The organism is Aeromonas sp. R4-2 (assembly GCF_040908295.1).
In the GTDB taxonomy this organism is placed as follows: Bacteria; Pseudomonadota; Gammaproteobacteria; order Enterobacterales; family Aeromonadaceae; genus Aeromonas; species Aeromonas veronii.
In genome coordinates, this window is sequence record NZ_JBFODL010000010.1 from 1 (window position 1) to 57,671 (window position 57,671).

Here is a 57,671-nt window from a genome sequence, read left to right on the forward strand (position 1 = left end):
ACTCGGGCCATCGTCTTTGAAGCTGATGGCACTGCCCAGGTCCACGCTCGCGCTCTGGCTGTCGCCATCCTTGTCGGTGATGGTGCCCACCAGTTGCACCAGGTTGGCTGACAGCAGGCTGCTCTCCTGATCCGGGCCGCTGTTCGGGGTGTGTGCGATGGCACGCTCTTGATCCAGTGTCACCTCCCCGCTGCTGTTGACCGACAGGGTAAAGGCCACACTGCCGCTGCTGCCACCCACCCGGCCGACCACGCTGCCACTCTCCAGATAGAGCAGGATGTCCTGACCGGTCGCGGTGTCGTTGAGCCCGCTATCTGCCCCGGCAGCACTGACATTCAGGCTGTAAACCAGGGTGCCGGCCCCATCGGCGCCAAAGCTGCTGGTGAACAGGCTGGCAAAGCTGGTGCTGGCATTGAGTGACAGGTTGCTTTCGTCCACCTGCAGACTATCGTTGGCCGCACTGCCGGCACTGATACTCGGACCATCGTCCTCAACGCGGAACACGTCGTTGGCGCCTAGGTCCACAGACGCGCTGGCCCGATCGCCATCGGCGTCGGTCACAGTCTGCACCAGCGTCAGCACGCCCTCGTCCACGCTCAGCACCACGCTGTCATCCGCACTGGCAGTGTCGCCATGCCAGACGTTGTCCAGCAGGGCCAGCGTCACTTCCCCGGTGGTCGGGTCGATGGTCAGGGTAAAGTAGTTCACTGCACCGACACTGCCGGTGATAACGTTACCCGCCTGATTTAGCACGATGGCCGCTCCCTGGCCGTTGGCTGCCTGCGAGTCGACCGCATACAGGCCGCTCGCCACGTTGCTGCCGGTCAGCGCCAAGCTGTAACCGATACTGCCTTTCCCATCCGCCCCGAAGGCTGCTGCAAACTGAGCTTGCACGTCAGCCGCACTCAGCGTGGCACTGGCCACCCCGTCGCTGCCAACACCATCCAAGCTGGCCAGGCTTTCATCTACCATCGCACCAATACGCGGCGCATCGTCTGCGAGCACGACACGCGGCACATCATCTTCCACCTTGATGGCAAAGCTCCCCGCCGGGAAGCCACCTGTCAGCGGGTCGCCATCACCGTCGGTGGCGCTCAGCACGCCAGAGAAGTCGATGCCCACGCCAGCCAGCTGTTCGCTGTCATCACCATCTGCAACCGGATGGTCCAGCGGGCCACTCAGGGTAAAGCTGTAGCTGCCGTCTACCCCTACGGTCAGGGTAAAGACCGGCACACTACCTGCACTGGCAGTCAACACATTACCCGCCACGCTGTAGCTCAGCGCCACACCGCCGCTGGTCAGTCCCTGCGCGGTCAGACTGCTGACATCACTGCCAAGACCAAAGCTGCCTGCCCCATCAGCACCGAAGTTAACCAGGCTATTGAGGGTCCCAGCTGCGCCGCTGACGCTCGCACTCTGACCAGTCCCTTCGCTGTTGCCGCTGGTCAGCGCATCTTCCTGCACTTGACCACCAACCTGGGGCCGCTCATCCTCTCCCCCCGCCAGCACCGGAACATCATCTTCAACCTTGATGGCAAAGCTCCCCGCCGGGAAGCCACCTGTCAGCGGGTCACCGTCACCGTCGGTGGCGCTCAGCACGCCAGAGAAGTCGATGCCCACACCAGCCAGCTGTTCGCTGTCATCACCATCTGCAACCGGATGGTCCAGCGGGCCACTCAGGGTAAAGCTGTAGCTGCCGTCTGCCCCTACGGTCAGGGTAAAGACCGGCACACTACCTGCACTGGCAGTCAACACATTACCCGCCACGCTGTAGCTCAGCGCTACACCGCCGCTGGTCAGTCCCTGTCCCACCAGACTGCTGACATCAATGTCCAGACCAAAGCTGCCTACCCCATCGGCACCAAAGTTGACCAAGCTATTGAGGGTACCGGCCGCACCGCTGGCGCTCACACTCTGACCCGTCCCTTCGCTGTTACCGCTAGCCAACGCATCTTCTTGCACCTGACCAACCAGAGTTGATCCGATATCATCAGCCAGAGTGGGTATGTCATCCAAAATAGTGATATCAAGGGTATCGCTAGCCGTGTCGCCATCGCTATCCGTCAAAACGATACTAAAGCTCTCGCTCAAGGAGGTGTCATTGGCAGGTCTTGTGTGGTTTTCATTGTCGCCAAGGGCATAGCTGTAGCTGACTTGTCCTGCACCAGTCACAGGGTTGTAGGTCACCGCGGTAATTGTCAGGACATTTCCTAACGGGCTAATAATTGACAGGGGAAAAGAGGTAGCAGATTGACCATTGGTGATGAGCGTAACGTTACCCAAAGCAAGACTTTGGACTCCATCCGGGGCATTGAAGGTAAACACCCCACTTTGAGTTAACGCGGCAGCGTTAGGTGCCGAACCGTCGGCCAGGTTGGCATCACTGACCAACACCTCTCCCCCTTCCAGAGTCAACCCATCAAGGCCTACCGCCTCATCTACCGGAGTAATGGAGATAACGAGTGTTGAAGTCACTGTATCCTGGCCATCAGTTACCTGATAGTTCACAGGGGGAACTGCACCATCATAGTTAGGAGCCGGAGTAAAGGTATAGCTCCCATCCGGATTGATGATCAGCGTGCCCACTCCGGTAATGGTGGCAGCAACACCGGCAGGGACTCCGATATTGATACCCCAGTCATATGAAACGATAGAGGCATCAGCAGGCCCATCTGGATTGGTACTATTGTCGAGCAAATTCCCACTGACCTGAGTGTCTTCCAGGGTCACGGCGGTTTCGCCCAAATCATCAAGCTGATTTTCAAGAATCAAATCTTCGGCCTGATTTTCATTGATGACAGCGGCCGTATCGTAGGTGGTATCAAACCCTGCAGCCGCTATCGTGGCATCACCAGTTCGATCAATTGTGACGAAACCACCATTACCACTGGCCCCCGCAACCCCACCAATACCGCCACCACCACCGGCCGCTGGTGCCCCACCAGCAGCAGAAGCCTCAAAGTTTTGAGTCGGGTCAACACCCTGCAGAATCGATTCTTGCAATGCGGCAATATCTGAAGGTGCGCCTTCCTGGCTGGCCGCCACTTGCGGTTGAGCAGGTTCAGCGGACTCGGAACCTGCCGGTACATCCGATGCAGGAGTATCGTCATAAGGGGAAAGAGCCAGCTTGGCGTCATCAGCTATGGTCAATTTGGCTCCGGGTTGGAGAATTTCCCCTTTTTGCAGAGGGCGGCTGCTTCCATCAGCCAGCACAATCTCCACATTGCCTTCTATAGCTGAGACAACCACGGACTTGTCGATGATTTGGGTACGCATATCCATTGCTCCAAGGTGACAGATCTTGATGTCTACACCGTAGAAGGAGATAGCGCGCTGTTCCGTTGCAAAAAAGCGTACGTTCGAGAGGAATTCAACAAATGGACGGAAAAAAATCGAAGAGTTGGTATTTCTTAATACAAATCAAAACCCTAGATACAGCCCCATTCAAGGCTGACCTTGAGTTGGTTATAGAAAAATGGCGAAAAGAGAAGTTACTGGTATAAAAAAGGCCCCTATCGGGGCCATTTAATTCAAGGCAATGGGAAGGCAGGATGAACAAATCCCTGGTAACCATCGATATGCAACTTGGAAAGCAGTTCCACTTGATGTTGATCCTCGACTCGGGTCGCAATGGTGGTCACACCGGCATTGTGTGCGGCGCGACACACTGCAGCCAGGAATGAGGTGTCAGCCCCCGGCTCCATGACCTGACTGGTATAACCGTGATCGACCTTGACATAAGCCGGCGACAACTCCTCCAGATAGCCCAGAGACTGGAAGTGACGACCATAGTGGTCAACCCCCCACTGGAAGCCATGAGCTTGCAAGGTGCCAACCAACGCAGCCACGTTGTCTTTATGTTTCATGATGGCAGCTTCAGGTATTTCAAATAACAACCGCTCTTTGAGCTCTGCATGCTCGGTCAGATAGCGCGTCAGCCAGGTTAAAAATTCATCCGAGCAGAGCGAGCCAGCAGTGATGTTGATCGCCAGTACCAGATCAGACTGTCTTTGCAGTAATGGAACGCAAGCATCAAGCACCGCCTGGTCAAACTCGCCACCCAATTTGAACTGTTCAATCGCGGGCAAGAACTGACCGGCAAAATAATCAGTGCCATCCCGAGAGATAGAAGCAAACAGCTCGGCATGCAACCTTTCTCCATTATCAAACCGGCAAGCTGGTTGGGCTTTGAAGCGCCAAAGTTGTCGTGAAATTGCATCTTGTACCAGATCTCGCCAGGCCAAACGCCCCATCAAACCTTGCTCGGTACCCCCTTCCATCACCACAGCACCACGGCGTTCATTGCGCGCCTTGCCAAGCGCATTATCGGCTTTGGTCAACAAGGCAGAGAGATCATCATTGCCATCACGACCGGCAATACCAATGACGGAGAGCGCATCCCCTTCGCCCATTGGATTCACCACCAGATCGGCAATGCGGCTATTAATCACTTCAGCCAGCTCTTTTAGCTGAGTCAGATCGTCAGTTGGACAGAGCAGCGCATATTCCGTCGCGGAGATCCGTGCCAAGGCTGCGCCATCCCACCCTTTTAATTGCTCTTTCAAAGCCTGAGCTATCGATTTGACCATGTTGTCACGGGCAGCAAAGCCTTCATCGCGATAGATATCATCCAGCATGTCGACCGCAACCAGCATGACGCCACCTTGGCCAGCTTCCGCTATCCATGCGTTTACCTGACCCACAAAATAGGCTCGGTTGCCAAGCCCCGACACGGCATCGACATAAACCCGCTCACGCAATTTCTCGGCCTCATCGGCTTGCTCTTTGAACTGCAACGCCAACTTGCTTGAGAGGGTGTTGATCGCCTGAACGACCTGCTTCAATTCATGGGTTTTAGGCTCCGGGATCGTATGACCGAAATGGTGCAGCTCGATCTCGACGGCTTGATCACAGATCTGTTTGAGTGGCTTGAGCAAGTAGTTGAGTGCTCTCATCAACAAAATTGTGGTGATCAAAAAGCCGACCAGAAACCAGCTCGCCAGCTCGCTCATCCCCCGCCACAACTCGTAATAAGCCTGGCCAGGGTGACCCACTACTTTTAATTTTCCAAGCTGCAACCAGCCAGACGTCAGAATTGACTCGTTGGATACCTCAGGAAACAGACCCAAATTCACAAACCACTGCGGCACCCCCTGAATATTGTTGGTATTTTCCTGCTCGATGACATCCTTTGATGCAAGCAGGTCAAGGCGAACCAGTCGATAATAGCCGCCATCAAAAATAGCCTGGATCACCGACTCGGCACCGACCTTGTCACCGTTTTCCAGATAGGGGGTGAGCGCAAGCCCCAGTGAGGTTGCCGTATTGATGACCGTTGTTTCCTGTTGCTGCGCCAGATAAGTGCGGGTTGAATTGAATTGCACCCAGTATGTGGCCGCAAATAACAATCCAAACAGCAGCAGCATGGTGGCTAATAACTGTCGATAGAGCGTCATAGGTTAATCATCCAAATTCACCACTGGCCGAGCCAATCGCCCCGAGGTCATGCGATTGCGTAAATCATTCCATAATCCCAAGCGGGATGATTGACCAGCCAGTTCCCCTTGGCCTCGTGCCTTCATCAACCACAAGTGACTACCGTTAAAACTGTAAATAGGCACCAGATCTCGCCGCTGTGTGGCAGGGCGAATCGAGCCTATCAAATTATCCAAAATAACCGGAACGGAAGAGGGTGTCTCATAATATGCCACCACCATGTGAAACTGGTTGTAATCAAGTGCCTTGACGTACACCATCCGCATTTTATCATCAGGGATCCCAAGCTCGAGCAGCGTAGAGTATTTGGCGATACTGAAATCTTCACAGTCTCCCCCGGCGGCTCCCAAAAATTCCAGCGGGGTTGCCCAATAATCTTTTTTGCGCCACAACTTGATATCGTCAATAAAACGCATCCGATTGAAAAAATTATTAACCCGCTCAAGCTTTTTTTCTTCGCTCAGGGCCCTGCCCTTCGTCTCCATGACCAACATACGCCAACTGGTTACACGCTTGCCGGCTCTGGCGCCATAGGTCTGCTCCGCCCGCTTGATCAAGTTGAGATCTTCCTGTGGCAGAGGCTGGCTGGCACAGAGCAGAAGTGAGAAGGGTAACAGCAGGATCCATAAGGAGTGGCGCAGAGCGCGTAGCGATCGGTATCTCCATTCATTGAGAAGATAACACCATCTGCTACCGGTACCACGCTGGAGTGTCACGTCATATTCCTGCTGCATTATTACTGCTGCACTCCTCAAAGCCCGTACAACAACCTGCGTTAGCCAAACATGGTGACTGCCAGCAGCAGTCACCATGTTGGCGTTCATGATCCCTACGGGATCATGAACAAACGGTTATTGCCTGGCCTGCCATTCAGCGGGTTGTTTGACGCTAAATGCATTGAGCAGGCTGCCTGTCGCGTTGAGAATGCGATAGTCCGCCAGCAGTGCATCATACTCGGCAGTGATATAGCTGCGACGCGCCTCAAACAGTTCGTTCTCGGTGTTCAATACGTCCAGCAATGTCCGTTGACCCAACCCAAACTGCTTCTTGTACGCCTGTACGGTGTCATAGCTGGCGTCAACATGCTCTTTCAGGAAGGTCTTTTGCTTGGCCAACGACTCTTTCGCGTTCCAGGCCAGACGAGTGCCTTCCTCCACTTGGCGGAACGCATTCAAATGAATGTCTTTCGCCTGAGAGTAGAGCGCCGATGTTGCATTGCTCTCTGCCACATCAGAACCGCCACGGAACAGGTTGTAACGCATCCGCACCATTGCGGTCAGATCATCGTTGCGCCCTTTTACCGCATCGATATCCTCATTCCAGTTCTGATCGACCTCGAATGTTACATTCGGGTAGAAACCGGATTTGGCGCCTTCATGTTGATACTTGGCCGCTTCGATATCCTGCAGGGAAGAGAGCAGGGTCGGGTGGACTTCGGTCGCCGTTTTCAGCGCACTATCGAGGCTGGTCGGGATAAGCTCGGTATTGGGAACCGGCTGTACCAGATCTTTGGGAACCTCGTTCACGACACGAATAAATTCACTCTCTGCGTCGCGATAGTTGTTTTCAGCAGCAGCCTGATTTGAATAGGCTCGGGCAACACGCCCCTCAATCTGGGTCTGATCCGCAGTAGAGCCAAGCCCTGAATCAGTCCGCTTGCTGATGTCGCTACGGATCTGTTCGTGGGTTTCCAGGTTCTGTTTGGAGAGTTCCAGGATCTCCTGCTGACGCAGCATATTGAGGTAGACCTCAGCCACCCGCAGCGCGGTATTTTCAGCTTCGGAGATCATCGCCAGACGCTGGGCATTGGCTTCAGCTTCAGTTCGGGAGACGTTGTTGCTGACATCAAAGCCATCAAACAACATTTGCCGCAGGCTGAGTCCAGCCTCTTTGCGAGTCATGGAATCATCAATATTGCTGTTGGCGCTGGCAGCGCGGGTAGAAGGGCTGTCAGTTTTTTCATAACCTACGCCGCCACGCAGATCGATCGTAGGATAATAGCCACCCTTGGCTCCATCATGCTGATAGAGTCGTGCCTGATACAGATCAAACGCTTCCTTTATCTTGGGATGCGTAGCAAGTGTCTGTGCCACCGACTCTTCCAGAGTCTGGGCCTGACCCAAACTCGGGATCAGGATGCAGCCACTGACCAGCATGGCAACAATCGTTTTTTTCATGTTATCTCCAGTCATGTTTTGTTTTTAGATTGTTGGCTTATCGTTCTCTCAGTGCCGACTGCTTTGCCCGTAAAATCGGCTTAAGCAAATAGTCTAGGACACTTTTTTTACCAGTAATGATATCAGCACTGGCTAACATACCGGGGATGATGGGAAGTGCGTTAAGCTCATCGCCCAAGTAACTCTTCTCTGTTCTAACCCGAACCAGATAAAAGGAGTTCCCCTCCTCATCCTGGATCGAATCCGCACTTATCTGTTCAACCTTGCCATGCAATCCTCCATAGATTGTAAAATCGTAGGCAGTAATTTTGACGATGGCATCCAGCCCCGGTCGCAGGAAGGCGATATCTTTCGGCGACACCTTGGCTTCTACCAGCAAGGTATCCTCCAACGGCACAATCTCCATCAAATCCATGCCGGGCTGAACCACGCCGCCAAGGGTGTTGATCTTGAGTTTCTTGATGGTGCCCTTGAGCGGAGCAATCACGCTGGTCCGGTCGACCCTGTCTCGCAAGCCAACCTGCCCTTCTGACAACTGGCCAAGCCGCCCCTGTTTCTCATTCAGTTCAGTCTGGGAGTCTGCTCTGAACTTCAGCGCAATATCATTACGCTTGGAGATGGTCTCACGCAGTACCGAATTGAGTTTTGGGATCAGCAGACGGTTGCTCTCCAACTCCCCCTGCATCTCGTTGACCTGCCGCTCCAGCTTGATTAGCTCCACTTGAGGCACTATACCCTCTTTCGCCAACGGACGGCTAATATTCAGTTCCTGTCTGGCCAAATCCACACTGCGATTCACGGTGCGAATTTTGGCATTAAGTTCAATCAGCTCCTGCTCTTTCTGTTCGATTTGCTGACCAAGAATATAGAGCTGGTTCTTCAGGTTATTGAGGCGATCCCGCTGTACAGACCGCTCACGGTGTGCGTATTCGGCAAAAACGGTTTCATAACCATCGGGAAACTGGATTGGCGCTTCACCTACCACGACCTGTTCACGCCACCCCAGTGCCGGGTCGTTTTTCACCTCGACGCTGGCCATCTCGGCGCGCAGACGAGCCACATCCCCCTTTAGAGTGACTACCTCTTGCTCCCGTTCTCTAAAGTCGGAGCGGAAACGGGTGTCATCAATGCGCAGCAGAGGCTGTCCCTTTTCGACGATATCCCCCTCTTTAACGAAGATCTCTTTGACGATCCCCCCTTCCAGGTTCTGGATCACCTGCAGCTGACGGGACGGAATAACCTTGCCCTGACCCACGGTGACTTCATCCAGTTCGGCCCAGGCCGCCCAGACGATGGCACTCATGAAAAAGAGGAAACAGCACCATAGCAGGATACGAGCTCCGGTCGGCGTGGTCAGCAGTACAGCTGCCGCGCCGTCATCGACAAACTCCAGATGCTCGGGTGCTGGCAATACCTCGCCGGAAGGCGTCTTTTTGCTGCGCTTGAACCAGTCCATGAGCCCCTTAACCATGGGACACCTCCTGCACGCGCACCTTGCCTTCCTTCAACTGCTGTAACACCACCTCTTTGGGACCATCAGCAACGATCTGCCCCTGCTCGATGACGATCACTCGCGATGCCACATCCAGCATCGAGGTTTTGTGAGTGATGAGGATCAATGTGGTTTCCGGGCCCAGTCTGGCGAGCTCCTGTTTGACCTGCATCTCGGACTGATTGTCCATGTTGGAGGTCGGCTCATCCATCACCAGAATGGGGGGATCATTGAGCAGGGCGCGTGCCAGCAGGATCGACTGACGCTGGCCACCGGATAGCTGACGGCCCCCCTCGCCTATCTGCCGATCCAGCCCGTTAGGATCCCGGTTGGTAAAGTTGGTGACACCCGCCCGCTTGGCTGCGCGCAAGACTCTCACATCATCCACCAGCGGATTACCCAGCATGATGTTGTCCCGCACCGAGCCAAAGAAAAGAATGACATCTTGCGGAACACAGCCGATATTGCGACGGATCACCGCAGGTGGCAGTTGATCAAGTTCAAAACCGTCGATACGTACCGAGCCATCGGTCGGTCGATACAGCCCCATCAACAACTTCTCGAGGGTCGTTTTACCCGCCCCAATCCGGCCGATAATCGCCACCTTTTCGCCCGGCTGAATGCGCAAATTGATATTGTGCAGGGTGCTGGTTTCCATGCCGGGATATTTGAAGGAGACATTCTCGAATTCAATGCGACCGGCAATCACCGGATGATGGATATATTGCTTGCCTTCCTCCTGCTCTCCCGGGGTTTGCATGATTTTTTCCAGAATATCCAGTGCTGACTTGGCCTGGTTATAACGGGTCGACAACACGGAGAGTTGTACCATGGGCGCAATGGCGCGGCTGGAGAGCATCACGGCGGCAATCATGCCCCCCATGGTGACCAAGCCTTCCGAGATCTGGTAAACACCGACGATCACTAGACCAACCGTCACCACCTGCTGGATATAACTGGCCAGCGAGGACATGGAGTTGGTAATGCGGCGGGTCTGTACGCCCCAGGTGGAAATATGGGAGACGGCCTGTTCCCAGCGATGCTGGAACATGCTCTCGGCGCCGAAAATCTTGACGGTTTCCAGCCCGGAAATACTTTCAATCAGGTTGGCGTTCTTCTGGGACGCAAGGCGTGACCCCTCTTCGATGGACTGCTTGAGAGGCTCCTGAATATAGAAGCTGTAGGCGATGAGGATCAGCATGGCGACGATGGGAACCACCACCATTACGCCTGCAAACATCCAGATAATAAAAAGGAAGAAGACGGCAAAGGGGAGATCGATAAGAGTAGAAACCGTTGCGGAGGTGAAAAACTCCCGCACCGACTCAAATTCCTGCAGATGTTTGGCGAAAGCACCGGTGGAAGCGGGACGAGATTCCATCCGCATACCCATCACCTTGGCGAAAATTTTGGCGGACAGCAGCACATCAGACTTTTTACCGGCAATGTCGATAAAGTAACTGCGCAACTGCCGCATCACAAAATCGAAGGTAAAGACCACCATGGCCCCGACAGCCAGCACCCAGAGCGAATCAAACGCCAGATTGGGCACAATCTTGTCATAGACGTTCATGGTGAAAAGAGGGCTGGCGATGGCAAACAGGTTGATCAGAATGGAGGCGATCAGCACATCGCGATAGATGCCGCGGGATTCGAACAAGGTGCTCCAGAACCAGTGTCCATCACGGGTTTCAAGCACCTTGGGCGAGCGTTCGTCAAACTTGAACTGCTTCTTTACATAGAAGAGGCGCCCCAGATACTCATCACCCAACTGGGCTGCGGTCAGCCATTGCGCGGCATCACCGGCCTGCGGGAAAATCACTTTCCCCTGGCTGCGATCTTCGTTCCACTCCAGCAATATACAGGCGCCACCACTGCGCATCTGCAATACACAAGGCAGCAGCAAGGGAGAGATATCAGCCAGTGGCTGGATCACTTCACGGGCGGATAACCCGCCCCGCTCGGCAGCACGGCAAAAGAGTGCGGTAGTCAGGCGTCCGGAGACCAGTGGCAACCCGGTCGTCAGGGCATCCTGACTGTTGGGCACACCATAAAAACGGGTCAAGAAGACCAGACACTCCAATAACTCATCAATACGACTTGTTTCTGCTTGCATAGCATCCTGTCACTGCATAAATGAGGTAGATAAGAGCGTTCATCGCTCATATTTCCCTGCTATAGCCACGCTAAAACCGAGTGGCCTTCCCGCTGATGAGACTGATCAGGGGATAAACCTGTCCAGATAGATCGCGACACTCATCGCCAATTTCCCGGCACAGCAGCAATGGCGGCATGATTCGTTATTGGTAAAAATAATCGGCTCATCAACACCATGCTAACACTGCAATCAGGGTGAATGTCGGAGTTAATTGATAATGACATTTATTATGGCGCACCACTATATCAACCGGCACGTACCAAAACTATAGTTTAGGGTATGAAGTTTTTTATATAACCCTATGTTTTACGTGAAAATAATAATCTGGTGCTCAATTATAGGTCAGGAAGTATGAAGGGTCTGCCCAACGCGTGACCTTGCGGGCCGCTCAATGAGAGTGCTTTGGCAATATCCGCCATGGCCGTCCAGCGATTTTCACACCAGGCTGGCGCCAACAGAGTTGGACGGCGCGCGGAGGCCGAAATCCGGTGATACACCACCTCGGGCGGCGTGTGCTGGATCATCGCAACTGCCGCCTCCACATACTGCTCCAGCGTCAATACCTCCAGTCGTCCAGCCTGCCACGCCTTGCCAAGGATACTGCCCTCAACCACATGGAGCGGATGCAGCTTAATCCCCTCAACGCCCGTCTCGACGATGCGATGCAGGGTATCGAGGCTGTCCATCGGCAGCTCACCCGGCAGGCCGACGATCAGGTGGGCACATACCTTGATGCCACGTTGATGAGCACGCGTCACCGCATCCACATAGGCGGCATAACCGTGCCCACGATTGATGCGCTGCAGGGTCTTGTCATTGGCACTCTGTAGCCCCAACTCCAGCCACACCTCGTAGCCTCGGGCCTGATAACCGGCCAACAAGTCCAGCACTGCATCTGGCACGCAATCGGGACGAGTCCCCACGCAGAGCCCCACCATATCGCTGACCGACAAGGCCTCCTCATACATCCGCTGCAGATATTCCACCTCGGCATAGGTGCTGGTATAGGCCTGAAAGTAGGCGAGATAACGCTTGGCGCGGGTCACTTCGTCCCGCCGGGCCAGCAGTTGTTGCACCACGGAAAGCTGTTGCGCCGATTCGTCGGCAAACGAAGAGACATTGCAGAAGGTGCAGCCACCACGACCCAGGGTGCCGTCCCGGTTTGGACAGGTGAAGGCGCCATGAATGGAAAGCTTGTGGATCTTCTGGCCATGGCGCTGCTTGAGATCCTGACCGAATGTATTGACGAGTTCGTGTAACTGCATGACACCTCCGCTAAAGGAGCGCCATTGTACGAGCTTGCGCAAAACAGGGGCTGAGCTGGATCAAGCTAGCAGAGAGGGGAAAACATATAAATACCCGACCAATTTTGAATAAATATAGAGAAAAAGCGCAAAAAAAGGATTTTTACAGTTCTTTGACGATTTAAACAGTAAACATCCATATGAAAATGAGACCTGATAACCCACTGTTGAACAATGAAAAATTCAAAGAGACCCGACAGCACACAATTGCAAGCATGGGATATTGAAAATGTGATCACTTCCGCTCTCGGTAGCATAGGGTTGGTAAAATTACTACATTCGCCCATCGTCGCCGAGCACACCATTGAGCCCGTCAATGGCGATATATTTAACCAACAAAATCAAACTACACAGAATAAACACTCCATAACTGCGAGCCAATCCCCCTAACCCGACATTTTGTTATGCGAATGTAACCATGAAGACAAACCTGACCTGCGATTGACCTCGCCAGAAAATCCCATTAGTTTGGAGATTCGCCACGTCAGGCAGACGGAACCACAAGAGCCAATCGCAATTTATGCAGTCAGGTGATGACTGTGCGATACAAGGCCGAGCAAGGGAGAAATGCAATGTCACTATATGATCCAAAGCTGGAGAGGGATAACTGTGGCTTCGGCCTGTTGGCCCACATGGAAGGGGAAGCCAGCCACAAGCTTGTCCGTCTCGCGATGTCAGCATTGGCTCGCATGCAGCACCGCGGCGGGATCTCCGCCGATGGCAAGACCGGCGATGGTTGCGGTCTGCTGCTGCAAAAACCGGACAGCTTCTTCAGAGCTGTCGCCGAGGAGAAGGGATGGCACCTTGGCCGCAACTATGCGGTCGGCATGCTGTTTCTCAACCCTGACCCCGTATTGGCCCAGCAGACCCGCGACATCATCGACGAAGAGCTGGAAAAAGAGACCCTGAGTCTGGTCGGCTGGCGCAAGGTGCCCGTCGATACCAACGTACTCGGTACCATCGCCAAAGCCTCCCTGCCCAGCATTGAACAGGTCTTTGTCAACGCCCCGCCCGGCTGGGTCGACAAGGATCTCGAGCGCCGCCTCTATATCGTGCGCCGCCGCATCGAAAAGCGCGTCAACGACGACTACTTCTATGTGGTCAGCCTCTCCAATCTGGTCACCGTCTATAAAGGACTGTGCATGCCGGTGGACTTGCCGCGCTTCTATCTGGATCTCGCCGACATCCGTATGCAGGCGGCCATCTGCGTCTTCCACCAGCGTTTCTCCACCAACACCAGCCCGCGCTGGCCGCTGGCCCAGCCGTTTCGCTATCTGGCCCACAACGGCGAGATCAACACCATCGCCGGCAACCGCCAGTGGGCCAAGGCTCGCAGCTACAAGTTTGCGACGCCGCTGATCCCCGATTTGCAGGAAGCGGCTCCCTTCGTCAACACCACGGGGTCAGATTCCTCCAGCCTCGACAACATGCTGGATCTCTTCCTCGCCGGTGGCATGGACCTGTTCCGCGCCATGCGCCTGTTGATCCCGCCTGCATGGCAAAAGCACCCGAACATGGATGACGACCTGCGCGCCTTCTACGACTTCAACTCCATGCACATGGAGCCGTGGGATGGCCCCGCTGGTATCGTCATGACCGACGGTCGCTACGCCACCTGCGCACTTGATCGCAACGGTCTGCGTCCGGCCCGCTACGTCATCACCAAGGACAAGTTCATCACCCTCGCCTCCGAAGTCGGCACCTGGGACTACACCCCGGACGAAGTGCTGGAGAAGGGCCGGGTCGGCCCGGGCGAGCTGTTCGTGGTGGATACCAGCAACGGCAAGGTGTGGACCAGCTTCGAGATCGATGACGATCTCAAGAACCGCCACACCTACAAGCAGTGGATGGATAAACATTGCCGCCGGCTAGTCCCCTTCGAGCAGATGGACGACAGCCAGACCGGTAGCCGCGAGTTCTCCGACGACCAGCTGAAAACCTATCAGAAGCTGTTTGGCTACTCCTTTGAGGAGCTGGATCAGATCATCCGGGTGCTCGGTGAAAATGGTCAGGAGGCGGTGGGCTCCATGGGGGATGATACCCCGATGGCGGTGCTCTCCTCCGGCCCGCGCACCCTCTATGACTACTTCCGCCAGATGTTTGCCCAGGTGACCAACCCGCCCATCGATCCGCTGCGGGAAAACCACGTGATGTCGCTGGCCACCTGTATCGGTCGCGAGCAGAACGTCTTCAACGAGACCTTCGGCCACGCCCACCGGGTGCTGTTCCAGTCGCCGATCCTGCTCTACTCCGACTTCCACCAGCTGCTGGCACTGGAAGGTGAGTACTACCGCCATCAGGTGATCAGCCTCAACTTCAAGCCCGAAGAGGGGCTGGAAGCGGCCATCTTGCGTATCTGCGAGGAGGCAAAAACCGCCGCAAAGAGTGGCACCGTGCTGCTGGTGCTGTCGGATCGCGATATCAGCGCCGACTCCCTGCCGATCCCGGCCGCCATGGCGGTGGGCGCGGTACAGCGCACCCTGGTGGACAACAACCTGCGCTGCGACGCCAACATTCTGGTGGAGACCGCAAGCTGCCGCGATCCGCACCACTTCTCGGTGCTGCTGGGCTTTGGCGCGACCGCCATCTACCCCTATCTCGCCTACGAAACCCTGGCCAAACAGGTTGAAGAGGGCGTGCTCACCATGTCCCTGCGCCAGGCCATGGTCAACTACCGCAACGGCATCAACAAGGGGCTCTACAAGGTGATGTCCAAGATGGGCATCAGCACGGTCGCCAGCTACCGCTGCTCCCAGCTGTTCGAAGCTGTGGGTCTGGCCAAGTCGGTGGTCGATACCTGCTTCCGCGGCGTATCGAGCCGTATTCAGGGTGCCGACTTTGCCGACATCCAGCAGGATCAGCACAATCTGGCCCGTCAGGCCTGGCTGGTGCGCAAGCCCCTCCCCCATGGCGGCCTGCTCAAGTTCGTCCACGGCGGCGAGTACCACACCTACAACCCGGATGTGGTGCAGACCCTGCAAACCGCGGTGCGCTCCGGCAACTATGCCGATTACAAGGAGTACGCCCGTCTGGTGAACGAGCGCCCGGTTGCCACCTTGCGCGATCTGCTGGCGCTGAAGAAAGTCGACAATCCGGTCGCGCTGGATCAGGTTGAGCCGGCCGACAAGCTGTTCCCCCGCTTCGACTCCGCCGCCATGTCCATCGGTGCCCTCGGCCCAGAGGCCCACGAGGCGCTGGCTGTCGCCATGAACCGCCTCGGCGGTCAGAGCAACTCCGGCGAAGGTGGCGAAGATCCCAAGCGTTTCGGTACCGAGAAGAACTCCCGCATCAAGCAGGTGGCTTCCGGCCGCTTTGGCGTCACCCCCCACTACCTGATGAACGCCGATGTGGTGCAGATCAAGGTGGCGCAGGGTGCCAAGCCCGGTGAAGGTGGCCAACTGCCCGGTGACAAGGTCACCGCCCAGATCGCCCAGCTGCGCTATTCCGTGCCCGGCGTGACCCTGATCTCGCCGCCGCCGCACCACGACATCTACTCCATCGAGGATCTGGCCCAGCTCATCTTCGATATCAAGCAGATCAACCCGAGCTGTCTGGTGTCGGTGAAACTGGTCTCAGAGCCCGGTGTGGGCACCATCGCCTGCGGCGTGGCCAAGGCCTATGCCGACTTCATCACCATCTCCGGTTATGACGGCGGCACTGGCGCGAGCCCCCTCACCTCGGTCAAATATGCCGGCTCCCCGTGGGAGCTGGGTCTGGCTGAAACCCAGCAGGCGCTGGTCGCCAACGGCCTGCGCCACAAGGTGCGGCTGCAGGTGGATGGTGGTCTCAAGACCGGTCTGGACATCATCAAGGCGGCCATCCTCGGCGCCGAGAGCTTCGGTTTTGGCACCGGCCCCATGGTGGCTCTCGGTTGCAAATACCTGCGTATTTGCCACCTGAACAACTGCGCCACCGGCGTTGCCACTCAGGATGAGAAGCTGCGTCGCGAGCACTTCACCGGCCTGCCGGAGATGGTGATGAACTACTTCAAGTTCATCGCCGAAGAGACCCGCGAGCTGATGGCCCAGCTCGGCGTCACCCAGTTGACCGACCTGATTGGCCGCACCGATCTGCTGGAAGCCCTGCCCGGCCTCACCGCCCGTCAGGCCAAGCTGGATCTCTCCGGCATTCTGGCCCGTCCGGTGGCGCCGGCAGGCTCCAGCCTGTTCAGCCAGCAGCACAACCCCACCTTCGACAAGGGGCCGCTCAACCTGAAAATGGTGGAGGATCTGCTGGAGGCGGTGGAAACCTCAAGCGGCGGCGAGTTCCGCTACGACATTCGCAACACCGACCGCTCGGTGGGTGCGCGCCTCTCGGGCGAGATCGTCAAACGTCACGGCAATCAGGGGATGGCGGCGGATCCGGTCAAGGTGCACTTCAACGGCACCGCAGGCCAGAGCTTCGGCGTCTGGAACGCAGGGGGCCTTGAGATGATCCTCACCGGTGACGCCAACGACTATGTGGGCAAGGGGATGACCGGCGGCAAGCTGGTGATCAAGCCCCATGTCGGCGTGGCGTTCAAATCCCATGAAGCAGCCATCATCGGCAACACCTGCCTCTACGGCGCCACCGGCGGCAAACTCTACGCCGCAGGCACTGCCGGCGAGCGTTTCGCGGTGCGCAACTCAGGTGCCCTGGCGGTGGTCGAGGGGATTGGCGACAACGGTTGTGAATACATGACCGGCGGCATCGTCACCGTGCTCGGTCAGACTGGCGTCAACTTTGCGGCGGGCATGACCGGCGGCTTTGCCTACGTGCTCGACGAGTGCGGCAACTTCGCCAAGCGAACCAACCCCGAGCTGGTGGAACTGCTGGACGTGGCGGATCTCGCCATCCATCAGGAGCACCTGCGCGGCATCATCACGGCGCACCTCAATGAGACCGGCAGCTCGCGCGCCGAGGAGATCCTGGCCAACTTCGACTCCTATGTGCCCAAGTTCAGGCTGATCAAACCCAAGTCCAGCGACGTGAAATCGCTGCTGGGTCACACCAGCCGTTCCAGTGCAGAACTCAGAATCCAGGCGCAATAAGGAGGGAACCCTATGAGCCAGAACGTATTTCAGTTTATCGATGTCCAGCGGGTCGACCCGCCCAAGAAGCCACTCAAGATCCGCAAAATCCAGTTTGTGGAGATCTACGAGTCCTTCAATCAGCCGCAGGTACAGATGCAGGCGGATCGCTGCCTCGAGTGCGGCAACCCCTATTGCGAGTGGAAGTGTCCGGTCCACAACTACATCCCCAACTGGCTGAAACTGGCCAAAGAGGGGCGCATTCTTGAGGCGGTGGAGCTCTCCCACCAGACCAACAGCCTGCCGGAAGTGTGCGGTCGGGTCTGCCCGCAGGATCGCCTGTGCGAGGGCTCCTGCACCCTCAACGATCGCTTCGGCGCGGTGACCATCGGCAACATCGAAAAGTACATCACCGACAAGGCGTTCGAGATGGGCTGGAAGCCCGATCTCTCGAACGTGGTCAAAACCGGCAAGCGGGTCGCCGTCATTGGCGCGGGCCCAGCGGGTCTCGCCTGTGCCGACGTGCTGGCACGCAATGGCGTCACCCCGGTGGTGTTTGACAAATATCCGGAGATCGGCGGCCTGCTCACCTTCGGCATCCCCTCCTTCAAGCTGGAAAAAGAGGTGATGCAGCGTCGCCGCGAGATCTTCCAGGGGATGGGCGTGGAGTTTCGTCTCGAGACCGAAGTGGGCAAGGACATCACCTTCGCCGATCTGCTCGGCGAGTTCGATGCGGTCTTCCTTGGGGTCGGCACCTATAAGTACATGAAAGGCGGCTTTGCCAACGAAGAGGCACCGGGCGTCTATGACGCCCTGCCCTACCTCATCGCCAACGCCAACCGCTTGCTGGGCTTCGAGAAGGCACAAGCCGACTACATCGACTTCGCCGGCAAGCAGGTGGTGGTGCTGGGCGGTGGCGATACCGCCATGGACTGCGTGCGTACCGCTATCCGTCAGGGGGCCGCCAAGGTGATCTGCGCCTATCGCCGCGACGAGGAGAACATGCCGGGCTCCAAGCGGGAGGTGAAAAACGCCCGCGAGGAGGGGGTTGAGTTCATGTTCAACCTGCAACCGGTAGCGGTCGAGCTGGATGCCAGCGGTCGCACCGTCGGCATCAAGGTAGTGAGCACCGAGCTGGGTGAACCCGACGCCAATGGCCGCCGCAACCCGGTGGTCATCGAGGGCTCCGAGCAAGTGCTGGCTGCCGATGCCGTGGTGATGGCGTTTGGCTTCCAGCCCAACCCCCAACCCTGGATGGCGGAGTTCGGCATCGAGCTCGACAACCGGGATCGCATCAAGGCGCGCGAGCAGGCGGAGTATGCCTTCCAGACCAGCAACCCCAAGGTGTTCGCCGGTGGCGACGCGGTACGTGGCTCCGATCTGGTGGTGACCGCCATCTACGAAGGGCGCAAAGCGGCCGAAGGGATCATGGACTATCTGGCGGTCTGATCCGACCGACCAAGACCCTGATGCGCTTTCACAATCAGCCTCGCCAATGCGGGGCTGATTATTTGTAGCTACCCACCCCCTACAAACGCACCACCAGCCACTCCCCCTTGCCGACCGGCACCAGCGAGGTGGCAAAGGCCGGATCCTGCCCGACCTCGTTCATCCACTCCACCATCTCGCTGCGATGGGAGATGGCGTTATCGACCACCAGCAGGCCACGGGGTGCCAGCAGGCGGCGGAGCTGCGGCCACCATGCCCGGTAGTGCTGACGATCCGAATCAAGGAAGATGAGCTGATAGCCGGCTTGCGGCAAGGTCGGTAACAGCTCACTCGCATCCCCTGCCAGCAAGGTTATCCAGGGGACCAGCCCTGCCCTCTGAAAGTTGTCATGGGCCTGCACGCGCTTATCCTCATCCAGCTCAATGGTGGTCACGTGCCCCTCCAGCCGACGCACCGCTTCTGCCAGCCAAAGCGTGGAGTAACCATTGGAGGTGCCAATCTCCAGCACCGCCTGCGCCCCACGGGTCTGCACCATCACTGACAGCAACTCCCCCGTGTCGCGGGTGATATTGAGCAGCTTGCGGTGTCGAGCCTGCTGCATGCTGTCATTGCGCTCGCCAAGCTGCTCCAGCTGGCGTTTTAACTGTTCCAGTTCCATCGATATCCCTTTCGTCCTTGCCCAAAACCGTTAGCCCACATCTCCAAGCTTGGCATTTGGGAGTCAAATGATTACTTTCAACCGCCATTCACACCACAAAGGATGAGAAAAGGACAACCATTTGAGGCAGAATTTGTGACGTCTATCTGTTACACTTCGCGCCCGCCATTTTCCGGCTCACTCTCTGACTTGATGTCAGGCGCAGCCGTCGGTGGTTACAACCTCCGTCTCGCTCATGCCGAGCTAACCAAGCCAAACACAGCCCAGCTGGAACACAGGAACCCATTATGAGATTTGAATCGTTCGATTTTGCCCCCGAGATTTTGCGTGCTGTCTCAGATTGCGGTTATCAGGAGATGACCCCTGTGCAGCAACAGGCGATCCCGGCCATTCGCCGTGGCCGCGATGTGCTGGCCAGCGCCCAGACCGGTACCGGCAAGACCGCCGCCTTCGCCCTGCCCATCTTGCAACGTCTGGTAGACAATCCGGCGCCGGTCCAGCCTTCCAACGCCCGTGTGCTGATCCTGACCCCGACCCGCGAGCTGGCGGCTCAGGTAGCGAGCAACATCAATGACTTCGCCAAGTATCTCGATATCACCACCATCACCATCGTCGGCGGTGGCAAGCAGGACGTGCAGGCCAAGAAGCTCAAAGCGGGCGCTCACATCATTGTGGCCACCCCGGGCCGTCTGCTGGAGCACCTCACAGCCTGCAACCTCAGCCTCTCCGGCGTCGAGTGTCTGGTGATGGATGAAGCGGATCGCATCCTCGACATGGGCTTCAGTGCCGATGTGCAGAAGATCCTGCAAGCGGTCAACAAGACCCGTCAAAACCTGCTCTTCTCCGCCACCTTCTCCGATGCGGTGAAGAAGCTGGCCAACCTGATGCTGGACAGACCGCAGATCGTCAGCGTCAACAAGCAGAACTCCACCGCCGACACCGTCAGCCACACCGTCTATCCGGTCGAGCAGAAGCGCAAGCGCGAGCTGCTCTCAGAGCTGATTGGCAAACAGAACTGGCAGCAGGTGCTGGTGTTCGCCAGTACCCGCGAAAGCTGTGATGTGCTGGTCGAGGAGCTCAACCTCGACGGCATCAAGTCCGCCGTGGTCCATGGCGAGAAGGCCCAGGGCAACCGTCGCCGCGCCCTGCGCGAATTCATGGAAGGCAAGGTACGGGTACTGGTCGCCACCGAAGTGGCCGCCCGTGGTCTGGATATCCCGAGCCTGGAATACGTGGTCAACTATGATCTGCCGTTCCTGGCGGAAGATTACGTGCACCGTATCGGCCGTACCGGTCGTGCCGGCAAGCGCGGCATGGCCATCTCCTTCGTCAGCCGTGAAGAGGAGCGTACCCTGCTGGAGATCGAGGCCCTGATCGGCCAGAAGATCCGTCGCATCATGGTGCCGGGCTATGAGGTGAGCAGCCGTGACGAGCTGATCAAACAGCTGCAAGAGCGTCGTCGCTTTGGCAAGCGCCCGCAGCGTGAAGATAACGCCGTGGCCCAGGTGATGGCCGAAGCCAAGCTGCAGGGTCAGCGCCTCAAGCGTCTGGCTGCAGCCAAGAAGCCCCGTCAGCCGAAATAAGGCGGGCAGTTGCTCTATTGAACCGCAAAGGCGCCACTGGCGCCTTTGCCATCTCTGTCATCGGTGTTGGCCCCTGGTGGTCAACTCAAGGATTGCTTATGACCTCTCCGACCTACAATCAGGCCCTGCTCGAGATGGCCACCCAGAGCCTGGCCGAACTGGCCCGCACCGCCGAACAAAAGGCGGGCAAGCGCACTCCGGCCCAAGAGAGCCACTTTCTCTGCACCTGGATGGCCGACTCCCTCAAGGAGAAGCGCTTCTCCCGTCTGGTGATGGAAGATTTGAAAGCTTGGGTGCAGCTTGGCCGCACCCTCGGCGCGGGTGCCGATCTCAAGGGGCTACTGGAGCGCATCGCCTTCCAATACCAGTGCGCCATGACCAACCCGCAACAACTGGGGGCCAAGCTGGCGGCCCTGTTGGAGGATCTGACGGCGGCAGGCTGGCTGGTGCTGACCGAGAGCGAGGTGAATGCCAAGCTGCGCCTGCAATCTGGCGGTCAGGCGAGTCTGGTGGTAAGCCACAGCGAATATGCAGGCCATATCGAGGACGGTGAGCTTGTCAAACCCCTCACCCTCTATGTGCGCGGTGACGAGAAGGTGCTGGCCGAGGTGGCCTTCAAGCACGGCCTGCTGCTGAGCCAGGGCAACAAGAAAACCACCCTGGTCAAACACCACAAAGCCTACCGGCTGATGCCGGACAACGCCCAACCGGCGCTGGCACTGCTGAGCGAGGCTCGCCAAGGCGCCTGATCCCGCCTGTTTTCAACAATAAAAACGGCAGACCCTCATTTAAAGCAGGGCCTGCCGTTTTTTATTGTTCGATGTTTGATGATGAGGTTGGGTAGTCGTTTAGCGGATCTTGATGCCAATCTGGCCCGCGTCACACCACTCGAACATCACCTCTTCGCTCTTGCCGCAGCAACTGCCACCACAGACCCGACTCTCGCGCTTGATGACCCGCCCCTTGCGCATCCAGATGCCGAGCATGGCCTCCACCGCATCTTCCGAGGTGTGGAAGTGGCGAGCCAGATCACGCCGGCTCACCTTCTGCTGCGCGGCGAGGTAATCCCCCAGCTCGCGCAGGATCATAAGGTCACCACCTTGCGGGCAACGATGTCACCGTGACGGCGACCGGCCCACCAGAGCAGTACCAGAGAGAGGCCGTAGCTGACGATCCAGAACAGGCTCTGCTCCGGATGAGCGGCAAAGGTCGCGACCTGATAGAAGAGGGTCGCGCACATAAAGGCCATATAGTTGCACCATACCGCCGTCATTAGCGCCCACTGACGACCGGTTTCCCGCACCAGCGCGCCCATGGCGGCGGCGCAAGGCATGTAGAGCAGCACGAACAAGAGGTAGGCAAAGGCACCGGCCGCCCCGTCGAAGTGGGTCTGCATGTTGCCGTAGGTGGAGACATCGACCTCCTGTGCCTCGGCGGCAGCTTTCTGATCGTCGAGGTTGCCAACATCAAGCCCCATGGGGTCGCTCGGGTTGATCTCCGCCAGATTGGCCGCCACGGCATCGATCGCCTCGTGGAAACTGGCCACCAGCGAGAACTCGCTCTCCTCCTCTGCATCGCCACCACCGGCGTAGAGGCTGTTGAGGGTACCGACCACCGCCTCTTTGGCGAAGATACCGGTGACGATACCGACCGTGGCCTGCCAGTTGTCATCGCGTACACCGATGGGGTGCAGCACAGGGGTCACCGCCTGGCTGATTTTGCTCAGGACCGAGCTCTCCTGCTCCTGATGGCCAAAGCTGCCATCGGTGCCGAGCGAATTGAGCACGCTCAGCACCGCGACCACCAGTACGATGGTTTTACCTGCGCCAAAGACGAAGGATTTGAGCTTCTGCCAGGTCTTGATGGCAACGTTGACCGGACGCGGCCACTCGTAGTCCGGCATCTCCATCAGCATGGAGTCGCTCTTGCCCGGCAGCAGGGTGCTGCGCAGCAACAGGCCGGTGAGCACCGCCACCACAATACCGATGAGGTAGAGACCGAACACCAGGTTCTGGCCAGACTCGGGGAAGAAGGCCACCGCAAACAGAGCGTAAACCGGCAGACGGGCACCGCACGACATGAAGGGGGCCATGGCGGAGGTCATCAGCCGCTCCCGCTCAGAGTTGAGGGTACGGGTCGCCATCACCGAGGGGACGGTACAGCCAAAGCCCATCAGCATCGGCACGAACGCCTTGCCCGGCAGGCCGAGGCGGCGCATCAGGGCATCCACCACGAAGGCGGCGCGGGCCAGATAGCCTGAACTCTCCAGCACCGCGAGGAACAGATAGAGGCAGCCAATCACCGGAATAAAGGTGGCCACGGTCTGCAAGCCAACGCCAAAGCCGTCCGCCAGAATGGCGCCCAGCCACTCGGGGGCATTGACCAGCCCCAGCAGGTGGTGCACCCCATCGACAAACAGGGCGCCGCCCATGATGTCGAAGAAGTCGATAAAGGCGCTGCCGACGTTGATGGCAAACAGGAACATCAGGTACATGACAAACAGGAAGAAGGGGATGCCAATCCAGCGATTGAGCAGCACCCGATCCAGCCACTCGCTCTGGGCCTCGGTGAGCTTGCCCTTCTGCTGACGAGCCTGTTGTACCCACTGGTGGATATGGCCGTAGCGAATATCCGCCAGTTGCAGGTCGATATCCTGTCCCTGATGGGCGCGAGCCACTACATTGGCGGCGGCCGCCTGCTGACCGGGCAGCAGGGTCTCCTGCATCACCGCATCCTCTTCCAGCAGGCGCAGGGCGCGGCCACGGGTAGTGAGGTGATGCGGGGCGAGCAGGGTCTCCAGCTCCGCCAGATCGGTTTCAAGCGCGTGGCCGTAATCGAGCTGCAAGGCGGCTTGCGGCTGACCGATAAACTGCCGGATCTGCTGCTTGAAGGCGGCAACCTGCTTGCTGTTGTGGGCAGAGAGGGCCACCACCGGGCAACCGAGGGATTTGCCGAGCTTGCTCTCGTCGATGACGATGCGGCGCTTTTGCAGGATATCCAGCTTGTTGAGCACCACCACCATGGGCAGGCCCAGTTCGCGCAGTTGCAGCGTGAGGTAGAGGGAGCGCTCCAGATTGGCGGCGTCGATGACGTTGAGCAGCAGGTCGGGTTGTTGGCCCTGGGCAAAGCGGCTGGCGATCTGCTCGTCCAGACTGCCATCCTGACTGGCCAGGCTATAGATGCCGGGCAGATCCATCAGCTTGAAGTGATGTTCACCCGAGCTGAACTCACCCATCTTCTTGTCGACGGTGACGCCACTCCAGTTGCCTACCTGCTGGCGGGCGCCGGTCAGGGCGTTGAACAGGGAGGTCTTGCCGCTATTGGGGTTACCTACCGTTACCAGGGAATAATTCATACCAGCTCTACCTCTATTTTCTTCTGAACCCGCCGCGTGTGTGGCAAGCTGCTTTGCAGGTTCGACTTCTTGTCTCTGAACCGCTCCCGGTGACGTTTCTGAACGGGAGCGGCAGCCGAGCAGGGGGTTATACCGGCTCGACTTCTATTTGCTGGGCCAGACTCTTTTGCATGGAGAGACAGATCCCTTGGCACTGGATCTGGAGCGGGTCCCCCAGGGGGGCGGAGCGCAGATAGATGACTTCAGTCTGGGGCAACAGGCCCATCACCATCAGTTTGCGGCGCAGCGGCCGGGCGAGCTGATTCATATTCTTGATGCGAGCACTCTGTCCCGGTGACAACTGCGTGAGTACCATGACTGACTCCTGAAGTTAAACAATAATAATTCGCTTTTACTTGGGGCATTATAAGCTGTGTCTTCAACTTTTATTTGAGTAAAATCAAACTCCGCTTAGCTAACCCATAAAGTATTGCCATGAGTCACGACAACAACAGCCGCCTCGTCTACAGCACAGATGGCGGCATGATCAAGGAGCAGAGCGCTCCCCAATCCGCCTCCCCCTTCCCCACCGACGGCACAGTGCGCATTCGCCGCGAGACCAAGGGGCGCAAGGGTGCCGGGGTGATCACCATTCATGGCGTACCCGCCGAACAGCAAAAATCCTTGGCCACCCTGCTCAAGAAAAAGTGCGGCACCGGAGGCGGTATCAAGGAGGGGGTGATCGAGATCCAGGGGGATAAACGGGACCTGATCAAAACCGAGCTGGAGAAAGCCGGTTTCAGCGTCAAGCTGGTGGGTGGCTGATCCCCTTGTCACTCATGCGGTTTTTACCTAGAATGCCCGCTCCCATCGAGGGGGAGTAGTCTCGCACACCGGTGCCATCCATTGCATGAATACCTGTTTGCGACCCTGATCAACATACTTGGTGCCAAATCACCATGGTCAGGGTGATCCATGCCAGCCATGGATTTGACAAGACCTTTGACGGGCCAGTGCCAATACCGGGGACGGATGGCGCAGGCTTGTCTTTGGTTTATAACAATTCCGTCCCCCGGTCATTTTTATGGAAGCCTTGTTAACCTCAACCCTCAGCGTCGCCATTGCCGAAATCGGCGATAAAACCCAGCTGTTGGCGTTGCTGCTCATCTGCCGTTTTCGCAAGCCCTGGCCCATCATCGCCGGCATGCTGGCGGCTACCTTGCTCAACCATGCGGGCGCTGCCTGGATTGGTGAGTTCATCAGCCGCTGGCTCGATCCCAAGATAATGACCTGGCTGGTCGCCATCGCCTTTATTGCCATGGCTATCTGGATTTTGGTGCCGGACAAGATGGATGACGAGGAGAGCTCGCTGGATAAATACGGCCCCTTTATGGCCACCTTCGTGCTCTTCTTCATCGCCGAGATCGGCGACAAGACCCAGATTGCCACCGTGCTGCTGGCCGCCAAATATGACTCGCTGGTGCAGGTCATTACCGGGACCACCCTCGGCATGATGCTGGCCAACGTGCCTGTGGTGCTGATCGGCAAGCTGGGGGCAGACAAGCTGCCGCTCAAGGGGATCCGCATCGCCTGCGCCATCCTCTTCGTCGGCCTCGGGGTGAGCACCCTGATCTTTGCCTGATCGCCTTTTCCGCTGACCAAGCCCTCCACCTCGGAGGGCTTTTTTGTTTGCTGCTTTGTTTGCTACGTAATCCGCTGTCGCAACCACCAGCCGCAGAGCCAAGGGGCAGTGCACGGTTGCGGGTGCCTCATGCCATAATGGGGCAAACCTCGCGGAGTCCCCCCATGCACAACGTATCAAGAGAAACGCTTCTCGAATGGGTCAAACAGGGACGGCTGGCGCCAGAGAAGCTGGTGGACGCCCTGACCCTCGCCGATCTTCCCCCCCATCCGGCGCGCTGGCAGTGGCTGTTTGACCGGCTGTTGCTCTGGCTCGGTGCCCTCTGCATCGGGGCTGGCCTTATTTTCTTCGTCGCCTTCAACTGGCAAGAGCTGGGCCGGGTCTCCCGCCTCGCCCTGCTGGAGGTGCCGCTGCTCGCCATGCTGCTTCTGCTGTGGCGCAAACCGCTGGGGGATACCCCCCGTCAGGCGCTGCTGCTCGCCATCGCCCTCAATATCGGCGCCCTGCTGGCGCTGGTGGGTCAAACCTACCAGACCGGCGCCGATCCCTGGCAGCTGTTCGCCACCTGGGCGCTGATGCTGGTGCCACTGGCGGCATTTGGCCAAAGCCCCCTGCTCTGGACCTTAAGCTGGCTGCTCGGTCAGCTGGCGCTGGTGCTCTACTGGCGGCTCGGTTTGTTCACGTTCTTCTTTACCTTCGATGAAGAGGGATTGGGCTGGTGCCTTACCCTGCTCAACGCCGCCCTCTGGGGTCTGCTTCTGCTGGCACCAAACCGCTGGCGCCTGATGCCAAGCTGGCTGGCGGGTCTTGCCGCCGGACTTGGCGCCACCCTGCTCGCCCTGCTAGCGCTCTTCGATGCCGCCTCCCCGCTGGTATGGCCGCTCTGGCTTGGCTGGCTCGCTGCGGCCTATGCCTTGTGGCACCACAGATTTATCGCCGGACTCGCCATGGGGTGCCTCAGCCTGATTGCCGTCATCCTCGTGGCGCTGGGCAAGTGGATGGAGCCCGACATCAATGGCTTCTTGCTGCTGAGCCTGATCGCCATCGGCCTTTCTGTCACCGCCGCCCGCTGGCTGCAACAACAACGGAGGTCCCATGAGTGACCTGACCCTTTGGCAAACGCTGCAACAGGCCAATCTGGTGGAAGGGGAGATGCCCAGTGACACCCAACCCCACTGGTCGAGCCGCTTTCTGCTCGGGCTGGTGGGCTGGATTGCCGCCCTGTTCCTGCTCTTTTTCCTGTTTCTCACCTTCGAGCAGCTGACCCGCGAGGCCAACAGCGCCCTGCTGCTGGGGGCCGTGCTGCTTGCGGGGGCCTACGCCCTAAATCGCAGCCAAAGCGGCGATCTCTGGGATCAGTTCGTGCTGGCCCTCACCCTGGCGGCCGATGCCTGGCTGCTCTATGGCCTGCTCGATAAGCTTGATCTTCATCACGCCCTGCTCTGGTTTGGGTTGTGCCTGCTGTCGCTCACCATCGCCGTGCTGTTCGATCACTGGCTGGTGCGGCTGTTTCACAGCGTGGCGGCGGCCCTGCTGCTCACTCTTGGCCTTGCCTGCCTAGGGCTGCAACTGCTGGCGCTGCCGCTAGTGATGGCGGCCATCGCCTTCTGCTGGCTGCGGGCAGATAGGGATCCAGAGCGCCACCAGCTCTACCACTCCATCACGCTGGGGCTGGCCCTCTCCCTGCTGGTGCTGGGCCGTCTGCACCACCCGCTCTGGGATGGCGGCAGCAGCGTGCTGGACGAACTGGGGCTATCCCGCCTGCCGCTCTGGCTCAATCCCCTGATCTGCGCCGCCCTGCTGCTGGCGGTGATGGTGAAACTCAAGCTCCCTCTGCTGTTTGGCCTGCCGCTGGTGCTGATCAGCGCCGTTATCCCTGGCATGGGGGCAGGCGCACTGGTGCTGATCCTCGGGTTTTATGCCGGCAGTCTGGGGCTGATGACCCTCTCGGCCCTGCTGCTGCTCGGCTATGGCTCGCTCTATTACTACGATCTGGGGCTCACCCTGATGACCAAATCCTGGCTGCTGCTGGGCTCCGGCATCCTGCTGCTGGGTGCCCGCCAACTGCTCACCACCTTCGCGGCAAGGAGCGATTCATGAAACCTGTGACCCGACAGCTCGCCCTGTTGCTGAGCGGCCTCGCCATCCTGGCAGGCATCAATGCCACCGTCTGGCGCTATGAGCGCGCCATGAGCAGTGGCGAAGTGGTGTTGCTGCGGCTCGCTCCGGTCGATCCCCGCTCCCTGATGCAGGGGGATTACATGCGGCTCAACTATGAAATTGCCCGCGAGCTGACCAGCCGCGACGCCCAAACTACTCAAAACAAGGGCAGCGACACCCTGGTGATCCGCCTCGATGCCCATCAGGTGGCCACTCTGGTGGCCGATGGCAAACCGGGTCGGCTCGCCAGCGATGAGCGGCTATTGCAGGTGCACCAGAGCGAGCGGCAGTGGCAGATCGGCCCCGATGCCTACTTCTTTGAAGAGGGCACGGGGGAGCAATACGAAGCGGCCCGCTACGGCGAGTTCCGGCTGCAAGCGGATGGCAAGACCCTGCTGGTGGGGCTGCGGGATGAGGCCTACCAGCCCATCGGGCAGATCCGCGCCCGCTGGTAGCGGCAGTGAGTGGCTATTTACTCTGTTCATGGTCACACTCAAGGGAAGGTTGATCGCTAAGGATGTTCCCAATGAGGATATGGCTGATCTGTCATCTGTTGCTGCTCTGCTGGGCCTCGACGGCCCGGGCTGATCTGGGCAAGCTCGAGTACCTCACCGAAGAGTACCCCCCCTACAACTACAGCGATACGCAAGGCCAGCCCACCGGCCTTGCGGTCGATCTGCTGCAGATGATCTGGCAACACAGCGGAGTGACACCCCAGCCGGTGCGCATCCTGCCCTGGGCGCGAGGTTATTACTTGCTAACCCAGAAGCCCAACGTGGTGCTCTTCTCCACCGCCCGCACCCAGGCGCGGGAGGATCTCTTCAAGTGGGTCTGCCCCATCGGCTACTCGGAGTACATACTGCTGGGCCGCAAAGCGCAAAACATCACCCTGACCGCCTTCGATCAGATGAGCCAGTACAAGATCAGCGCGGTGCGCTCGGATGCCGCCGAACAGCTGCTGCTCAACAACGGCATGGATGACAACAACATCATCCCGGCCAACCGCCTGTCGCAGGGGTTGAAGATGTTGCTCTCCGGCCGCGCCGACCTGCTAGCCACCAGCAAGCTGGCGGGATATGACGCCATCCGCGAATTGAAGCTGAGCAGCGACGACTTCAACGTGGCCATGGTGCTGAGCGCAGAGCAGCTCTGCTACGCCTTCAGCCGTCAGGTGCCCGACAGCGAGATCACCCTCTTTCAGCAGGGCCTGACCCGCGCCCTCGCCTCGGAAGAGTTTCGCAAATTGCAGGCCAAATACCTGCCGGTGCGCTGAGTACTCACTCACCCAATGGGCAGCGGTTCGCTGCCCATTTTATTGATGAAAGATGCAATAGAGGTGGCTAGCTATTCCCGCCGCAAGCAGTCAAACTGGGCTACATTGTTGATTGCGAAGGATCTTTCCCGTGCGGACATGGCACCTACCTCATCTGCTACTGCTCTTGTGGGCCACCTTCGCGCAGGCCGATCCGGGCAAGCTCGAGTATCTGAGCGAAATCTCTCCCCCGTTTAATTTCAGCGACCAACAAGGGATGCCGACCGGATTGTCGGTGGAGCTGATGCAGCTTATCTGGAAAGCGCGGGGCGTGTCGCCCCAGCCAATCCGCATTATGCCCTGGGCCCGGGGCTACAACTTGTTGCAACAAAAACCCAATGTGGTGCTGTTTGCCACCGCCCGAACCCCGCAGCGGGAAGCGCTCTTCAAGTGGGCCTGCCCCATCGATCACTCGGAGTTTGTGCTGCTGGGGCGCAAGGCGGACAACATCACCCTCGGCTCGGAGGCCGAGATCAGCCGCTACAAGGTCGGCGTGGTGCGCTCCACCGTCTCCAGACAGCTGCTGCTCGAACGCGGTATCAATGAGCGCCAGCTGATGCTGGCCAACCGCCTCACCCAGGCGGCCAAAATGCTCACCTCAGGTCGCGCCGATCTCTTTGCGACCAACAAGCTCGCGGGCTATCAAACCCTGCAGCAGCTCGGCTTCAAGCCGGATGACTTTCATGTCGCCTTCGTGCTGGATGCCAGACCGCTGTGCTACGCCTTCAGCCGTCAGGTGCCCGACAGCGAGGTCGCCCTCTTTCAGCAGGCGCTGACCCAGGTCGTCGCCTCGGCAGATTTCTCGGCCCTGCAAGCCAAAAACCTGCCGCTGCGCTAACGCCCTGATCGCCGCCGACATTGGGCGCGGGATGGGACTGTGCACCCGCGCTTTTTTGCCAAACATGCTCCGTCGCCTTGGCGAAATCGGCCAGCTTGGTCACACTTGAGCAGATATTCCCTTGATCAGGATGGCAAAAATGAAACCATGGATTGGATTGGCCGGGGCGCTGCTGGCCACTCTCGCACAGGCGAGTCCTGAGCTCGGCAAACTGCACTACATCACCGAAGAGTACAAACCCTACAACTACGCCGATGCCAGCGGTGCCCCCACCGGCCTCGCGGTCGAACTGCTGCAACTGGTGTGGAAAAAGACCAATACACCGGCGCAGCCCATCACCATCATGCCGTGGGCGCGCGGTTACTACCTGCTGACCCAAAAGCCCAATGCGGTGCTCTTCTCCACCGCCCGCACCCAGGCGCGGGACCCCCTGTTCAAGTGGGCCTGCCCCATCGGGTATGCCGAGATCGTGCTGGTGGGGCTGGCCGATCGCAATATCACCATCGCCAAGCTCGACGATGCCAAGGCATTCAATATCGGGGCGGTGCGAGCCGATGTGGGGGAGCAACTGCTGCTCAACAACGGCTTTGACGAGACCAAACTGATGGCCGCCAACCGACTGGCACAGGCGCTCAAGATGCTCACCTCCGGCCGGGTCGATCTGGTCTCCACCAACAAGACCACCATGGAGCAGCTGATAGTCGAACAAAAACTCGATCCCGCCCGCTTCAAGGAGCAGTGGGTGCTGAGCTCGGAACAGTTCTGCTTCGCCTTCAGCCATCCGGTGAGCGACGAGCTGGTCAAGGAGTTCCAGACCGGCTTGACCCAGGTGCTGGCGAGCAGCGAATACCCGCTGCTGCACAGCAAATACTTCCCTACCCCCACCGCCAAATAGCGACATCGAACGCCAACAACAAGGGGCCCACCGCGGGCCCCTTCGCTTTTTTCCGTTTGCGCTCCCCTCTTTTTACCGTTTGCACGCCTCTCGCGGCGCCCCCCCAGCGCCTTGCCACTGCCAAGCCCCGACAACCAACAACTAATCGCTAATTAATAAAAGTTTGTGCCAGCGCAAAAAATCACTCTTTTCTGATAGTTAGCTCATCAAAACCATAGATAAGACCACTCTGGCTCCGTAATATGGCGACGGGCGTCTGTTGACCCCTTTTCCGAGATCAATGGTCAACGGCGCAATCTGGTAGCGACAGTCAGGGGCGGTAGCCACTTTAGCGGAGACCAGCCGGTCTCACGCGCCTGCGCCAGGGTAACCATCCCCTCTCCCCTTGCGGGAGAGGGCTAGGGTGAGGGGTCACTAGCCTGATGGGCATGACTTCGTCATGCAGGACACGAGGACTCCGTCCTCGACGGGGTTTCGCCGCCGCTGCGCGGCTTGGCGAGTGACTTTTCTTTGCGTGGCCAAAGAAAAGTCACCAAAAGAAAGGCCACCCCCACTTGTTCGCCCTCCTGCGTCGGGTTCCCTCGGTTCAGGCAAAAGGTCTGGCGGAACGACGCAGACGGTACATCCCTGTACCGCCTGCGTCTGCGCCGTCGTCCATGACGGCGCTCCTGACCTTGTACCCTCACCTCGGCGAACAACAGGGGGCAACAGCCAACCCGCAGCACCGAGGCCGGTTAACAGGCGTAGGGTGTAATAAGCGCAGCGCATTGCACCACGGTAACCGTCCCCTCTCCCCCTGCGGGAGAGGGTTAGGGTGAGGGGTCGCCAAACCCGTTGGCATGACTTCGCCAGCAGGCTCGGTAGGGTCGATTAGCGAAGCGTAATCGTCCGTGCTAACCGCACCCCTTGCAGGTGAAGCCAATGGCGCAATCCGCCAAGCCTGACGCTGCAAGCAAACCCGCGTCGAATAGAGGTGCAATTCACTTCGTTCATTGCACCCTACGGTATGGGACAAACGGGATCACCTCGGCGAACAACAGGGGGCAACAGCCAACCCGCAGCACCGAGGCCGATTAACAGGCGTAGGGTGCAACAAGCGCAGCGCATTGCACCGCGCTAACATTCCCCACCCTGTTCAGGGCAAAGATCTGGCGGGTTGTTAGCTCAAAGTCAGCCCCTCGCCCACCCCATGGCGAGATCAGATTGTCGCACCTATGCAACAAGTGCCATCGAAATAGTTGTATAAGTGAAAAAATCATGGCGGGTATAGCTGCAAGCGGTAGATATCCCAATCGGGCAAGGGTTGTATATCGAAAGCCCGATAGTGAGTATTTCAACGTGATAACTCCTTATTTCTCGAACGTCCGATTACGCTTCGCTAATCGAACCTACGGCCCTAATCTAACCTACAGACTAAAACTATTTTTTAGTGAATCTGTAGCCCACAGCATTAATTATCCTTATATTCATGAGAAGGTATAACATGATACTTGATATTGAATTGGAAAATTGTTATGGAATCAGCAAATTAAAAAAGATTTTTAACCTCACCAAAAGTGATAATTGCTGTGGAGTTAACTCTCTATATGCACCAAATGGCACATTAAAAACCTCTCTAACAAAAACCTTCAAAGATATTGAAAAAAATGAAAATACTAGAGACATCATTTTTCCTGACCGCCAAACGATTAGAAAAGTTAAGATAAATGGCACTGACATTTCCGCTGAACAAATACTGACAATAGATTCATATAACGAAAGTTATAGCTCTCAACAACTATCAGCTTTACTTGTCAATAACGAACTGAAAAAACAATACGACACAGCCTTAAAAGAGGTAGATGACAAACAGGAATCACTAATAAAAGCCCTATCGAAATGCTCAGGGAAAGCAGCTAAAGGGGTGCCTGAAATAATTTGTGAAGCATTTGCAAGACATGAGAAGAAGTTACTAGAACTACTGGTTGAACTACATAGTGAAAAACATGAAAACCTAGAGCGTTTCAGCGAACTTAAATACAACGACCTATTCAATCCAAAAGTCGTTGAACTTATTTCATCTGGTGATTTAAACAAAGAACTAACGGAGTACGTTGAAACATACGAAAAACTAATCAGCGAATCTACAATTTTATCAAAGACATTTAATCATCAAAGAGCTGGTGATGTATCTAAAAATTTAAATGAATCAGGTTTTTTTACTGCTGCGCACAGTATAAATATTTCAGTAAAAGGAGAGAAACGTGAGGTTACCTCACAAGAGGAATTAAATAATTTACTGCTTCATGAACAAGAACAAATTTTACAAAACCCAACCCTCAAAGAAAAATTTAATAAATTCGATAGTAAACTAAAGACAAAAGACACTCAAATATTTCGTGACTATATCTCAGAACATCAGGATTTGCTCCCAGACTATAAAAATATATCCCAACTTAAGAAAAAGGTTATCCTGAGCTATTTACAATCACAACATCAACTTTGGAGTGATTTAGTAGAGACTTACAAACAAAATCAAGAGCTAATAAAGGATATTATCAAGCAAGCTCAAGATCAAAAAACAACATGGGAAAATGTTGTCGATACTTTTAATAAACGGTTTGATGTGCCATTTAAACTTAGTATTGAAAACCAAGATGATGTCATTCTAAACAAAGCAACACCCACAATTAAATTTCAATTCGATGATGGCCGTGATACTTCTGGAAAGATAAATCAAAGCAGCCTAATATCAGCTTTAAGTCAAGGAGAAAAACGAGCATTATACATCCTAAATGTTTTGTTTGAACTGGAAGTCAGAAAGAATACCGCCCAACCTATTCTAATTATTATTGACGATATTGCAGACTCTTTTGACTATAAAAATAAATATGCAATTGTTGAGTATCTACGCGACTTATCAAAGTCTACTTTTTTCCACTTACTTTTACTTACCCATAACTTTGACTTCCATAGGATAATTAGCAGTCGTTTAAATGCGAAGCGACAAAATAGGCTGATGGCTGTAAAATCATCTACTGGGATAGAAATTATTCAAGAACGATATCAAAAAGATGTCTTTTCAACATGGAAACAAAACTTAAACACTGACGAAAAATACCTACTTGCAAGTATCCCATTCGCTAGAAACATTGCTGATTATTGTGGCATTGAACAACATTTCACGAAACTAACTTCATTACTACATCTAAAAGATGATAGTGCAACCATAACAAAAAATGATTTGCAAATAATTTACAGAAACATTTTCAATGACTTGCCTAACTTAGTACTACCAAATAGTCATGAGTTCATAATAGATAAAATTCTACAGCAGAGTGATGCTTTGGTAATTGCAAACCACGAAACACCTGAACTTGAGTGTAAGGTTATTTTAGCTATGGCTATCAGACTTAAAGCCGAAGAGTTCATGATTGATAAGATAGCCGATAAGAAGTTTGTAAATTCAATCACCTCTAACCAAACTCGTGAGCTTTTTGACAAATATACGGAAAAATTTTCAACAGAACTAGAGAGTATAGCTCTGCTTGATCAAGTAAACTTAATGACTCCAGAAAACATCCACCTTAACTCTTTTATGTATGAACCAATTTTAGATATGTCTGCCAGTCGTCTTTACACTCTATACAATGATATTAAAGGTCTATTGAATATCTAGATTTCTATCTAGCGTTAAAAACCGCAGCCTTGAGCTGCGGTTTTCATTTCTATTTTCAAAACACTCTTTGGCCCCAATTAGAGAATATTTAGCCAACCCCTTGCACTGCTCTCCCCTTTCAGCGGAAAAGGCGGTCAACATGCACGCTAAAGCCACGGGCGGGCACGGTATTGGTTCCCCCTGCAAACCGCCGAGTCGAGTTCAACGGGTCAGGAGCGCCATCAGGGATGATGGCGCAGCCGCAGCCGGCACAGGGATGTGCCGTCTGCGGCGCTCCGTCCGACCCGTTGGACGAGACGAGGGAACCCGCAAAGCGGGCGGTTTGCCGGGGGAAAAGACTTTTGGTGACTTTTGGTCTTTCAAAAGTCACTCGCCCCAGCCCGAAGGGCGGGCGAAACACCTTCGAGGGCAAGGCCCTCGCGTCCTGCATGGCGAAGCCATGCCATTAAGGCGTTGGAGGGCATTCAGCTGAGGAATGACGTTAGCCCCCCTCACCCTAGCCCTCTCCCGCAAGGGGAGAGGGGATCAGAGCGCAGGCCACCGAGGCTTAAGCAGATCGCAGAGGCTTAAGAGGTGTCGAGGGAAGAGACACAAACAAAAACCGCAGCCCAAGGGCTGCGGTTTTTTTATTGGCTCAACCTGTTGGCACCAGACGCCAACAAGGCCAACCGTCCTTAGGCACGGCGCCAGCTGGTCTTGCCGGCGCTGTCTTCCAGCACAATACCCATCTCGGTGAGACGGTTGCGGGCGGCATCGGCAGCAGCCCAGTTCTTGTCGGCACGGGCCTGATTGCGCTCGGCAATCAGGCGCTCGATCTCGGCAACCTCTTCATCCGCCTCATCACCCTTCAAGAAAGCCTCGGGGTCTTGCTGCAGGATGCCGAGCACGGCGCCCAGCTCGCGCAGACGGGCGCCCAGCGCGGCGGCAACGGCCATGTCTTCACTCTTCTGGCGGTTGATCTCGCGCACCAGATCGAACAGGGCGGAGTAGGCTTCCGGGGTGTTGAAGTCGTCGTCCATCGCATCAACGAAGCGAGCCACCTGCTCCTCGCCACCGGCAGCGGCAGCTACTGGCAGGTCGCGCAGGGCAGTGTACATCCGCTCCAGCGCGGCGCGGGCTTGCTTCAGGTTATCTTCCGAGTAGTTGAGCTGGCTGCGGTAGTGGCCAGACATCAGGAAGTAACGGACGGTTTCGGCGTCGTAGTGAGCCAGCACGTCGCGGATGGTGAAGAAGTTGCCAAGGGATTTGGACATCTTCTCTTTATCCACCATCACCATGCCGCTGTGCATCCAGGTGTTGACGTAGTCGCCACCGTGGGCGCAGCAGGACTGGGCGATCTCGTTCTCGTGGTGCGGGAACTGCAGATCGGAACCGCCGCCGTGGATGTCGAAGTGGTTGCCAAGGTGCTTGGAGTTCATGGCGGAGCACTCGATGTGCCAGCCAGGACGGCCCGGGCCCCAGGGGCTTTCCCAGGTCGGCTCGCCGGGCTTGGACATCTTCCACAGCACGAAGTCGAGCGGGTTGCGCTTGGCATCCACCACATCAACGCGGGCACCGGCTTGCAGCTGTTCCAGATCCTGCCCGGAGAGCTTGCCGTAGTCGGCGTAGGATTCGACGATAAACATCACATCGCCGTTGTCCGCCACGTAGGCGTGCTCTTTTTCCAGCAGGGATTGCACCAGCTCGATGATCTCTTCGATGTGCTGGGTGGCGCGCGGTTCGATATCAGGGCGCACCATGCCGAGGGCATCGAAGTCGGCGTGCATGTCGCCAATCAGACGCTCGGTCAGCTCGTCGCAGGTCACTTGGGTCTCGGCGGCACGCTTGATGATCTTGTCATCCACGTCGGTGATGTTGCGCACGTAGGTGAGATCAAAACCGGCGTAACGCAGGTAGCGAGCCACCACATCAAAGGCGACGAAGGTGCGGCCGTGGCCGATATGACAGTGATCGTAGATGGTGACACCACACACATACATGCCCACCTTGCCCGGGTGGATAGGTTTGAATTCTTCTTTTTGACGAGTGAGTGTGTTGTATATCTTCAGCATCTTCTAACCACTGCCTGTGAGTAAAATGGTTGGTCATAATACCCCGTTCAGGGGCAGAAAACGAGGCAGAAAAGAGGGCCAATCCCGCCTGCCAGCACGGTTACGGCGCCAGAGAGACTATGCCGCCAGCCCCTGATGGGCTAGAATTGCCACCACTTTATGCCATACACCTGCGGGCACTTCGTCGCCCGCATCAAATGAAAGGACATATCATGGTCACTCTGCACACCAATCACGGCGACATCACCCTCACCCTGAATGCTGAAAAAGCCCCGGAAACCGTGGCCAACTTCCTGCAATACTGCCGTGACGGTCACTACGACAACACCATCTTCCACCGCGTCATCGACGGCTTCATGATCCAGGGCGGCGGCTATGCCCCGGGCTTTGAAGAGAAAGACACTCGCGCCCCCATCAAGAACGAAGCGGCCAACGGTCTCTCCAACAAGATCGGCACCATCGCCATGGCTCGCACCATGGAGCCGCACTCTGCCAGCGCCCAGTTCTTCATCAACGTGAACAACAACGACTTCCTCGACTTCAAATCCGCCACCACTCAGGGCTTTGGCTACTGCGTATTCGGTGAAGTGACCGCCGGTATGGACGTGGTCAACAAGATCAAGGGCGTCAAGACCGGTAACTACGGCCGCATCCATCAGGACGTGCCGGTAGAAGACGTAGTGATCACCAAGGTGACCCTTGCTGACTGATCTCTGCCGACTCGGCACTGACAAAACTGCGGCCCCGGCCGCAGTTTTTCCATCTGCCTCCCCCACTGCCAGCCCAAACTGGCGCCGCCTCGACTATCTGGCCCACGGCAACCCGCGCCAGCGCTCGGCCCATACCCTGCTCACTGCCGGTGTGTGGGATGAGCTGACCGCGCAGTGCGCCGATATGGCGCTGGTGAGCACGCTGGCCATCGGCCTCGATCGGCCGGGCAGCGATCTCGATATTCTCTGCCAGCATCCAGATCCCGCCGAGTTTGCCGCTACTTTTGCAGAGCAAGGTTGGCAGGCGAGCGACAATGGCGACAATGTCTGGCTGCTGGAGCGCACCTTTTCCCGCGACCAGTACTGTGCTGATAGCGGTTCTGACAAGAGCGATGCCCGCTGGCCGCTGGAGCTCTATGTCACCCCCGCCCCCATCGAGACGCTGAACGGCTGGCGCCACCTCACCCTGATGGCTGCCCTGCTAGAGCGCTTTGGCGATGCTTTCTATCAGGAGGTATTGCGTCTGCGCCTTGAAGATGGATTGAAAGGGGAAGCGGCCATGTGCCGGTTGCTGGGGCTGGCGGGCGATCCTTATGAAGCGCTGCTGACGCTGGAGGGACGCAATCTGGCCGAGCTGTCATGGCAGCCGCCATCCCGTGACGATATCCATACCGCAACTGGCGCGATGGCGACCGCAGCGCACTGTGCGTCCCCAGTTGTATCTACTACCTCTGCCACCCCTGTTTGCCCTGTTTGCCCTGTTTCGACCGAGAGCCCGACCCCCACATCATGAGCACCCTCTTTATCAGTGACATTCACCTCTCTGCCCAGCGGCCCGATATGACTGCGGCACTGGTGCGCTTTCTCGAGCACGACGCCCCCGGCGCCGATGCCCTCTATGTGCTGGGGGATCTCTTCGAATTCTGGATTGGTGACGATGACCCCAATCCGCTCCATCAACAGATGGCCGACGCCTTCTTGGCCCTGAGCCAGCAGAACGTGCCCATCTACTTTATCCACGGCAACCGTGACTTTCTGCTGGGCCAGCAGTTTGCCAAACGCGCGGGGATGACATTGCTGGGTGACCCTTGCGTGATCGACCTCTATGGGGAGCGGGTAGTGCTGAGCCACGGCGATCTGCTCTGCACCCTGGATGAGGGGTATCAGAAGTTTCGCCGCATCACCCAGCTCAAGTGGCTGCGCTGGCTCTTTTTGCGACTGCCGCTCGCCCGCCGTCAGGCCATCGCCTGCAAGATGCGCGGCCAAAGCCAGATGGAGAATGCTCACAAGAGCCAGATCATCATGGATGTAACGCCCGCGGCGGTGGACGACACCCTGCGCGCCCACGACTGCCGGATGATGATCCACGGCCACACCCACAGACCCGCCATCCACGACTTCACCCTGGACGGCCACCCCGCCCGCCGCATCGTGCTGGGAGACTGGTTCGAGCAGGGCTCGGTGCTGATCTGCCGCCCCGGCGAGCAGCGGCTGGAAATGCGGGCGCTGGCAACGATCGACCCCGCCGCTCAGCCATCCGTCTGACATCCCCCCTGTGCGGGTTGCAGGCAAAACCTGCGGCCCAGCATCCCCTGTTAACCCGGTGAAGCGACTCATTACGGTGAGCTCAGGCTGGTATGGCCTGTGCTGATGGGGTGCTCGCCCCATCCCTATCGGTTCTGCTGCGCCAGCAACACCAGATACGGCAAAAGCCGGCCAAAAAAACATCCAAGATGCTGAAAATAAAGCAAAATGACCATTCAATCAGCGTTGAAATAAGCAAGGCAGCTCATTAGACTACCGACTCCCCTACCCGTCGTAACACAAGGAACGTATCAAACAATGAAAAAGACGGTTCTCACCCCCTTACTGGCGCTGTTGATCACAGGCTGTGGCGGCGGTGATGGCGAACAGGAAGAGACCCCTATCCGCCCCCCTGTCACCCCCAACTATTTCGAGGCATCCAGCCAGAGCAGCGCGGGCGGACAGTTGAACCCCACCAGCCTGCGGTTGGCGGCGGGAGAGCAGGGGCGCTTCTCGGTACAGGCTGACAGCGGTTACCTCCTGACCGAGATAAGCGGATGTGATGGCACCCTGGACGGCCTCACCTATACCACTGGCCCCATGAGCAGCGATTGCCAGATCTCGGCCAGCTTCACGCAGGAGAGTGCCGCCGTCTATTTCAACGCCACCACCCAAGCTTCTCAGGGGGGCGCACTCAGCCCCGACGCTCTGCGTCTGAACGCCGGTGAACAGGGCCGTTTCACCGTGCAGCCCGAGAGTGGCTTCGTACTGACACAGATCGCAGGATGTGAGGGCACCCTGACGGGTAATACCTACACCACAGCACCCATGCGCGCCGATTGTCAGATCTCGGCCCGCTTTATCAGCGATGCCGCCAATGCGATTGCCCGGGAAGATCATACCCTTGCCAGCGAGCAATCCCTGATCGCCCATGCCCGTGCGACGATTGCCGACAGTGAGGCGCACCGCACCGAACTGGTTCGCAGCCTCTATCAGGGAATGGCACAGATCAGCTGGAACCCGAGCCACGACTCCATCACCTTTTCCAGCTTCCAGCCGGAGAGCACGGTGACCCTGCTCCCCTCCAACATCAATGGCAAGGGGGAGAGCGAGATCCGGGGTCTGGTGATGGTCTCCGAGCAAGCCGATTACCGTCAGGCCGCCATGGGGGCGAACCTGTTTTCCGTTGACCGCACAGCGCAGAGCGAGGCGCTGCTCAAGGGGCTGATTGGCTGGCTGACCCGGGGCAAGGATAGCGATGGCCTGCGCATCCTCACCACCCAGATGCCTAGTCGCGCCGATAGCGTCTATTTTCCCCATAACGAAGGCGTGCGTGACTGGCTCAAGGCGATCTATCCCGACAAGCACAACATCAACCCGGCCAATACCTGCGATTATCAGGCGCTGAGCGACTGTATCGACACCATGGCGCCGGAGCTTATCGTGATCAGCGATATCGACCGCCAGGGGCTGGGGTATCAGGGGATCGCACAGGGGATCGCCAAGGCCAAAGCGGCCGGGATCCCGCTGCTGCTCTCCAACTATCGGCGCGATGCCAGCCCGCTGCTAAGCCCCCTCTATCTCGATATGGGGCTGGTCACCTGGGGCAACTACTGGTCAAAACTCAGAGCCAGCGATCTGGCAGTGAACACCATCATGGCACCCGACGCCCAGCTGATGGCGGTCGATACCCTGCTTGGCAACCTTCAGGATCGCAACTTCACAACCCAGTGGCTCGATAGCTGCGGCGGCAACTTTATCAATTGCGGTGGCTCGGAGAGCTTCAACCAGCAGTTCAAGCTGGGTGCCGACTGGCTGAGAAATGCGGCCATCACCCTCGACAAGGCCGGGATCAGTCCCTTTGCTCGTGACGGCGTGACACTGTTGCCCGCCACCCTGCTGCTGGCCGACAAATACAGGGCCGCCATCGACTACCCGATTGCCTGGGATGAACATCAATCCTGGCAGCAGGCGATGTTTGCCGACTGGCTGGTGAGCTATGCCCGCACCCGTACCCCGGCCCAGCCCGATCTGGGGGAGTACGTCACCGATCGCAACAAGGTGGTGAAGGGACAAGCAGCCCACTACGCCTATCCCGCGACGCTCACCGACAGTCGGCGCATTGCGGTTCCCTACAGCGGGCAGTGGACCACCACCGGCTGGTATGCCCTGCCGGGACAGACCATCACCCTGAGACGCACCGATAACGCCGATGTATCCGCTACCGTCCGACTCAACTACCACAGGCCCAACACCAATCGCGCCTATGAGCAGAAGATCTATCGAGCACCGCTGGAGCTGACCACCGGGCGGCTGATCTTGGCCAAGGGGGGCAGTGTCACCTTCACCTCTCCTTATGGCGGCCCTATCTATCTCTATCTGGAAGGGGGGGCAGCATCGCTGGCCGTCCAGGTGAGCGCCACGGGCGTCACCCGTCATCCGGCCATCATGGATTTCAGTGATGAGCAGCAGATTCGCGAGTTCAACGAGCGGCTGGAACAGACCGAGCTGCCCCATATCGATCTGCGGGCCGATGGCGCCGAACAGCATCTGCGCCGGGATCGCTTCACCAAGGCGGTGGGTGGCGTCATCCCCGACACCAATGCCCTGCTCGACAGCATCGCCCGGGATCACATCAATGGCGTCTACACCCTGGCGGGCCTGAAAATTCAGGGCAAGGGGCTCGATGAGTCGCTGCCTGCGGATGTTAAAAACGCCTGCGTGGCACTGCTGGGGGAGGGTTGTCTCGATGAATCGATTCATACCCGCACCATCATCCAGCATGCCAACTATGACCAGAATGCCCATTGCGGCAGCGGTTGCAGTGGCAACCCGTGGGACTCTTCCGGCAGCATCAGCCCGACCGGCTGGCTTGACAATCACGAACTGGGCCACAACCTGCAGACCAACCGGTTGAACGTGCAGTACGCTGCGGCAGGCGATGCCGACAACTGGAGTGGCTTCGGCAGCCGGGCGGGGGAAAACTCCAACAACATCTTCCCTTATGTGGTGAAGTGGCGCGCCCATTATCTGAGAGATGGCAACACGGCGCCCATCAAGGATGGACACATGAATCACAAGGATCTCTTCTATGTGTTCATGTCTGATGCGGCGCAGGTAAGGGACAGGAGTGGCAACCGCGTCGTGCTCGGGACCAACTGCCAGGTGCTCGATACCGGCGAGAGTCGCTACGAAGCCCCCTGGAAGAGCAATGCCTACGCCGTCCACAACGGCTATCGCATGGCGTTTTATATCCAGATGGCATTGCGCGCCCACGGTATGATCCTGACTGATGGCACCCGGCTGAACGATGGCTTCACTATCTTCACCCTGCTCTATCAGCATTCACGGATCTTCGGCGCGGCAGCAGACAGTGAAGCGCAGTGGAATGCCAACAAGGATAGGCTCGGCTTTAGCCTGTTCCCCTACTCGGGGCATGCAGTCTATGGCGGCAAACGGGTGCGCGACATACCGGGCAATGACTTTATGCTGGTTGCACTCAGTCGGCTCACCGGTTGGGACTGGCGCAATCACTTCGATCTGCTTGGCCTGCGTTACTCCAGCCTCGCGGTCGCTCAGGTGCAGGCCAACCAGCGTTATGGCAGCCTACCGATGGGGATGTATGTGCTGGAGGATGACCTGCCCCCAGCCAACATGAGCGAAGGCGTCACATTCCTGACGCTCTCTGAAAGCGACGGATCCACCCTCTGGCCCCGCAACAGTGGCTCGCCAAGAGCCTGCCCAACACCCTGAATAGGGTCATCGCGATAACCCCAACAAGCGCCCGGCTGGGCGCTTGTTGTTTATCCGGCCTCTGGCCCCGTTGTTGATGATGTGAAGAGGGTGGAATTAAGTGGTGATCGCTCACAGATCAGCAAAGCAAACCTGCACTCCTCCTTCAGTCCCCAGGTTGTGTGAACCCCGTCACCTTGCCCCTTGCCGATTGAGAGGATGATAGCGCTCAGGCAGAAACGTCTTTCTCGCCAGTATTTCAACAAGTTGAGGTTTGTATGCCTGACAGCAATGCGGTCGCTCACCCGTTCGATGCCAAGAAGATCAATGTCAACGATCCCTATGAGATGAAGCAGTGGATCAAAATGTTCGAGTGCACCGAAGTCCAGCTGAAACGGGCGGTCAAGGCAGTCGGCACCTCAGGCAAGGCGATCAGAAAATACCTCAAGAAGTGAGGGTGCAACCCCGTCACAAACCCGGCCCCGCTGACGGGCTTTTCTCATTTTGGCCTTTACGTGGGCCATCCCCGCCCCTGTTTGGCGGTGCACATACCGCCATTCAGCCGCTCATAACCGGACTGTGCAGCCCGACCAGCACTGGCCGCCGTCCGACAGCTTGTGACCAGCCCGCGCCGTCTGGCCCTTCGCATCCCGGCATCCCTGCCTATAATGCGGGCTCAAACACACAGAGAGGATTAATCCATGGGCTTTATCACCTGGATCGTATTGGGACTGTTGGTGGGTATTCTGGCGAAGTGGATCATGCCGGGCCGCGATGGCGGTGGCTTCTTCATGACCGCCCTGCTGGGGATTGTCGGTGCCATGGTTGGCGGCTATGTGGGTACCCTGCTGGGGCTGGGCTCAGTGACCGGTTTCAATATCCCGAGCATCGCGCTGGCGACCGTGGGCGCCCTTATCGTCCTGTTTGTCTTCAACAAGATCCGCAGCTGACAACCCAACGCCATCTATGTGTAGATAAACAGGCCACCGCGAGGTGCCCTCTCTTTTTTTATCGCCCTCACGATGTTGCCAGCGGCAAGATCAGCCTCACCAGCAAGCCCCCCAGCTGGGTGGCCGGCAGCAACACAACTTCGCCGTGGTGGTAGTGGGCGATATCGCGCACCAGCGCCAGACCAAGCCCCGCTCCCGGCTGTTCGCTTCCCTGCTCGAGGCGCTGGAACGGCTGCCAGACTCGCTCCGCCAGCTCGGGGGCGATGCCGGGGCCGCTATCCTCTACCTCCAGCCAGATCTGCCCGTTGCTTCGCACCACCCGCGCCGTCACGGTGCCGTGGGGTGGGGTGTATTTGATGGCGTTGTCGAGCAGGTTGGCGCAAAGCTCCCCCAGCAGCAGCGGCTCCCCCGCCACCATGATGGCGGACTCCTCCCCTTCGTAACCGAGATCGATCCCCTTGCTGCGGGCCTGCGCCAACCGTGACAGACAGGCCTGCTGCACCAGCGCCGTCAACTCCATAGGCTCACGCTGGCGCAGCCCGGAGCACTCGTCCGATTTGAGCCGGGCCAGCAGCAGGAGCCGCTCGGTCAGGGCGATGGTGTGATCGAGCCGCACGGCCATGGCATCGAGACTCTCGCTCATCAGGGCGGGATCGCCGCTGCCGCGCGCCACCTCAACCTGGGTTTTCAGGATGGTAAGCGGAGTGCGCAGCTGATGGGCAGCATCGGCGCTAAAGCGCTCCTGCCGGGCCACCAGCTGGCGCAATCGGGCCAGCTGGCGGTTGAACGCCTGCACCAGCGGCCGGGTCTCCTGCCAGGGGAGCAAATCCGGCAAGGGGGCAAGATTGGCGGCATCGCGGCGCAGGATCTCCCGCGACAAACGGCGCATCGGGGTGAGCAGCCGTTTGAGCAACAGATAAGCGAGCAGCAGGGTGAGCACCACCAGCGCCCCCTGGGTCAGCAGGGCCGACCAGAGCAACTGCTCCGCCAGCTGCTGGCGACCGAGCAGGGTTTCCGCCACAGTGATACGAGCCATGCCGTTGACGCCCCCCTCGCCTACCGGTTGCAGCAGCATCACGGCACGGATCGGTGCCTCCTGATAAAGGCTGTCGTAGAAGTAGGCGAGCGCCGGATAACGGTCGGTCAGCGGCGTACCGTCCGGCATGGGGGGCAAGTCGTCAAAGCCGGAGATGACCCTATCGTCGATGCCGCGCACTTGATAGAAGAGGCGATCGCGCATGTTGCGCTCGAAGCTGTCGAGCACCACATAGGGCACATCCACCCTGAGGCTGCCCTCGGCTGCCGTCAGCCGCTCGGCGACGGTGCGGGCCGAAGCAAGCAGGGTGCGATCATAGGCCGAGGTGGCCGCCGCCAGTGCGCCGTAGTAGCTGTACCAGGCCGAGGCGGCCCAGAGGATCAGCAAGGGGCCGCCCAGAAACAGCAGCAGTTGATGGAGCAGGGAGCGGCTAATGGGTGGCCCCCGGCGCCGCTTCCAGCAGATAGCCAAGACCGCGCAGTGTGGTGATCACCACCCCGCTGCCCACCAGCTTTTTGCGCAGCCGGTGGATATAGAGATCGATGCTGTCGAGCCCTACCTCGTCATCGAGGTTGAACACCTGCTCGAACAGCTGCCCTTTGGCGACCGGCCGCCCGTGGCGGTACATCAGCGCGGTCAGCAGCGCCAGTTCGCGCGGAGTCAGGGCAAGGCGGGCATCGGCCAGCAGAAAATAGCCGTCGGGGTGCAGGGTCAGGCGACCCAGCCGCAGCTCGGCACCACCGCTTTCGCTGCGCCGCAGCAGGGCTCGCAACCGGGCATCCAGCTCCCCCAGATCGAACGGCTTGGCCAGATAGTCATCGGCTCCGGCATTGAGGCCGCAGATCCGCTCCTCCACCGCGCCGCGGGCGGTGAGCAGCAGCACCGGCACCCCCTGCCCCCTACTGCGCAACCGGCCTAGTACCGCCAGCCCGTCGAGCTTGGGCATCTCGATATCGAGCACCGCCAGCGCGTACTGTTCGTGGCGCAGCAGGTGATCAGCCTGAGCCCCGTCAGCCACCCAATCCACCGCGAAACCGGCGGTGGTGAGTGCCCGCGACAGCCAGTGGGCCAGTTCGTGATTGTCTTCTGCCAACAGCAAGCGCATCCCTCTCCCCTTGTTCCTAACCACGGCATTCATCCGCACTGCTTCAACTGCATCCCTTCGTCACTGCCATTGCGGGAGAAGGTGCGATCAGGGTCACACTCCCGGCTCTTGGACAGCGATTGAAAGGTGAATGAAAGGTTGTTGTTTTAACAATTTCGCATCACTTCGTCTATCGACGGAGTCACACCCAGGAAAAACAACGACAAGATGGAGCACACAACCATGAAGCAACGCACACGTCATGCCCTCGCCCTGCTGACCCTGCTCGGCGCCCTGCCACTGCAGGCGGCCGAAAGTGCCGCGACCCCGAGCCGTACCGAATGTATCGCACCGGCCAAACCGGGCGGTGGTTTCGATCTCACCTGCAAGTTGCTGCAGGTGAGCCTGCAGGAGACCGGCACCATCGACAAGCCGATGCGGGTCACCTACATGCCGGGCGGGGTCGGCGCCGTGGCCTACAACGCCATCGTGGCCCAGCGCCCTGCCGAGGCGGGGACCGTGGTCGCCTTCTCCGGTGGCTCCCTGCTCAACCTCTCCCAGGGGAAATTTGGCCGTTACGGGGTGGACGATGTGCGCTGGCTGGCGGCGGTGGGCACCGATTACGGCATGATTGCGGTGCGCCACGATGCCCCCTATCAGAACCTCAAGGAGCTGGTGAGCGCCATGGAGCGCGATCCCAACAGCGTGGTGATCGGCGCGGGTGCCTCCATCGGCAGTCAGGACTGGATGAAGACGGCGCTGCTGGCCAAACAGGCCGGGGTTGACCCCCACAAGATGCGCTACGTCGCCTTTGAAGGGGGTGGCGAGCCGGTCACCGCGCTGCTTGGCAACCATGTGCAGGCAGTCTCCGGCGATCTGAGCGAGATGGTGCCCTATATCGGTGGCGACAAGCTGCGGGTGCTGGCGGTGTTCGCCAAAGAGCGGCTGCCCGGCAAGCTGGCCACCATTCCTACCGCCAAAGAGCAGGGTTATGACCTGGAGTGGCCGGTGATCCGCGGCTTCTATGTCGGCCCCAAGGTGAGCGACAGCGAATACCAGTGGTGGAAGCAGACCTTCGATCAGTTGGTGAAGACCGACACCTTCAAGGCGCAGCGGGATCTGCGCGGCCTGTTCGAGTTTGACCTCACCGGCGAGGCCCTCGACAGCTACGTCAAGGAGCAGGTAGCGCAATATCGCGAGCAGGCCAAAGCCTTCGGTCTGGCCAAATAGGAGCCGCAGCCATGAGCGATCGCATCTTCGCCGCCATCTGGCTGCTGCTCTGTCTGGCAGGCGCCGCTATCGCCTGGCAGATCCAGAGCGAATACAGCTATGAGCCGCTGGGGCCGCGCCCCTTCCCGCTCGGCATCATCGGCCTGATGGCGCTCTGCGCCCTGTTGCTGCTGCGCCGCCAGCCGGACACCGTTACCTGGCCGCCGCTGCGTACCCTGCGCCACCTCGCCATCATGGTGGTGGCGCTGGCCGGGTACGGTGCCAGCTTCGAGTGGCTGGGCTTTCCGCTGGCCACCACCCTGCTCACCTTTGTGCTGGGGCGCCTGTTTGGCGCCTCTGCCAAAGCCGCCCTGCTCTCCGGCGTTGTCGGCGGTCTGGTGCTCTATCTCGCCTTCGACCGGCTGCTGGATGTCACCCTGCCCCTCGGCGTCTGGTTCTCTTAAGGAGTCAATATGGATACCTGGATGTACCTATCCCAGGGCTTTGCGGTGGCACTCACCCCGGAGAATCTGGTGATTGCCCTGATCGGCTGCTTTGTCGGCACCGTGGTCGGCCTGCTGCCGGGCCTTGGCCCCATCAACGGGGTCGCCATCCTGTTGCCGCTGGCTTTTGCCCTGAAACTGCCCCCCGAATCGGCGCTCATTCTGCTCGCCACCGTCTACATAGGTTGTGAGTATGGCGGGCGGATCTCCTCGATCCTGCTCAACGTGCCGGGGGATGCCGCCGCCATCATGACCGCGCTGGATGGCTACCCCATGGCCCAGCAGGGCAAGGCGGGAGTGGCCCTCTCCATCTCGGCGGTCAGCTCCTTTGTCGGCTCCATGCTCGCCATCGGGGGGATCATCCTGTTCGCCCCGGCGCTGGCGCGCTGGTCCCTCGCCTTCGGCCCGGCGGAGTATTTCGCCCTGATGGTGTTCGCCATCGCCTGCCTTGGCAGCATGATGAGCCAGAACCCGCTCAAGTCCTTTATGGCGGCGCTGATTGGGCTGGGGCTCGCCACCGTCGGGGTGGATGCCAACACTGGCGTCTATCGCTTTACCTTCGACAGCGTTCACCTCTCGGACGGGGTGCAGTTTATCGTGGTGGTGATCGGCCTCTTCTCGGTGAGCGAGATCCTGCTGATGCTGGAGCACACCAGTGGCGGCGGCAAGCTGGTGCGCACCACCGGGCGGATGCTGTTCAACTTCAAGGAGCTGGTCCATTGCACCGGCACCATGTTGCGCTCATCCACCATCGGCTTCTTCGTCGGCATTCTGCCCGGTGCCGGTGCCACCATCGCCAGTGCCATCACCTACATGACCGAGAAGCGCCTGGCGGGGCCCAATGCCAAATTCGGCGAGGGGGACATTCGCGGCGTGGCCGCACCGGAGGCGGCCAACAACGCATCGGCCTGTGGATCCTTTATCCCCATGCTGACCCTGGGGGTGCCGGGGTCGGGTACCACGGCGGTGATGATGGGGGCACTGACCCTCTACAACATCACTCCGGGCCCCACCATGTTCACCGAACAGCCCGATGTGGTGTGGGGACTGATCGCCGCCCTCTTGCTGGCCAACGTCATGCTGCTGGTGATGAACATCCCCATGGTGGGGCTCTTTACCCGCATGCTCTCAATCCCGCTCTGGTTTCTGGTACCCGCCATCGCCAGCGTCTCGGCGGTGGGAGTCTATGCGGTGCACAGCACTACCTTCGATCTGCTGCTGATGGTGGCCCTCGGGGTCTTTGGCTACCTGCTGCGCAAGATGCACTTCCCCATGTCACCGCTCATTCTGGGCTTCGTGCTGGGTGAAATGCTGGAGCAGAACCTGCGCCGCGCCCTCTCCATCAGCAATGGCGACACCGCCATCCTGTGGAGCAGCGGCATCAGCCAGACCCTGCTGGTACTGGCCATCGTGGTGATCACCCTGCCCCCGCTAGTACGCCTGCTGCGCCGCCGCAAAGCCGATCCGCTGATCCCGGACGCCCGCCCGGAGCAGGGAGCCTGATCCCCTCTGAACAGAAAGAGGCACGCCAGCAAACTGGAGTGCCGTTAACGAACAAGGGCCCCACACAGTGGGGCCCTTATTTATGAATGGCGTGTTGACGCCATCCCGCGATTCAAGTCAGTAGGTCACTGCGCGTCCGGCTGGTTGGCGGGGGCCGCCTTGATAAAGGCTTGCAACTGTTCGCAGTTGGCGACGATGCGGCGGATGGTGGGGTAATCGTCCAGGGTCATGTCGTAGCGGCGGGCGTTGTAGACCTGGGGCACCAGCATGCAGTCGGCCAGGGTCACTTCGTTGCCGACGCAGTAGACACCGGCGGTGGTCATCAACAGCTGTTCGAGGGCGGTGAAGGTCTCGTCAATCCAGTGGCGATACCAGCGAGCCTCCTGCTCGTTGTTGGCCCTGAAGTGCTCTTCCAGATAGTTGAGTACCCGCAGATTGTTGAGCGGGTGGATATCACAGGCGATCATATTGACGATCTGGCGCACCCGGGCCCGCGCGTCGGGGGAAGAGGGCATCAGGGAGTAGGCAGGATAGGTCTCGTCAAGGTACTCCATGATGGCGACCGACTGACCGATCTGCACATCGCCATCTACCAGAAACGGCACCAGCCCTTGCGGGTTGATCCGGCGATAGGCCTTCTCGCTCTGCTCGCCTTGCCGCAAATTGATGGGGTGCTGCTCGTAGGCGAGCCCCTTGAGCTGCAACACGATCCGCACCCGAAAACTTGCCGACGAACGCCAATAGCCAAACAACTGCAACATAATCTGTCCCTGCATCTTATCTGGGCCTGAAGCCCGGCAGGTGCTCGCCACCTGCCTCCGTGTGTATCCGGCACCGGTTGAGGGCTCGTCGTGATCCGGACATATCCCGAATATCCTTGCCGCCAACCGGCGCTGGTCATCAACCTCCCTGACCGCTCGCTGGCACCACCTGTTGAGAGATGGTACCAAACAGGTTTTGGCCAGAGCGATCCTCCATCGCGATCGACACTCTATCACCAAACTGCAAATAGGGGGTTATAGCTTGATCACAATCAAGAATTTCCAGCATGCGGCGCTCGGCGATGCAGGATGAACCGGCGCTGCGATCGTAGTTGGAGACGGTACCGGAGCCGATGATGCAGCCCGCACCAAGGGGGCGGGTCTTGGCGGCATGGGCAATCAGCTCGAAGAAGCTGAAGGTCATGTCCACCCCGGCTTCGGGCGCACCAAACAGGGCACCGTTGAGGTGGGTCAGAAGCGGCAGATGCACTTTGCCATCACGCCAGTCATCGCCCAGCTCGTTCGGGGTGATGGCCACCGGCGAGAAGGCGCTGGACGGTTTGGACTGGAAGAAACCAAAGCCCTTGGCGAGCTCCCCCGGAATGAGGTTACGCAGGCTCACATCGTTAACCAGCATCAGCAGCTTGACGTGACTGACAGCCCCCTGCGGGCTTACTCCCATCGGCACGTCGTCGGTGATGATGGCTACCTCCGACTCGAAATCGATCCCCCACTCCTCGGAGCCCATGACAATCGGCCCACGGGGAGCCAAAAAGCTGTCGGAGCCCCCCTGATACATCAACGGATCGTGCCAGAAGCTTTCCGGCATCTCGGCGCCGCGAGCCTTGCGCACCAGCTCCACGTGGTTGACGTAGGCGCTGCCATCGGCCCACTGATAGGCACGCGGCAAGGGAGAGAGGCAAGACGCTTCGTCAAAGGGGAACGCCTCAGCCACACGGCCCTCGTTAAGCTGCTGATAGACAACCTCCAGCCTAGGGGCAACCTCGGCCCACTCATCGAGGGCGGCCTGCAAAGTTGGGGCAATCTCGCTCACCCGTACCGCCCGGGTCAGATCCCGGCTCACCACCACCAAAGCGCCATCGCGCTTGCCATTGTTAAATGTTGCCAATTTCATAAGCGATTCCTTATTTGCCGGCAGCCACGCTCGGGCGCTGCCAGCTGGAGACATACCGGGTGTTCTCGATCCCTTCGCACAGACTGCTGACGTTCAGCGCATCGCGGGTATCGAGCATGACCGCCACCTCGTCGGTGAACTTCTTGGCATAGGCCTGCCCCGCCGCAAACGCCTTGGGATGGGGGCCGTGGGTGAAACCGGCGGGATGGAAGGTGACCATGCCCCGCTCGATATTGTCCCGACTGAAGAAATCCCCCGCGTGATAAAAGAGCACCTCGTCGTAGTCGTCATTGCTGTGGTAGAAGGGCACCTTGAGGGCGCCGGGATCGCTCTCGATGGGGCGCGGCACGAAGGTACAGATCACGAAGCGGCTCGCCACAAAGGTTGAGTGGGCTGACGGCGGCAGATGGTAGCGGTGGCTCATCAGCGGGCGGATATCCCGCCAGTTGAGGCGCACCACGCACAAATCCCCGTGCCACCCTTGCGCATCCAGCGGGTTGAACGGCCAGGTGATGACCGACACCTGATCGTGGCGCTTCACCTGCAGCGACCAGGGATTCTCATCCTGCTGGGCCAAAAAGCGCTCGTTGATGGCGGGCACATCGAGCGCCGCCGGGTCGAAGATGGCGTGATTGCCCACCAGCCCCTTATCCGGCAGCTGGTAGCTGTCGTTGGTCGCCTCGATCATCAGTATGAACAGGGGCGCTGTCGGCTCGATGCGCCACATGGTGCCACGGGGGATCACCACATAGTCGCCGTCCCGCAGGCTCAGGTGGCCGTAGTCGCAGAAGAACTCGCCGCCCCCTTCGTGGATAAAGAGCAGCTCGTCGCCATCGGCATTGCGCACCAGAAACGGCATCGCCTCGGATAGCCGCCAGACTCGATAGCGGCAGTGGGGGTTGCTGAGAATGTCGGGAGCCACCCAGGGAGAGAGCGAGCTTACTTCCTCCTGCAGGGCATTGAGGTCAAACAGCCGTGGCCGCAGCGGCCCTTCCCAACTGATCCAGTCGGTGGGGGCATGCTTGTGGTGCATGTGGGTGGCGGGGCCAAAAAAGCCGCTGCGCCCCAGCTCGCGCTCATAGATGGCCTGTTCCGGCAGGTCGGCATGGGCTTGCCGGGAGTGGGTCCCCTCCCGATGGGGGAAGTTAATCCAGTTACGCATCGCTCGCTCCCTCTTTGCGGGCACCCTTCTCATCCTCGCCGCCATCCAGCACGCCACGGCGGATCTGGTCCAGCTCGATCGATTCAAACAGCGCCTTGAAATTGCCCTCGCCAAACCCTTCGTTACCCTTGCGCTGGATGATCTCGAAGAAGACCGGGCCTATCACGGTATCGGTGAAGATCTGCAACAGGATGCCATCCTTGGTAGGGGAGCCGTCGATGAGGATGCGCAGCTCTTTCAGAGCAGCCAGATCCTCCTGATGCCCCTCGACCCGGCTATTCACCTTCTCGTAGTAGGTATCCGGCGTCGGCATAAAGCCGGTACCGCGGCTGCGCAGGGTGCGGATGGTGTGGTAGATATCGCTGGAGGCCATGGCGATGTGCTGGATCCCCTCCCCCTTGTACTGGCGCAGGTACTCCTCAATCTGGGACTTGTCATCCGCCGACTCGTTGATGGGGATGCGGATCTTGCCGCAGGGGGCGGTCATGGCGCGTGAATGCAGCCCGGTCAGCTTGCCCTCGATATCGAAGTAGCGAATTTCACGGAAGTTGCCGATCCGCTCGTAGAAGTTGGACCAGACATCCATATTGCCGCGATGGACGTTATGGGTCAGGTGATCGATCTCCATAAGACCGGCATCCACCTCTGCCATTCGGGACTGCCAGTCGGGGTAGAAGACAAAATCCACGTCATAGATGGAGCCCTTGTCGCCATAGCGGTCGACAAAGGAGAGCGTGCTCTCGCCGATACCGTAGATAGCGGGAATATTGAGCTCCATCGGCCCAATCTTGCCGACAAAAGGCTTGGCCCCCTTGGCGATGGCGTACTGCTGAGCTTTGCCCGCATCGCTCACCCGAAATGCCATGCCGCAAACGCTCGGCCCGTGCAAGCTGGCAAACTGCTCCGCCTGGGAGTGAGGCTCGGCATTGACCACAAAGTTGATATCCCCCTGCCGGTAGAGCCAGCACTGCTTGTGTTTGTGCTTGGCGACCTCGGCAAACCCGAGCGAAACGAACAGGCTCTTGAGGGCAGCAATCCCTTTGGCATCGGGGGCCGTGTACTCGACAAACTCGAAACCGTCAGTGCCTAACGGATTGATGGTATGGGTGGCGGAAGAGGTGGCATTCATCGGGCGCTCCTTGCTCTTGATTCGGTTAAAACGGATTGCGGCACCCAGCGGCGCGGCAAGTGTTAACAACTTGTTTCATTAGAAGCAGGGCGTAGCAGGAAGAGAAGAGGCGGGTTGCAGATAGTTTTTCGCAGCTGGCAGCAAAAGATGTAAATGGATTGTGACATTCAAGCCGCAGCCTTGCGGATCAAACGGTAACGACCCGCAGGACTGTCAGCTTTGCCTTACAGTTGCCAGTTTTTGACCATCAGATGGGGCAAGCAGGCCCGGGCCTTTTGCAGTCGCGTGGGCGTCGGATTGATCAACCACGCCTCTTTCCCCAACCCCAGCAGCGGCAGATCGTGCAGGCTGTCACTCAAGGCCAATTCGGCATCGAGGGCGCAGATCTCCAGCAGCAGCTTGTGCTGGCCGTGGCAATAGAAGCGCGGCATCAGGCCGCCAAAACGGTAGTGCATCTGCGAGCCAATGATCCGGTGGGGCAACTGGCCGGGCAGTTGCTGATAGAGCTGGGCTCGCACCAGCGCGCAGGGACTGGCGGAGATCACCCAGCAGCGCGCGCCCTCGCTTTGCAGCAATTCGCGAGCCTGACGATACAGCCCCGGCCTGGTGCGGCAATAGGCACGCACCAGCTTGCGCCAGCCCAAAGAGGAAAGCCCCAAGGTGATGGCCCACCAGATAAGGGAGATACCGCGCCGCCGCTGGCTGGGAGCAAGATAGACCAAGCCACCGAGCGCGATTACTGGCAACAGCAACAACGGCCAGATCCGGCGGCGCAAGATATAGCGCAGCAGACCGGCGTGGCTGTCGCCGGGGGCCAGGGTGTCGTCAAAGTCGGCCAGGATCCAGCGCGGTGCACGTCCGTCAGGATCACGCTCTTTCGCTGAATGGATCATTGTGTCAGACGCTGGGCGCATAAGCATCAGGGCGCAAGGGCTGCGATGGCGGCCGTGAGCTCGGGAGTGACAAATTCACTCCCCACATCGGGCGGGCAGACAAAGTCGAACGGCTCGCCCGCCAGCGTAAAACTCAGTCGCCAGGCGTGCAGATAGCCGCGATTGGCTGGCGTACCGCCATAGCGCTCATCCCCGAGAATGGGGGCGCCGATACTTTTGAGGGCAACCCGGATCTGGTGGGTTTTGCCGGTCTGGGGCTTGATGCGATAGAGCCGCAGCCCCTCGCGCACCGACACCGAATCAAACCAGCTGATGGCAGGATTATCCAGAGTACGCACCAGCATCCAGCTGCCGCCGCGCCCCTTTTGCATATCCCCCTTCACCCAACCCTGCTTCTTCTTGGGTTTGCGATCGGAGAGCGCCAGATACTGCTTGCTCACCTCACGGGCCGCAAAGGCCATGCTCAGCGCGCGGTTCGCCTCCGTGGTGCGAGCCAGCAGCACCAGCCCGGAGGTCATCTTGTCGAGCCGGTGCACCGGATAGAGAGTGAGCCCGGTATCGGCCTTCACGCGATTGACCAGCCCCGGATTGACCGACTCACCGTCGCCCTTCTCGTCGTGCATGCCGATGCCGGGCTGCTTGTCGATAACCAGGAAAGCGGGATGCTCAAACAATATCCGGTACATAAAACCTCGGGAACTGGGGAATAAGGCATGCAGCCAACGACTGGCGGCGCTCGGGAGTGCTGCATTCTCCCTGCTCGTCCGCCATTTGGCAAACCGGACGGGCGGAGGATAAAGATAAAAAATGGCCCCGCCTGCAACAGGCGGGGCCATTTTCGCTCATCTTGGCAGATCACACCTTACACATTGCGCGGGCGCAGGTGGGCGTGCCAGCGCGCTTCCCACTTCTTGAACAGCCAGACGATGACAAAGGTGAGCAGCATATAGAGCAGCCCTGCGGTCAAAAACGCCTCGAACGGACTGTAGTAGCGGGAGTTGATGATCCGCGCCGCGCCGGTCAGATCGACGATGGTGATGATGCCCGCCACCGCCGAGCCCTGCAGCATGAAGATCACCTCGTTGCTGTAAGCCGGCAGCGCCCGACGAAACGAGTTGGGCAAAATGATCCGGGTCAGGGTCTGCCAGCGGGTCATGCCAAAGGCGTTGGCTGCCTCAATCTGGCCACGCGGCATATTGTGTACCGCCCCGCGCACAATCTCGGCGGTATAGGCGGCGGTATTGAGGGTAAAGGCCAGCAGAGCGCAGAACCAGGCTTCGGAGAAGAGCGACCAGGCGGCACTGTTCTTCAGCCACTCCCACTGGGCGGCGCCGTAGTAGATGATAAAGAGCTGCACCAGCAGCGGGGTGCCGCGAAAGAAGTAGATATAGGCCCAGATTGGCCCCTTGATCAGCCAGTTGCGGCTATTGCGCAGGATGCCCATGGGCACCGCCAGCATCAACCCAAGGATCAGAGAGAGAGCCACCAGCCAGAGGGTGGTATAGAGCCCCTCCCAATAGGTGGGCCACTCTTTGAGAATGATTGAGAAATCCATGGCTTACCTCGTCTTCATCGTGATGTAGTGACGCTCGGCACTGGCACCGCAACGCTCACAGTAAACGGATGACTGCATTGAGTACGACATGGCTTACCTCGTCTTGATGGCATAGTGACGCTCGGCCCACTTGAGCGCCGAGGTGGAGACTGCGGTGAAGATCAGGAAGATCAGCGCCACCGCCATGTAGAAGGTGAAGGGTTGCTGGGTCGAGCCCGCCGCCAACGAGGCTTTGCGCACCATATCATCGAGGCCGATGATGGAGACCAGCGCGGTGGTTTTCAGCAGCACCAGCCAGTTGTTGCCAAACCCGGGCAGAGCGTGGCGCATCATCTGGGGGAAGAGGATCCGCACAAACACCTGGGTAGCCCGCATGCCAAAAGCCCGTGCGGCCTCCAGCTCACCTTTGTCCACCGCCAGAATGGCGCCGCGAAAGGTCTCGGTCATGTAGGCGCCGAAGATAAAACCGATGGTCGCGACACCGGCCACAAAGGGGCTGATGTCGATATAGTCCGGAAGCAGGGAGACCCACTCCTGATTGGGATTGCTCTCCAGTAACCAGCTGTTGTAAGTCTCATTGACCCAGGTGCAAATGCCGTTGATCAGCACCTGGCCGCCAAAGAAAAGCAGCATCATCAGCACCAGATCGGGGATGCCGCGAATAATGGTGGTGTAGCCGGTGGCGATGGCCCGGGCCCACTTGTAGGGAGAGAGTTTGGCCAGCGCCCCCAGCATCCCCAGCAGCAACGCCAGCAGCAGGGAGGCCAGCGCCACTTCCAGGGTGACCCAGGCGCCCTCCAGCAGCGAGGCTTCGTATCCTTTCAAATCAAACATATGCAGCTCCATTGCAACTTATCGAGTGGGCTGATGCCTCTGAACAACAAGAGAACCCACATCCTTAACACGGTCAGATGCAGCTCCATTGCAATTAATAGGGCCCATCACTCCACACGGAGAGAACGGGCCCGATGACGACTGACGAGGTGAGCCGGTCGGCCTGTTATTCGCTATCTATGTGGCGAATGACTCACCGAACACGGCTCCGGTTTTTACTCGCCGTATACGTCGAACTCGAAGTACTTGTCGTTGATTTCCTTGTACTTGCCGTTGGCACGCAGCGCCAGAATGGCGGCGTTGAATTTCTCTTTCAGATCCTTGTCAGCCTTGCGCACCGCAATACCGGCACCCTCGCCAAACCACTTGGGATCGGTCAGTTTCGGGCCGACGAATTCAAAGGCATCACCGCCCTCTTTCTTCAACAGACCGTCGGTGATGGCGGCAGAGTCGGCCAGCACATAGTCCACACGACCGGATTTCAGATCGAGATAGGCTTCATCGGCGGTGCCGTAACGCTTGATGGTGGCATTGGGGAAGTTGTCGGTAATAAAGGTATCCATGGAGGTCGCACGCTGCACCGCGACGGACTTGCCTTCCATAAAGGCTTTGTCGAGCTGCACATCAGTGCCCTTCTTGGCGGCAAAGCGGGCCGGAATGTGCTGGTACTTCTGGGTGAAGTCCACCTTCTTCTTGCGCTCTTCTGTGATGTCCATGGTGGCGATGATGGCGTCA

Annotated in this window: 45 protein-coding genes (1 of these 45 running past the window's edge); 22 read left to right on the forward strand and 23 right to left on the reverse strand. The window is 58.4% G+C overall.

Annotation, left to right across the window (positions count from 1 at the left end; genetic code table 11):
• The 7 genes from AB5Y99_RS06805 to AB5Y99_RS06835 form a co-directional block, all read right to left on the reverse strand.
• The coding region (locus tag AB5Y99_RS06805; RefSeq protein WP_368209153.1) for a retention module-containing protein at positions 1 to 3,276 on the reverse strand (3,276 nt) is incomplete at its 3' end.
• Between the two features lie 254 nt (positions 3,277 to 3,530).
• Positions 3,531 to 5,456: an EAL domain-containing protein gene (locus tag AB5Y99_RS06810; RefSeq protein WP_368209154.1), complete on the reverse strand. Its 1,926-nt coding sequence runs from the start codon at positions 5,454 to 5,456 to the stop codon at positions 3,531 to 3,533.
• A 3-nt stretch (positions 5,457 to 5,459) separates the two neighbouring features.
• Positions 5,460 to 6,212, reverse strand: coding sequence for a transglutaminase-like cysteine peptidase (locus tag AB5Y99_RS06815; protein WP_005350994.1), 753 nt, complete (start codon positions 6,210 to 6,212; stop codon positions 5,460 to 5,462).
• Between the two features lie 135 nt (positions 6,213 to 6,347).
• On the reverse strand, positions 6,348 to 7,673 hold the full coding sequence (locus tag AB5Y99_RS06820; RefSeq protein ID WP_005359768.1) for a TolC family outer membrane protein: 1,326 nt from the start codon (positions 7,671 to 7,673) through the stop codon (positions 6,348 to 6,350).
• A 37-nt stretch (positions 7,674 to 7,710) separates the two neighbouring features.
• Complete coding sequence (locus AB5Y99_RS06825) at positions 7,711 to 9,144, reverse strand: HlyD family type I secretion periplasmic adaptor subunit (RefSeq protein ID WP_005350982.1); 1,434 nt, start codon at positions 9,142 to 9,144, stop codon at positions 7,711 to 7,713.
• Positions 9,137 to 11,281, reverse strand: coding sequence for a type I secretion system permease/ATPase (locus AB5Y99_RS06830; RefSeq protein WP_005350980.1), 2,145 nt, complete (start codon positions 11,279 to 11,281; stop codon positions 9,137 to 9,139). Before AB5Y99_RS06830 ends, AB5Y99_RS06825 begins: the two co-directional genes overlap by 8 nt.
• A 377-nt stretch (positions 11,282 to 11,658) precedes the next feature.
• Complete coding sequence (locus AB5Y99_RS06835; protein WP_368173815.1) at positions 11,659 to 12,588, reverse strand: TIGR01212 family radical SAM protein; 930 nt, start codon at positions 12,586 to 12,588, stop codon at positions 11,659 to 11,661.
• A gap of 611 nt (positions 12,589 to 13,199) precedes the next feature.
• Here AB5Y99_RS06835 and gltB point away from each other — a divergent pair.
• Together gltB and AB5Y99_RS06845 are read left to right on the forward strand one after the other, a co-directional pair.
• Entirely contained in the window at positions 13,200 to 17,657 is a 4,458-nt protein-coding gene (gltB, locus tag AB5Y99_RS06840; protein WP_042083732.1) for a glutamate synthase large subunit, read from the forward strand.
• Between the two features lie 12 nt (positions 17,658 to 17,669).
• Entirely contained in the window at positions 17,670 to 19,085 is a 1,416-nt protein-coding gene (locus tag AB5Y99_RS06845; RefSeq protein WP_005346752.1) for an FAD-dependent oxidoreductase, read from the forward strand.
• A gap of 79 nt (positions 19,086 to 19,164) precedes the next feature.
• Here the strand turns inward: AB5Y99_RS06845 and AB5Y99_RS06850 are convergent, their stop codons facing one another.
• Positions 19,165 to 19,743, reverse strand: coding sequence for an O-methyltransferase (locus AB5Y99_RS06850; RefSeq protein ID WP_368209157.1), 579 nt, complete (start codon positions 19,741 to 19,743; stop codon positions 19,165 to 19,167).
• Between the two features lie 287 nt (positions 19,744 to 20,030).
• On the opposite strand from AB5Y99_RS06850, the gene AB5Y99_RS06855 reads away from it, so the two are divergent.
• On the forward strand, positions 20,031 to 21,326 hold the full coding sequence (locus tag AB5Y99_RS06855) for a DEAD/DEAH box helicase (RefSeq protein ID WP_064341970.1): 1,296 nt from the start codon (positions 20,031 to 20,033) through the stop codon (positions 21,324 to 21,326).
• Positions 21,327 to 21,424: 98 nt separating this feature from the next.
• Positions 21,425 to 22,075 carry a DUF2913 family protein gene (locus tag AB5Y99_RS06860; RefSeq protein WP_368209160.1) on the forward strand — a complete coding sequence of 217 codons (651 nt, stop codon included), beginning with the start codon at positions 21,425 to 21,427 and terminating at the stop codon, positions 22,073 to 22,075.
• Positions 22,076 to 22,174: 99 nt separating this feature from the next.
• Here AB5Y99_RS06860 and AB5Y99_RS06865 read toward each other — a convergent pair whose 3' ends face one another.
• The 3 genes from AB5Y99_RS06865 to AB5Y99_RS06875 form a co-directional block, all read right to left on the reverse strand.
• Positions 22,175 to 22,414, reverse strand: a complete 240-nt coding sequence (locus tag AB5Y99_RS06865) for a FeoC-like transcriptional regulator (RefSeq protein ID WP_139428493.1) — start codon at positions 22,412 to 22,414, stop codon at positions 22,175 to 22,177.
• Complete coding sequence (gene feoB / locus AB5Y99_RS06870; protein WP_368209163.1) at positions 22,411 to 24,681, reverse strand: Fe(2+) transporter permease subunit FeoB; 2,271 nt, start codon at positions 24,679 to 24,681, stop codon at positions 22,411 to 22,413. Before feoB ends, AB5Y99_RS06865 begins: the two co-directional genes overlap by 4 nt.
• Before the next feature lie 127 nt (positions 24,682 to 24,808).
• On the reverse strand, positions 24,809 to 25,036 hold the full coding sequence (locus AB5Y99_RS06875) for a FeoA family protein (protein WP_005337384.1): 228 nt from the start codon (positions 25,034 to 25,036) through the stop codon (positions 24,809 to 24,811).
• Positions 25,037 to 25,155: 119 nt separating this feature from the next.
• Between AB5Y99_RS06875 and AB5Y99_RS06880 the strand changes: the two genes are divergently transcribed.
• The 9 genes from AB5Y99_RS06880 to AB5Y99_RS06920 all read left to right on the forward strand — a co-directional run bounded on the left by AB5Y99_RS06880 (position 25,156) and on the right by AB5Y99_RS06920 (position 35,165).
• Complete coding sequence (locus AB5Y99_RS06880) at positions 25,156 to 25,485, forward strand: translation initiation factor (protein WP_005350971.1); 330 nt, start codon at positions 25,156 to 25,158, stop codon at positions 25,483 to 25,485.
• 259 nt (positions 25,486 to 25,744) lie between these two features.
• Positions 25,745 to 26,302: a TMEM165/GDT1 family protein gene (locus AB5Y99_RS06885; protein WP_005337386.1), complete on the forward strand. Its 558-nt coding sequence runs from the start codon at positions 25,745 to 25,747 to the stop codon at positions 26,300 to 26,302.
• Between the two features lie 164 nt (positions 26,303 to 26,466).
• On the forward strand, positions 26,467 to 27,405 hold the full coding sequence (locus tag AB5Y99_RS06890) for a DUF2157 domain-containing protein (RefSeq protein ID WP_368209165.1): 939 nt from the start codon (positions 26,467 to 26,469) through the stop codon (positions 27,403 to 27,405).
• Complete coding sequence (locus AB5Y99_RS06895; RefSeq protein WP_368209167.1) at positions 27,398 to 28,402, forward strand: DUF4401 domain-containing protein; 1,005 nt, start codon at positions 27,398 to 27,400, stop codon at positions 28,400 to 28,402. Before AB5Y99_RS06890 ends, AB5Y99_RS06895 begins: the two co-directional genes overlap by 8 nt.
• On the forward strand, positions 28,399 to 28,917 hold the full coding sequence (locus AB5Y99_RS06900) for a GDYXXLXY domain-containing protein (RefSeq protein ID WP_368209169.1): 519 nt from the start codon (positions 28,399 to 28,401) through the stop codon (positions 28,915 to 28,917). Before AB5Y99_RS06895 ends, AB5Y99_RS06900 begins: the two co-directional genes overlap by 4 nt.
• Before the next feature lie 71 nt (positions 28,918 to 28,988).
• Positions 28,989 to 29,735 carry an ABC transporter substrate-binding protein gene (locus tag AB5Y99_RS06905; protein WP_113738665.1) on the forward strand — a complete coding sequence of 249 codons (747 nt, stop codon included), beginning with the start codon at positions 28,989 to 28,991 and terminating at the stop codon, positions 29,733 to 29,735.
• A gap of 130 nt (positions 29,736 to 29,865) precedes the next feature.
• Positions 29,866 to 30,612, forward strand: coding sequence for a substrate-binding periplasmic protein (locus AB5Y99_RS06910; protein ID WP_368209172.1), 747 nt, complete (start codon positions 29,866 to 29,868; stop codon positions 30,610 to 30,612).
• A 139-nt stretch (positions 30,613 to 30,751) separates the two neighbouring features.
• Positions 30,752 to 31,507, forward strand: a complete 756-nt coding sequence (locus AB5Y99_RS06915; RefSeq protein WP_368209174.1) for a substrate-binding periplasmic protein — start codon at positions 30,752 to 30,754, stop codon at positions 31,505 to 31,507.
• Between the two features lie 1,483 nt (positions 31,508 to 32,990).
• Positions 32,991 to 35,165 (forward strand): hypothetical protein, encoded by a 2,175-nt coding sequence (locus AB5Y99_RS06920; protein WP_368209176.1) that lies wholly within the window; start codon positions 32,991 to 32,993, stop codon positions 35,163 to 35,165.
• A gap of 674 nt (positions 35,166 to 35,839) precedes the next feature.
• On the opposite strand, the gene cysS is transcribed toward AB5Y99_RS06920, so the two are convergent.
• Positions 35,840 to 37,216, reverse strand: coding sequence for a cysteine--tRNA ligase (gene cysS / locus AB5Y99_RS06925; protein ID WP_368209179.1), 1,377 nt, complete (start codon positions 37,214 to 37,216; stop codon positions 35,840 to 35,842).
• A 212-nt stretch (positions 37,217 to 37,428) separates the two neighbouring features.
• Between cysS and AB5Y99_RS06930 the strand changes: the two genes are divergently transcribed.
• From AB5Y99_RS06930 to AB5Y99_RS06955, 6 genes are all read left to right on the forward strand, one after another.
• Positions 37,429 to 37,926, forward strand: coding sequence for a peptidylprolyl isomerase (locus AB5Y99_RS06930; RefSeq protein ID WP_005337417.1), 498 nt, complete (start codon positions 37,429 to 37,431; stop codon positions 37,924 to 37,926).
• The gene (locus AB5Y99_RS06935) at positions 37,916 to 38,719 is read left to right on the forward strand and encodes a DUF4269 domain-containing protein (RefSeq protein ID WP_368209182.1); all 804 of its coding nucleotides are present in this window, start codon (positions 37,916 to 37,918) and stop codon (positions 38,717 to 38,719) included. Before AB5Y99_RS06930 ends, AB5Y99_RS06935 begins: the two co-directional genes overlap by 11 nt.
• Positions 38,716 to 39,471 (forward strand): UDP-2,3-diacylglucosamine diphosphatase, encoded by a 756-nt coding sequence (gene lpxH / locus AB5Y99_RS06940; protein ID WP_368209185.1) that lies wholly within the window; start codon positions 38,716 to 38,718, stop codon positions 39,469 to 39,471. The genes AB5Y99_RS06935 and lpxH overlap by 4 nt, the downstream gene beginning before the upstream one ends.
• A gap of 297 nt (positions 39,472 to 39,768) precedes the next feature.
• Positions 39,769 to 43,203, forward strand: coding sequence for an ImpA family metalloprotease (locus AB5Y99_RS06945; protein ID WP_368209188.1), 3,435 nt, complete (start codon positions 39,769 to 39,771; stop codon positions 43,201 to 43,203).
• A gap of 257 nt (positions 43,204 to 43,460) precedes the next feature.
• The gene (locus AB5Y99_RS06950; RefSeq protein WP_005337420.1) at positions 43,461 to 43,637 is read left to right on the forward strand and encodes a DUF3606 domain-containing protein; all 177 of its coding nucleotides are present in this window, start codon (positions 43,461 to 43,463) and stop codon (positions 43,635 to 43,637) included.
• A gap of 246 nt (positions 43,638 to 43,883) precedes the next feature.
• Positions 43,884 to 44,132, forward strand: a complete 249-nt coding sequence (locus AB5Y99_RS06955) for a GlsB/YeaQ/YmgE family stress response membrane protein (RefSeq protein WP_005359720.1) — start codon at positions 43,884 to 43,886, stop codon at positions 44,130 to 44,132.
• Positions 44,133 to 44,199: 67 nt separating this feature from the next.
• Here AB5Y99_RS06955 and AB5Y99_RS06960 read toward each other — a convergent pair whose 3' ends face one another.
• Together AB5Y99_RS06960 and tctD are read right to left on the reverse strand one after the other, a co-directional pair.
• Positions 44,200 to 45,639: a sensor histidine kinase gene (locus AB5Y99_RS06960; RefSeq protein WP_368209190.1), complete on the reverse strand. Its 1,440-nt coding sequence runs from the start codon at positions 45,637 to 45,639 to the stop codon at positions 44,200 to 44,202.
• Positions 45,599 to 46,273: a transcriptional regulator TctD gene (tctD, locus tag AB5Y99_RS06965; RefSeq protein ID WP_368209193.1), complete on the reverse strand. Its 675-nt coding sequence runs from the start codon at positions 46,271 to 46,273 to the stop codon at positions 45,599 to 45,601. The genes AB5Y99_RS06960 and tctD overlap by 41 nt, the downstream gene beginning before the upstream one ends.
• Before the next feature lie 222 nt (positions 46,274 to 46,495).
• On the opposite strand from tctD, the gene AB5Y99_RS06970 reads away from it, so the two are divergent.
• Genes AB5Y99_RS06970 through AB5Y99_RS06980 form a run of 3 tightly spaced genes read left to right on the forward strand, consistent with a single transcriptional unit; the run spans position 46,496 to position 49,467 of the window.
• Positions 46,496 to 47,482 carry a Bug family tripartite tricarboxylate transporter substrate binding protein gene (locus AB5Y99_RS06970; protein WP_368209196.1) on the forward strand — a complete coding sequence of 329 codons (987 nt, stop codon included), beginning with the start codon at positions 46,496 to 46,498 and terminating at the stop codon, positions 47,480 to 47,482.
• 11 nt (positions 47,483 to 47,493) lie between these two features.
• On the forward strand, positions 47,494 to 47,925 hold the full coding sequence (locus AB5Y99_RS06975; RefSeq protein ID WP_042082375.1) for a tripartite tricarboxylate transporter TctB family protein: 432 nt from the start codon (positions 47,494 to 47,496) through the stop codon (positions 47,923 to 47,925).
• Positions 47,926 to 47,934: 9 nt separating this feature from the next.
• Positions 47,935 to 49,467, forward strand: a complete 1,533-nt coding sequence (locus AB5Y99_RS06980) for a tripartite tricarboxylate transporter permease (protein WP_088869256.1) — start codon at positions 47,935 to 47,937, stop codon at positions 49,465 to 49,467.
• 125 nt (positions 49,468 to 49,592) lie between these two features.
• Here AB5Y99_RS06980 and maiA read toward each other — a convergent pair whose 3' ends face one another.
• From maiA to AB5Y99_RS07025, 9 genes are all read right to left on the reverse strand, one after another.
• Positions 49,593 to 50,228 (reverse strand): maleylacetoacetate isomerase, encoded by a 636-nt coding sequence (gene maiA / locus AB5Y99_RS06985; RefSeq protein WP_005361400.1) that lies wholly within the window; start codon positions 50,226 to 50,228, stop codon positions 49,593 to 49,595.
• A gap of 139 nt (positions 50,229 to 50,367) precedes the next feature.
• Entirely contained in the window at positions 50,368 to 51,363 is a 996-nt protein-coding gene (locus AB5Y99_RS06990; protein WP_368209198.1) for a fumarylacetoacetate hydrolase family protein, read from the reverse strand.
• Positions 51,364 to 51,373: 10 nt separating this feature from the next.
• Complete coding sequence (locus AB5Y99_RS06995; protein WP_368209199.1) at positions 51,374 to 52,525, reverse strand: homogentisate 1,2-dioxygenase; 1,152 nt, start codon at positions 52,523 to 52,525, stop codon at positions 51,374 to 51,376.
• Complete coding sequence (hppD, locus tag AB5Y99_RS07000; protein WP_182963661.1) at positions 52,518 to 53,654, reverse strand: 4-hydroxyphenylpyruvate dioxygenase; 1,137 nt, start codon at positions 53,652 to 53,654, stop codon at positions 52,518 to 52,520. The genes AB5Y99_RS06995 and hppD overlap by 8 nt, the downstream gene beginning before the upstream one ends.
• A gap of 224 nt (positions 53,655 to 53,878) precedes the next feature.
• Entirely contained in the window at positions 53,879 to 54,547 is a 669-nt protein-coding gene (locus tag AB5Y99_RS07005) for an HAD family hydrolase (RefSeq protein ID WP_368209201.1), read from the reverse strand.
• Between the two features lie 26 nt (positions 54,548 to 54,573).
• The gene (locus tag AB5Y99_RS07010; RefSeq protein ID WP_368209204.1) at positions 54,574 to 55,233 is read right to left on the reverse strand and encodes a TIGR01621 family pseudouridine synthase; all 660 of its coding nucleotides are present in this window, start codon (positions 55,231 to 55,233) and stop codon (positions 54,574 to 54,576) included.
• Positions 55,234 to 55,409: 176 nt separating this feature from the next.
• The gene (locus AB5Y99_RS07015; RefSeq protein WP_368209205.1) at positions 55,410 to 56,102 is read right to left on the reverse strand and encodes an ABC transporter permease; all 693 of its coding nucleotides are present in this window, start codon (positions 56,100 to 56,102) and stop codon (positions 55,410 to 55,412) included.
• 93 nt (positions 56,103 to 56,195) lie between these two features.
• On the reverse strand, positions 56,196 to 56,936 hold the full coding sequence (locus tag AB5Y99_RS07020) for an ABC transporter permease (RefSeq protein ID WP_005352911.1): 741 nt from the start codon (positions 56,934 to 56,936) through the stop codon (positions 56,196 to 56,198).
• A gap of 215 nt (positions 56,937 to 57,151) precedes the next feature.
• Positions 57,152 to 57,671, reverse strand: the 3' portion of a protein-coding gene (locus AB5Y99_RS07025) for an ABC transporter substrate-binding protein (protein ID WP_005337307.1). The gene runs 254 nt beyond the window's last position; only the last 520 of its 774 coding nucleotides appear in the window; the start codon falls outside the window, past its right edge; it ends in the stop codon at positions 57,152 to 57,154.

Coding starts and splice junctions, on each gene's coding strand:
- AB5Y99_RS06810 (WP_368209154.1), bottom strand. CDS start 5,456: ATGACGCTCTATCGACAGTTATTAGCCACCATGCTGCTGCTGTTTGGA.
- AB5Y99_RS06820 (WP_005359768.1), bottom strand. CDS start 7,673: ATGAAAAAAACGATTGTTGCCATGCTGGTCAGTGGCTGCATCCTGATC.
- AB5Y99_RS06825 (WP_005350982.1), bottom strand. CDS start 9,144: ATGGTTAAGGGGCTCATGGACTGGTTCAAGCGCAGCAAAAAGACGCCT.
- AB5Y99_RS06830 (WP_005350980.1), bottom strand. CDS start 11,281: ATGCAAGCAGAAACAAGTCGTATTGATGAGTTATTGGAGTGTCTGGTC.
- AB5Y99_RS06835 (WP_368173815.1), bottom strand. CDS start 12,588: ATGCAGTTACACGAACTCGTCAATACATTCGGTCAGGATCTCAAGCAG.
- gltB (WP_042083732.1), top strand. CDS start 13,200: ATGTCACTATATGATCCAAAGCTGGAGAGGGATAACTGTGGCTTCGGC.
- AB5Y99_RS06845 (WP_005346752.1), top strand. CDS start 17,670: ATGAGCCAGAACGTATTTCAGTTTATCGATGTCCAGCGGGTCGACCCG.
- AB5Y99_RS06850 (WP_368209157.1), bottom strand. CDS start 19,743: ATGGAACTGGAACAGTTAAAACGCCAGCTGGAGCAGCTTGGCGAGCGC.
- AB5Y99_RS06855 (WP_064341970.1), top strand. CDS start 20,031: ATGAGATTTGAATCGTTCGATTTTGCCCCCGAGATTTTGCGTGCTGTC.
- AB5Y99_RS06860 (WP_368209160.1), top strand. CDS start 21,425: ATGACCTCTCCGACCTACAATCAGGCCCTGCTCGAGATGGCCACCCAG.
- AB5Y99_RS06865 (WP_139428493.1), bottom strand. CDS start 22,414: ATGATCCTGCGCGAGCTGGGGGATTACCTCGCCGCGCAGCAGAAGGTG.
- feoB (WP_368209163.1), bottom strand. CDS start 24,681: ATGAATTATTCCCTGGTAACGGTAGGTAACCCCAATAGCGGCAAGACC.
- AB5Y99_RS06875 (WP_005337384.1), bottom strand. CDS start 25,036: ATGGTACTCACGCAGTTGTCACCGGGACAGAGTGCTCGCATCAAGAAT.
- AB5Y99_RS06880 (WP_005350971.1), top strand. CDS start 25,156: ATGAGTCACGACAACAACAGCCGCCTCGTCTACAGCACAGATGGCGGC.
- AB5Y99_RS06885 (WP_005337386.1), top strand. CDS start 25,745: ATGGAAGCCTTGTTAACCTCAACCCTCAGCGTCGCCATTGCCGAAATC.
- AB5Y99_RS06890 (WP_368209165.1), top strand. CDS start 26,467: ATGCACAACGTATCAAGAGAAACGCTTCTCGAATGGGTCAAACAGGGA.
- AB5Y99_RS06895 (WP_368209167.1), top strand. CDS start 27,398: ATGAGTGACCTGACCCTTTGGCAAACGCTGCAACAGGCCAATCTGGTG.
- AB5Y99_RS06900 (WP_368209169.1), top strand. CDS start 28,399: ATGAAACCTGTGACCCGACAGCTCGCCCTGTTGCTGAGCGGCCTCGCC.
- AB5Y99_RS06905 (WP_113738665.1), top strand. CDS start 28,989: ATGAGGATATGGCTGATCTGTCATCTGTTGCTGCTCTGCTGGGCCTCG.
- AB5Y99_RS06915 (WP_368209174.1), top strand. CDS start 30,752: ATGAAACCATGGATTGGATTGGCCGGGGCGCTGCTGGCCACTCTCGCA.
- AB5Y99_RS06920 (WP_368209176.1), top strand. CDS start 32,991: ATGATACTTGATATTGAATTGGAAAATTGTTATGGAATCAGCAAATTA.
- cysS (WP_368209179.1), bottom strand. CDS start 37,216: ATGCTGAAGATATACAACACACTCACTCGTCAAAAAGAAGAATTCAAA.
- AB5Y99_RS06930 (WP_005337417.1), top strand. CDS start 37,429: ATGGTCACTCTGCACACCAATCACGGCGACATCACCCTCACCCTGAAT.
- lpxH (WP_368209185.1), top strand. CDS start 38,716: ATGAGCACCCTCTTTATCAGTGACATTCACCTCTCTGCCCAGCGGCCC.
- AB5Y99_RS06945 (WP_368209188.1), top strand. CDS start 39,769: ATGAAAAAGACGGTTCTCACCCCCTTACTGGCGCTGTTGATCACAGGC.
- AB5Y99_RS06950 (WP_005337420.1), top strand. CDS start 43,461: ATGCCTGACAGCAATGCGGTCGCTCACCCGTTCGATGCCAAGAAGATC.
- AB5Y99_RS06955 (WP_005359720.1), top strand. CDS start 43,884: ATGGGCTTTATCACCTGGATCGTATTGGGACTGTTGGTGGGTATTCTG.
- tctD (WP_368209193.1), bottom strand. CDS start 46,273: ATGCGCTTGCTGTTGGCAGAAGACAATCACGAACTGGCCCACTGGCTG.
- AB5Y99_RS06970 (WP_368209196.1), top strand. CDS start 46,496: ATGAAGCAACGCACACGTCATGCCCTCGCCCTGCTGACCCTGCTCGGC.
- AB5Y99_RS06975 (WP_042082375.1), top strand. CDS start 47,494: ATGAGCGATCGCATCTTCGCCGCCATCTGGCTGCTGCTCTGTCTGGCA.
- AB5Y99_RS06980 (WP_088869256.1), top strand. CDS start 47,935: ATGGATACCTGGATGTACCTATCCCAGGGCTTTGCGGTGGCACTCACC.
- maiA (WP_005361400.1), bottom strand. CDS start 50,228: ATGTTGCAGTTGTTTGGCTATTGGCGTTCGTCGGCAAGTTTTCGGGTG.
- AB5Y99_RS06990 (WP_368209198.1), bottom strand. CDS start 51,363: ATGAAATTGGCAACATTTAACAATGGCAAGCGCGATGGCGCTTTGGTG.
- AB5Y99_RS06995 (WP_368209199.1), bottom strand. CDS start 52,525: ATGCGTAACTGGATTAACTTCCCCCATCGGGAGGGGACCCACTCCCGG.
- hppD (WP_182963661.1), bottom strand. CDS start 53,654: ATGAATGCCACCTCTTCCGCCACCCATACCATCAATCCGTTAGGCACT.
- AB5Y99_RS07005 (WP_368209201.1), bottom strand. CDS start 54,547: ATGATCCATTCAGCGAAAGAGCGTGATCCTGACGGACGTGCACCGCGC.
- AB5Y99_RS07010 (WP_368209204.1), bottom strand. CDS start 55,233: ATGTACCGGATATTGTTTGAGCATCCCGCTTTCCTGGTTATCGACAAG.
- AB5Y99_RS07015 (WP_368209205.1), bottom strand. CDS start 56,102: ATGGATTTCTCAATCATTCTCAAAGAGTGGCCCACCTATTGGGAGGGG.
- AB5Y99_RS07020 (WP_005352911.1), bottom strand. CDS start 56,936: ATGTTTGATTTGAAAGGATACGAAGCCTCGCTGCTGGAGGGCGCCTGG.